Source organism: Isoptericola sp. NPDC057559, assembly GCF_042801555.1.
GTDB lineage: Bacteria > Actinomycetota > Actinomycetes > Actinomycetales > Cellulomonadaceae > Isoptericola.
Map to the genome: position 1 here is coordinate 82,237 of NZ_JBHVFQ010000005.1, position 54,571 is coordinate 136,807.

At 75.1% G+C, this 54,571-nt stretch carries 56 protein-coding genes (1 of these 56 cut by a window edge); 29 read left to right on the top strand and 27 right to left on the bottom strand.

Annotated elements, in window-relative coordinates; translation table 11 throughout:
• Positions 1-146 precede the first annotated feature (146 nt).
• Genes ACFU5J_RS07445 through ACFU5J_RS07455 form a run of 3 tightly spaced genes read left to right on the top strand, consistent with a single transcriptional unit; the run spans position 147 to position 2,687 of the window.
• Positions 147-1,010: a transporter substrate-binding domain-containing protein gene (locus ACFU5J_RS07445; protein ID WP_430578291.1), complete on the top strand. Its 864-nt coding sequence runs from the start codon at positions 147-149 to the stop codon at positions 1,008-1,010.
• A 7-nt stretch (positions 1,011-1,017) separates the two neighbouring features.
• A complete protein-coding gene (locus ACFU5J_RS07450) occupies positions 1,018-1,911 on the top strand; it encodes an amino acid ABC transporter permease (RefSeq protein ID WP_430578292.1) in 894 nt (297 codons plus the stop codon).
• A complete protein-coding gene (locus tag ACFU5J_RS07455; protein WP_430578293.1) occupies positions 1,908-2,687 on the top strand; it encodes an amino acid ABC transporter ATP-binding protein in 780 nt (259 codons plus the stop codon). Before ACFU5J_RS07450 ends, ACFU5J_RS07455 begins: the two co-directional genes overlap by 4 nt.
• Positions 2,688-2,709: 22 nt before the next feature.
• On the opposite strand, the gene ACFU5J_RS07460 is transcribed toward ACFU5J_RS07455, so the two are convergent.
• Positions 2,710-3,582 carry an SDR family oxidoreductase gene (locus ACFU5J_RS07460; RefSeq protein WP_430578294.1) on the bottom strand — a complete coding sequence of 291 codons (873 nt, stop codon included), beginning with the start codon at positions 3,580-3,582 and terminating at the stop codon, positions 2,710-2,712.
• A gap of 129 nt (positions 3,583-3,711) precedes the next feature.
• Between ACFU5J_RS07460 and ACFU5J_RS07465 the strand changes: the two genes are divergently transcribed.
• Positions 3,712-4,590 carry an NAD(P)-dependent oxidoreductase gene (locus tag ACFU5J_RS07465; protein ID WP_430578295.1) on the top strand — a complete coding sequence of 293 codons (879 nt, stop codon included), beginning with the start codon at positions 3,712-3,714 and terminating at the stop codon, positions 4,588-4,590.
• A gap of 76 nt (positions 4,591-4,666) precedes the next feature.
• Entirely contained in the window at positions 4,667-6,010 is a 1,344-nt protein-coding gene (locus tag ACFU5J_RS07470) for a DUF2235 domain-containing protein (protein WP_430578296.1), read from the top strand.
• An 8-nt stretch (positions 6,011-6,018) separates the two neighbouring features.
• Here the strand turns inward: ACFU5J_RS07470 and ACFU5J_RS07475 are convergent, their stop codons facing one another.
• On the bottom strand, positions 6,019-6,405 hold the full coding sequence (locus tag ACFU5J_RS07475) for a universal stress protein (protein ID WP_430578297.1): 387 nt from the start codon (positions 6,403-6,405) through the stop codon (positions 6,019-6,021).
• Positions 6,406-6,485: 80 nt separating this feature from the next.
• Between ACFU5J_RS07475 and ACFU5J_RS07480 the strand changes: the two genes are divergently transcribed.
• Complete coding sequence (locus ACFU5J_RS07480; RefSeq protein ID WP_430578298.1) at positions 6,486-6,875, top strand: zf-TFIIB domain-containing protein; 390 nt, start codon at positions 6,486-6,488, stop codon at positions 6,873-6,875.
• Positions 6,876-6,938: 63 nt separating this feature from the next.
• On the opposite strand, the gene ACFU5J_RS07485 is transcribed toward ACFU5J_RS07480, so the two are convergent.
• Positions 6,939-7,379 carry a SufE family protein gene (locus tag ACFU5J_RS07485; RefSeq protein ID WP_430574805.1) on the bottom strand — a complete coding sequence of 147 codons (441 nt, stop codon included), beginning with the start codon at positions 7,377-7,379 and terminating at the stop codon, positions 6,939-6,941.
• 77 nt (positions 7,380-7,456) lie between these two features.
• Positions 7,457-8,383 carry a sulfurtransferase gene (locus ACFU5J_RS07490; RefSeq protein WP_430574806.1) on the bottom strand — a complete coding sequence of 309 codons (927 nt, stop codon included), beginning with the start codon at positions 8,381-8,383 and terminating at the stop codon, positions 7,457-7,459.
• Positions 8,384-8,805: 422 nt separating this feature from the next.
• Between ACFU5J_RS07490 and ACFU5J_RS07495 the strand changes: the two genes are divergently transcribed.
• The 5 genes from ACFU5J_RS07495 (at position 8,806) to ACFU5J_RS07515 (ending at position 15,954) form a co-directional block, all read left to right on the top strand.
• Positions 8,806-9,333 carry a nucleoside deaminase gene (locus ACFU5J_RS07495; RefSeq protein WP_430578299.1) on the top strand — a complete coding sequence of 176 codons (528 nt, stop codon included), beginning with the start codon at positions 8,806-8,808 and terminating at the stop codon, positions 9,331-9,333.
• Between the two features lie 29 nt (positions 9,334-9,362).
• Entirely contained in the window at positions 9,363-10,853 is a 1,491-nt protein-coding gene (locus tag ACFU5J_RS07500) for an NCS2 family permease (protein WP_430578300.1), read from the top strand.
• A 58-nt stretch (positions 10,854-10,911) separates the two neighbouring features.
• A complete protein-coding gene (locus tag ACFU5J_RS07505; protein ID WP_430578301.1) occupies positions 10,912-12,063 on the top strand; it encodes an XdhC family protein in 1,152 nt (383 codons plus the stop codon).
• 64 nt (positions 12,064-12,127) lie between these two features.
• Positions 12,128-13,015: an FAD binding domain-containing protein gene (locus tag ACFU5J_RS07510; protein ID WP_430578302.1), complete on the top strand. Its 888-nt coding sequence runs from the start codon at positions 12,128-12,130 to the stop codon at positions 13,013-13,015.
• Positions 13,012-15,954 (top strand): molybdopterin-dependent oxidoreductase, encoded by a 2,943-nt coding sequence (locus tag ACFU5J_RS07515; RefSeq protein ID WP_430578303.1) that lies wholly within the window; start codon positions 13,012-13,014, stop codon positions 15,952-15,954. Before ACFU5J_RS07510 ends, ACFU5J_RS07515 begins: the two co-directional genes overlap by 4 nt.
• An 83-nt stretch (positions 15,955-16,037) precedes the next feature.
• Here the strand turns inward: ACFU5J_RS07515 and ACFU5J_RS07520 are convergent, their stop codons facing one another.
• Positions 16,038-16,715 (bottom strand): NTP transferase domain-containing protein, encoded by a 678-nt coding sequence (locus ACFU5J_RS07520; protein WP_430578304.1) that lies wholly within the window; start codon positions 16,713-16,715, stop codon positions 16,038-16,040.
• On the bottom strand, positions 16,712-17,140 hold the full coding sequence (locus ACFU5J_RS07525) for a winged helix-turn-helix transcriptional regulator (protein WP_430578305.1): 429 nt from the start codon (positions 17,138-17,140) through the stop codon (positions 16,712-16,714). Before ACFU5J_RS07525 ends, ACFU5J_RS07520 begins: the two co-directional genes overlap by 4 nt.
• Positions 17,141-17,289: 149 nt before the next feature.
• Between ACFU5J_RS07525 and ACFU5J_RS07530 the strand changes: the two genes are divergently transcribed.
• The 4 genes from ACFU5J_RS07530 (at position 17,290) to ACFU5J_RS07545 (ending at position 20,530) form a co-directional block, all read left to right on the top strand.
• Positions 17,290-18,162 (top strand): SDR family oxidoreductase, encoded by an 873-nt coding sequence (locus ACFU5J_RS07530; RefSeq protein WP_430578306.1) that lies wholly within the window; start codon positions 17,290-17,292, stop codon positions 18,160-18,162.
• Positions 18,162-19,103, top strand: a complete 942-nt coding sequence (locus ACFU5J_RS07535; protein WP_430578307.1) for a VOC family protein — start codon at positions 18,162-18,164, stop codon at positions 19,101-19,103. Before ACFU5J_RS07530 ends, ACFU5J_RS07535 begins: the two co-directional genes overlap by 1 nt.
• Positions 19,104-19,207: 104 nt before the next feature.
• A complete protein-coding gene (locus ACFU5J_RS07540; protein WP_430578308.1) occupies positions 19,208-20,230 on the top strand; it encodes a bile acid:sodium symporter family protein in 1,023 nt (340 codons plus the stop codon).
• Between the two features lie 9 nt (positions 20,231-20,239).
• Positions 20,240-20,530 (top strand): DUF3175 domain-containing protein, encoded by a 291-nt coding sequence (locus ACFU5J_RS07545; protein WP_430574817.1) that lies wholly within the window; start codon positions 20,240-20,242, stop codon positions 20,528-20,530.
• Positions 20,531-20,566: 36 nt separating this feature from the next.
• On the opposite strand, the gene ACFU5J_RS07550 is transcribed toward ACFU5J_RS07545, so the two are convergent.
• A complete protein-coding gene (locus tag ACFU5J_RS07550) occupies positions 20,567-21,505 on the bottom strand; it encodes an SDR family oxidoreductase (protein ID WP_430578309.1) in 939 nt (312 codons plus the stop codon).
• A 233-nt stretch (positions 21,506-21,738) separates the two neighbouring features.
• Between ACFU5J_RS07550 and ACFU5J_RS07555 the strand changes: the two genes are divergently transcribed.
• The gene (locus ACFU5J_RS07555) at positions 21,739-22,932 is read left to right on the top strand and encodes a GAF domain-containing protein (protein WP_430578310.1); all 1,194 of its coding nucleotides are present in this window, start codon (positions 21,739-21,741) and stop codon (positions 22,930-22,932) included.
• Positions 22,933-22,934: 2 nt separating this feature from the next.
• Here the strand turns inward: ACFU5J_RS07555 and ACFU5J_RS07560 are convergent, their stop codons facing one another.
• Positions 22,935-23,324: a hypothetical protein gene (locus tag ACFU5J_RS07560; protein WP_430578311.1), complete on the bottom strand. Its 390-nt coding sequence runs from the start codon at positions 23,322-23,324 to the stop codon at positions 22,935-22,937.
• Positions 23,325-23,505: 181 nt separating this feature from the next.
• On the opposite strand from ACFU5J_RS07560, the gene ACFU5J_RS07565 reads away from it, so the two are divergent.
• Together ACFU5J_RS07565 and ACFU5J_RS07570 are read left to right on the top strand one after the other, a co-directional pair.
• A complete protein-coding gene (locus ACFU5J_RS07565) occupies positions 23,506-25,029 on the top strand; it encodes an aldehyde dehydrogenase family protein (protein WP_430578312.1) in 1,524 nt (507 codons plus the stop codon).
• 31 nt (positions 25,030-25,060) lie between these two features.
• On the top strand, positions 25,061-25,483 hold the full coding sequence (locus tag ACFU5J_RS07570) for a DUF779 domain-containing protein (protein ID WP_430574821.1): 423 nt from the start codon (positions 25,061-25,063) through the stop codon (positions 25,481-25,483).
• A 27-nt stretch (positions 25,484-25,510) separates the two neighbouring features.
• Here ACFU5J_RS07570 and ACFU5J_RS07575 read toward each other — a convergent pair whose 3' ends face one another.
• The gene (locus ACFU5J_RS07575; protein WP_430578313.1) at positions 25,511-25,876 is read right to left on the bottom strand and encodes a DoxX family protein; all 366 of its coding nucleotides are present in this window, start codon (positions 25,874-25,876) and stop codon (positions 25,511-25,513) included.
• Between the two features lie 149 nt (positions 25,877-26,025).
• On the opposite strand from ACFU5J_RS07575, the gene ACFU5J_RS07580 reads away from it, so the two are divergent.
• Positions 26,026-26,445: a winged helix-turn-helix transcriptional regulator gene (locus ACFU5J_RS07580; protein ID WP_430578314.1), complete on the top strand. Its 420-nt coding sequence runs from the start codon at positions 26,026-26,028 to the stop codon at positions 26,443-26,445.
• A 21-nt stretch (positions 26,446-26,466) separates the two neighbouring features.
• On the opposite strand, the gene ACFU5J_RS07585 is transcribed toward ACFU5J_RS07580, so the two are convergent.
• Positions 26,467-26,832: a DoxX family protein gene (locus ACFU5J_RS07585; RefSeq protein WP_430574824.1), complete on the bottom strand. Its 366-nt coding sequence runs from the start codon at positions 26,830-26,832 to the stop codon at positions 26,467-26,469.
• 172 nt (positions 26,833-27,004) lie between these two features.
• On the opposite strand from ACFU5J_RS07585, the gene ACFU5J_RS07590 reads away from it, so the two are divergent.
• Complete coding sequence (locus ACFU5J_RS07590; RefSeq protein WP_430574825.1) at positions 27,005-28,000, top strand: hypothetical protein; 996 nt, start codon at positions 27,005-27,007, stop codon at positions 27,998-28,000.
• A 41-nt stretch (positions 28,001-28,041) separates the two neighbouring features.
• Here ACFU5J_RS07590 and ACFU5J_RS07595 read toward each other — a convergent pair whose 3' ends face one another.
• Positions 28,042-28,521: an HNH endonuclease gene (locus ACFU5J_RS07595; RefSeq protein WP_430578315.1), complete on the bottom strand. Its 480-nt coding sequence runs from the start codon at positions 28,519-28,521 to the stop codon at positions 28,042-28,044.
• Positions 28,522-28,689: 168 nt separating this feature from the next.
• On the opposite strand from ACFU5J_RS07595, the gene ACFU5J_RS07600 reads away from it, so the two are divergent.
• On the top strand, positions 28,690-29,346 hold the full coding sequence (locus ACFU5J_RS07600) for a dihydrofolate reductase family protein (protein ID WP_430578316.1): 657 nt from the start codon (positions 28,690-28,692) through the stop codon (positions 29,344-29,346).
• 2 nt (positions 29,347-29,348) lie between these two features.
• On the opposite strand, the gene ACFU5J_RS07605 is transcribed toward ACFU5J_RS07600, so the two are convergent.
• From ACFU5J_RS07605 to aceA, 3 genes are all read right to left on the bottom strand, one after another.
• Positions 29,349-29,771, bottom strand: coding sequence for a hypothetical protein (locus ACFU5J_RS07605; RefSeq protein WP_430578317.1), 423 nt, complete (start codon positions 29,769-29,771; stop codon positions 29,349-29,351).
• 155 nt (positions 29,772-29,926) lie between these two features.
• Positions 29,927-31,681, bottom strand: a complete 1,755-nt coding sequence (aceB, locus tag ACFU5J_RS07610; protein ID WP_430578318.1) for a malate synthase A — start codon at positions 31,679-31,681, stop codon at positions 29,927-29,929.
• A 44-nt stretch (positions 31,682-31,725) separates the two neighbouring features.
• Entirely contained in the window at positions 31,726-33,039 is a 1,314-nt protein-coding gene (gene aceA / locus ACFU5J_RS07615; protein ID WP_430574830.1) for an isocitrate lyase, read from the bottom strand.
• Between the two features lie 163 nt (positions 33,040-33,202).
• Here aceA and ACFU5J_RS07620 point away from each other — a divergent pair, with 163 nt between their 5' ends.
• On the top strand, positions 33,203-34,705 hold the full coding sequence (locus ACFU5J_RS07620) for a helix-turn-helix domain-containing protein (RefSeq protein ID WP_430578383.1): 1,503 nt from the start codon (positions 33,203-33,205) through the stop codon (positions 34,703-34,705).
• Positions 34,706-34,782: 77 nt separating this feature from the next.
• Here ACFU5J_RS07620 and ACFU5J_RS07625 read toward each other — a convergent pair whose 3' ends face one another.
• A complete protein-coding gene (locus tag ACFU5J_RS07625; protein ID WP_430578319.1) occupies positions 34,783-35,460 on the bottom strand; it encodes a helix-turn-helix domain-containing protein in 678 nt (225 codons plus the stop codon).
• Between the two features lie 116 nt (positions 35,461-35,576).
• On the opposite strand from ACFU5J_RS07625, the gene ACFU5J_RS07630 reads away from it, so the two are divergent.
• Positions 35,577-37,001: an MFS transporter gene (locus tag ACFU5J_RS07630; protein WP_430578320.1), complete on the top strand. Its 1,425-nt coding sequence runs from the start codon at positions 35,577-35,579 to the stop codon at positions 36,999-37,001.
• Between the two features lie 13 nt (positions 37,002-37,014).
• On the opposite strand, the gene ACFU5J_RS07635 is transcribed toward ACFU5J_RS07630, so the two are convergent.
• Genes ACFU5J_RS07635 through ACFU5J_RS07650 form a run of 4 tightly spaced genes read right to left on the bottom strand, consistent with a single transcriptional unit; the run spans position 37,015 to position 40,675 of the window.
• On the bottom strand, positions 37,015-37,668 hold the full coding sequence (locus ACFU5J_RS07635) for a 3-oxoacid CoA-transferase subunit B (protein WP_430578321.1): 654 nt from the start codon (positions 37,666-37,668) through the stop codon (positions 37,015-37,017).
• A gap of 3 nt (positions 37,669-37,671) precedes the next feature.
• A complete protein-coding gene (locus ACFU5J_RS07640; protein ID WP_430578322.1) occupies positions 37,672-38,502 on the bottom strand; it encodes a CoA transferase subunit A in 831 nt (276 codons plus the stop codon).
• Positions 38,499-39,278: a 3-hydroxybutyrate dehydrogenase gene (locus ACFU5J_RS07645; RefSeq protein ID WP_430574835.1), complete on the bottom strand. Its 780-nt coding sequence runs from the start codon at positions 39,276-39,278 to the stop codon at positions 38,499-38,501. The genes ACFU5J_RS07640 and ACFU5J_RS07645 overlap by 4 nt, the downstream gene beginning before the upstream one ends.
• Entirely contained in the window at positions 39,275-40,675 is a 1,401-nt protein-coding gene (locus ACFU5J_RS07650) for an MFS transporter (protein WP_430578323.1), read from the bottom strand. Before ACFU5J_RS07650 ends, ACFU5J_RS07645 begins: the two co-directional genes overlap by 4 nt.
• A gap of 153 nt (positions 40,676-40,828) precedes the next feature.
• Between ACFU5J_RS07650 and ACFU5J_RS07655 the strand changes: the two genes are divergently transcribed.
• Positions 40,829-41,749 carry a LysR family transcriptional regulator gene (locus ACFU5J_RS07655; RefSeq protein ID WP_430578324.1) on the top strand — a complete coding sequence of 307 codons (921 nt, stop codon included), beginning with the start codon at positions 40,829-40,831 and terminating at the stop codon, positions 41,747-41,749.
• A gap of 110 nt (positions 41,750-41,859) precedes the next feature.
• Positions 41,860-42,618, top strand: a complete 759-nt coding sequence (locus ACFU5J_RS07660) for a DedA family protein (protein ID WP_430578325.1) — start codon at positions 41,860-41,862, stop codon at positions 42,616-42,618.
• On the opposite strand, the gene nhaA is transcribed toward ACFU5J_RS07660, so the two are convergent.
• Both nhaA and ACFU5J_RS07670 read right to left on the bottom strand, forming a co-directional pair.
• Positions 42,584-43,927, bottom strand: coding sequence for a Na+/H+ antiporter NhaA (nhaA, locus tag ACFU5J_RS07665; RefSeq protein WP_430578384.1), 1,344 nt, complete (start codon positions 43,925-43,927; stop codon positions 42,584-42,586). The two genes, ACFU5J_RS07660 and nhaA, sit on opposite strands and share 35 nt — an antisense overlap.
• Before the next feature lie 64 nt (positions 43,928-43,991).
• Entirely contained in the window at positions 43,992-44,552 is a 561-nt protein-coding gene (locus tag ACFU5J_RS07670) for a DUF1697 domain-containing protein (protein ID WP_430578326.1), read from the bottom strand.
• A gap of 260 nt (positions 44,553-44,812) precedes the next feature.
• Between ACFU5J_RS07670 and ACFU5J_RS07675 the strand changes: the two genes are divergently transcribed.
• Positions 44,813-46,180 carry a PhoH family protein gene (locus ACFU5J_RS07675; protein WP_430578327.1) on the top strand — a complete coding sequence of 456 codons (1,368 nt, stop codon included), beginning with the start codon at positions 44,813-44,815 and terminating at the stop codon, positions 46,178-46,180.
• Between the two features lie 22 nt (positions 46,181-46,202).
• Here ACFU5J_RS07675 and ACFU5J_RS07680 read toward each other — a convergent pair whose 3' ends face one another.
• Complete coding sequence (locus ACFU5J_RS07680; protein ID WP_430578328.1) at positions 46,203-47,561, bottom strand: FUSC family protein; 1,359 nt, start codon at positions 47,559-47,561, stop codon at positions 46,203-46,205.
• 49 nt (positions 47,562-47,610) lie between these two features.
• Here ACFU5J_RS07680 and ACFU5J_RS07685 point away from each other — a divergent pair, with 49 nt between their 5' ends.
• Positions 47,611-48,120 (top strand): MarR family winged helix-turn-helix transcriptional regulator, encoded by a 510-nt coding sequence (locus ACFU5J_RS07685; RefSeq protein ID WP_430574842.1) that lies wholly within the window; start codon positions 47,611-47,613, stop codon positions 48,118-48,120.
• Positions 48,121-48,299: 179 nt separating this feature from the next.
• On the opposite strand, the gene ACFU5J_RS07690 is transcribed toward ACFU5J_RS07685, so the two are convergent.
• Positions 48,300-49,736 carry a class II fumarate hydratase gene (locus ACFU5J_RS07690; protein ID WP_430578329.1) on the bottom strand — a complete coding sequence of 479 codons (1,437 nt, stop codon included), beginning with the start codon at positions 49,734-49,736 and terminating at the stop codon, positions 48,300-48,302.
• 85 nt (positions 49,737-49,821) lie between these two features.
• Between ACFU5J_RS07690 and ACFU5J_RS07695 the strand changes: the two genes are divergently transcribed.
• The gene (locus ACFU5J_RS07695; protein WP_430578330.1) at positions 49,822-50,379 is read left to right on the top strand and encodes a DUF1697 domain-containing protein; all 558 of its coding nucleotides are present in this window, start codon (positions 49,822-49,824) and stop codon (positions 50,377-50,379) included.
• A 27-nt stretch (positions 50,380-50,406) separates the two neighbouring features.
• Here ACFU5J_RS07695 and ACFU5J_RS07700 read toward each other — a convergent pair whose 3' ends face one another.
• Genes ACFU5J_RS07700 through ACFU5J_RS07710 form a run of 3 tightly spaced genes read right to left on the bottom strand, consistent with a single transcriptional unit; the run spans position 50,407 to position 52,270 of the window.
• Positions 50,407-51,045, bottom strand: a complete 639-nt coding sequence (locus tag ACFU5J_RS07700; RefSeq protein WP_430574845.1) for a carbonic anhydrase — start codon at positions 51,043-51,045, stop codon at positions 50,407-50,409.
• Positions 51,042-51,977 (bottom strand): carbohydrate kinase, encoded by a 936-nt coding sequence (locus ACFU5J_RS07705; RefSeq protein ID WP_430574846.1) that lies wholly within the window; start codon positions 51,975-51,977, stop codon positions 51,042-51,044. Before ACFU5J_RS07705 ends, ACFU5J_RS07700 begins: the two co-directional genes overlap by 4 nt.
• Positions 51,974-52,270 (bottom strand): exodeoxyribonuclease VII small subunit, encoded by a 297-nt coding sequence (locus ACFU5J_RS07710; protein WP_430574847.1) that lies wholly within the window; start codon positions 52,268-52,270, stop codon positions 51,974-51,976. Before ACFU5J_RS07710 ends, ACFU5J_RS07705 begins: the two co-directional genes overlap by 4 nt.
• 114 nt (positions 52,271-52,384) lie before the next feature.
• Here ACFU5J_RS07710 and ACFU5J_RS07715 point away from each other — a divergent pair, with 114 nt between their 5' ends.
• Positions 52,385-54,004: an ATP-binding cassette domain-containing protein gene (locus tag ACFU5J_RS07715; RefSeq protein ID WP_430578331.1), complete on the top strand. Its 1,620-nt coding sequence runs from the start codon at positions 52,385-52,387 to the stop codon at positions 54,002-54,004.
• A gap of 3 nt (positions 54,005-54,007) precedes the next feature.
• On the opposite strand, the gene ACFU5J_RS07720 is transcribed toward ACFU5J_RS07715, so the two are convergent.
• A protein-coding gene (locus ACFU5J_RS07720; RefSeq protein ID WP_430578332.1) for a TetR/AcrR family transcriptional regulator crosses the window boundary here: on the bottom strand, positions 54,008-54,571 show its 3' portion. The gene runs 66 nt beyond the window's last position; 564 of the gene's 630 nt are visible here — the last part of the coding sequence; the start codon falls outside the window, past its right edge; its stop codon occupies positions 54,008-54,010.

Genomic DNA, 54,571 nt, shown 5'->3' on the forward strand with positions numbered 1-54,571 from the left:
GCGCGGCGGATCGACAACCCGGGAAGATCGACAACCGGGCGCGGGTTGTCCTGTGACGACCGCCATGCCGCCAGGACCCGCCGGCGGCATAGGGTCGTCGACGGCGCGACCCGCCGCGTCCCTCCTCCTTCGGAAAGGCCCCACCCGTGCGCACCTCCCGCCCGCTTCTCGCGGTCGCCCTCGCCTCGGCCGCCTCGCTCGCGATCGCGGGGTGCTCGTCGTCCGACGGCGGCGACGACGTCGCCTCGACGGCCTCCGGCAGCGCGACCGACTGCACGCCCGAGGGCATGAAGACGCTCACCGGCGGCACCCTGACCGTCGGCGCGAGCGACCCCTTCGAGCCCTGGTACGTGGGCGAGCCGAGCAGCGGGAAGGGCTTCGAGTCCGCCCTCGTGTACGCCGTCGCCGACGAGCTGGGCTTCGCGAAGGACGACGTCGAGTGGACCTCCGTCACCTTCGAGCAGATCATCAGCCCGGCCGTGAAGACGTTCGACGTCGCGGCCTACCAGACCACGATCACGGACGAGCGCAAGGGCGCCGTCGACTTCTCCAGCCCGTACCTCACCAGCCGCCAGGGCGTCATCGTGGCGGACGAGGGCGAGTTCGCGGACGCCGCGAGCCTCGCGGACCTCAAGGGCGCCAAGGTGGGCGTCACGGCCTCCCAGACGTCGCTCGCGGCCGCCGACGCGGCGTGGGGCGACGACGTCGAGGTCACGCCGTTCAACGCCGCGGGAGATGGGATGACCGCGCTGAGCTCCGGCACCATCGACGCCATGGTGATGGACGTCGACCAGGGCGTCGCCGCCTCGACGGTCTACTTCCCGGACACGCACGTCGTCGGCACGCTCCCGCCCGTCGGTGAGCCGGAGCAGCTCGGGCTGGTGCTCGACAAGGGGTCGTCGCTCACCGCGTGCATCTCGGCCGCCGTCGACACGCTCGAGGAGAACGGCACCCTCGACGAGCTGCGGACCACGTGGCTCAAGTCGGACGACGTCCCCGAGCTCTCCTGACCCCCGCGTGAGCGACCCCACGACCGCGACGACCGACGGCTGGCGGCCGTCGGAGCGGGCGCGCGCCCGCGCGGCCTACCGGCGCGCCCAGCACCACCGGGCGCTGCTCGTGGCCGGGGTGGCCACCGCGATCGTCCTGGCCGCGGTCGTGTGGGTCGTGACGACGGCGCCCGGCTGGGAGCGGGCGCGCGAGGCGTTCTTCTCGCCCGAGCGGGCCTGGGAGGTGCTGCCCGAGGTCGCGGCGGGGCTGTGGCTCAACCTGCGGGTGTGGGTCGTGGCGAGCGTCGTGGCGCTCGTCGTCGGGATGCTGCTGGCGGTCGTGCGGACGTCGCGCCTGCCTGCGCTGTTCCCGCTGCGCATCCTCGCCGTCGGGTACGTGGACGTGTTCCGCGGGGTGCCGCTGCTGCTCGTGCTGCTGCTGGTCGGCTTCGGGCTGCCCGCGCTGCGGCTGCCGTGGCTGCCGGTGAGCGCCGCCTTCCTCGGCGGGCTGTCGATCGTGGTCTGCTACACCGCGTACCTCGCGGAGATCTTCCGCGCGGGCATCGAGTCGGTGCACCCGTCCCAGGTCGCCGCCGCCCGGTCGCTCGGGCTGTCCCGCGGCCAGGCCGCCCGCCGCGTCGTGCTGCCGCAGGCGGTCCGCAACGTCACGGCGCCCGTGGCGAGCATGCTGGTGTCGCTGCAGAAGGACTCCGGGCTCATCTCGATCCTCGGGGCGGTGGACGCGATCCGCGCCGCGCAGATCGCGACCACCGGGGACTACAACTTCACGCCCTACGTCGTCGCGGGCCTGCTGTTCCTCGCGATCTCGATCCCGCTCACGCGCCTCGTCGACGCCTGGTCGGCGCGCCAGGGCTGGCGCGGCGAGCTGCGCGGGGTCGCCGGCGCGGGGGTGGTGCGATGAGCGCCGGCGCCGTGCCGGGCGCGCTGCTGCTGTCGCTGCGCGGCGTCCGCAAGTCCTTCGGCACGGGGGACGCGCGCAAGGTGGTCCTCGACGGCGTCGACCTGGACGTCGCCGCGGGGTCGTGCGTCGTCGTCGTGGGCTCGTCGGGGTCCGGCAAGTCCACGTTGCTGCGGGTGGTCGACCTGCTGGAGGAGGTCGACGACGGGCAGGTGCTGCTCGACGGCCTCGACGTCGCCGACCCGTGGGTGGCGGCGGACTCCGTGCGTGCCCGGCTGGGGATGGTGTTCCAGCAGTACAACCTGTTCCCGCACCTGCGCGTGCTGGAGAACGTGACCCTGGCGCCGCGCGTCGTGCACCGCGTGCCGCGCCGCGCGGCCGAGGCGGCCGCGCTGGAGATGCTCGAGCGCGTCGGTCTGTCCGACAAGGCGCACGCCTACCCGGACCAGCTGTCCGGCGGCCAGCAGCAGCGCGCGGCCATCGCGCGCGCCCTCGTCAGCGGGCCGGAGCTCCTGCTGCTCGACGAGGTGACCTCCGCCCTCGACCCCGAGCTGGTGGGCGAGGTGCTCGACCTGCTGCTGTCCCTGCGCACCGAGGGCGTCGCCGGTCGTCCCACGACGATGCTCGTGGCCACCCACGAGATGGGCTTCGCGCGCGAGGTCGCCGACCAGGTCGTCTTCCTGCACGAGGGGCGGGTCCACGAGCAGGGCACGCCCGCCCAGGTGCTCGGCGACCCGCAGCAGGAGCGCACGCGCGAGTTCCTGCGCCGGCTGCGCTGACCGAGCCGCAAGGCGAGACGCGTCACTGCAGGCCGAAACCGCCGTCCGACGTCAGGACCTGCCCCACGACCCAGGAGCCGGGAGCGGAGACGAGCCAGCCGATGAGTGCCGCGGGATCGGTCGGCTCGCCCCAGCGGCCGAACGGCGTGGCGGCCCGGAGCGCCTCGAGCTCGTCGAGGGGGCGGTCCGTGGACCCCGGGTCCAGGTATCCGGTGTTGACCGGGCCGGGGTTGACCGTGTTCAGGACGATGCCCAGGTCCAGCAGCTCGGCGGCGACGGTGGCGGTGACGCCCGCGAGCGCAGCCTTGGAGGTGGCGTAGGCCACCTCGCCGCGCATCGCGCCCTGCTGCTGGCCCGAGGTCATCCAGATGACCTTGGGCGCGGCGGTGGGATCCGCCGGCGCGGTCCGGGCCACCCGTTCCCCCGGGCGGGTCGCAGGCGCGCCCGCCCGGTGCTGGGCCGCGAAACGCCGGGTGAGGAGCAGGGTGGAGCGGGTGTTCGTCTCCCAGAACGCGTCGAGGGTGTCCGCGGACATGTCGAGGATCGACCCGTCGCCGCCGCTGCGCGCGTGGTTGCACACGAGGACGTCGAGCGTGCCCGTCAGGTCCCGGGCGGCGTCGACGAGGGCGTCGATCTGCTCCGGGTCACGGAGGTCCGCGCCGGCGTCGCCGCTCACGGCCGTGCCGAGGAGCGCGCCGCGCACGCCCGCGCGGACCTCGTCGAGGTCGTCGCCGCCCCAGGGCCGGTTCGCGTCGTGCGGGGCGAAATGGTGGAAGAAGACGCTCGCCCCGAGGCCGGCGAGCTCCCGGGCGACGGCATAGCCGATGCCCTTGCGCCGGGACACCCCGGTGACGAGCGCGGTGCGGCCGGCGAGCGGGTGGTCGTGGGGGTGCATGGTCGCACCCTAGTGACCCCGATCCAGCCGATATGGGGCCGGACCGCGCCGCTCGGTCACCCCGGTTCGCCCTACCCTGGGCCTGCCGGGTCGTCGCGACCACCGGTGACCGTGGCAGAGGGGGCAACGATGCTGAGCACGTCGATCGGGTTCGTCGGCACGGGTCCGATGGGGGCGCCGATGGCGCGGAACCTGCTGGCGGCGGGGTTCGACGTCGCGCTGTGGAACCGCACCGCCGCGAAGGCGGAGGCGGCCGCCCGGGACCAGCCGCTCGCGACGGTCGCGGCGACACCGGCGGACGCCGCGCGGCCCGTGGTGGTCGTGATGCTGCCGGACCTGCCGCAGGTGCGCGACGTCGTCGAGCGGGCGGACGGGCTGCGCGCGGGGTGGGCGGCGGCCGGGGTCGTCGACCCGGTGCTGGTGGTCATGAGCACGGTGAGCCCGGTGGCGGTCACCGCGTGGGCGCAGGAGCTCGCGGCGGACGGGGTCCGGCTGGTCGACGCGCCCGTGAGCGGCGGCGTCGAGGGCGCCGTCGCCGGCAGCCTGAGCATCATGGCGGGCGGGGCGGACGCCGACGTGGCCGCCGTCCGGCCGCTGCTCGACGCGATGGGGACCACGGTGCGCCACCTGGGCCCCGTGGGCGCCGGCTCCCTCACCAAGACGTGCAACCAGATCATCGTGGGCGGCACGCTCAACGCGCTCGCCGAGGCGGTCGCGATCGCGCGCGCGGGCGGGCTCGACCTCGCGACCGTCCTCGAGGTGCTGGGCGGCGGCCTGGCCGGCTCGCGGCTCCTCGCCGACAAGAGCCGCCGATACCTCACGGGCGACTACGAGCACGGCGGCGCCTGCCGCACGCAGCTCAAGGACCTCGAGTTCGGCATCGCTGCCGGCGAGGCCCTGGGGGTGGACACCGCCCTGACGCAGGTGGCGCGCGACCGTTACCAGCGGATGGTCGACCGCGGCGACGCGGAGCTCGACCACAGTGCCGTCATCCGCGTCGTCGTCTGACCCCGGCGTCCCGCCGCGCGCGCTCGCCGTATCACCGCGGTCCCGCGGCCCTCCGAGATACGTGGGGAGGACGACGATGAAGCGACTGGTGCTGTGCTGCGACGGGACGTGGAGCCACGCGGTGAACCCGCAGGTCTCCAACATCGAGAAGCTCGCGCGGTCCGTGCTGCGCTCCGGAGGGAGCCGGCAGCCGGACGTCGAGCAGGTCGTCGGGTACGTGGCGGGCGTCGGCGCCCGCGGCTACCTGGCGGACCAGCTCCTGGGCGGGGCGTTCGGGTACGGGTTCACGCGCAACGTCGTGGACGGGTACCGCTTCCTGGCCATGAACTACGAGCAGGGCGACGAGATCGTGGTGCTCGGGTACTCGCGCGGGGCCTACACGGCGCGCAGCGTCGTCGGGATGCTGTCCCAGGTGGGGCTGCTCACCCCGGAGGCGACCGACGACGGGCTGCTCCACGAGGCCGAGCGGGTCTACCGGCTCAAGCCGCCGTCGCCCCGCCGCGTCGCGCGGGCGGAGCGCACGGCGGCGGGCACGAGGCCCGGCTCGTGGCGGCACCGCAGGGCGCAGGCTGTGCTGAGCCGTGGCGCCGAGGTCGCGGCCGAGAAGAAGCGGTTCCGCGCCGCCCACGGCATCGAGGTGCCGGTGCGGTTCCTCGGCGTCTTCGACACGGTCGGCGCGCTCGGGGTGCCCGGGCCGTCGCGGCGCAAGAACCGCTTCCACGACGTGTCGCTGTCGCCCGCCGTCGTCACCGCTCGGCAGGCGTTGGCGATCGACGAGCGGCGCCTGACGTTCGCCCCCTGCCTGTGGACCGTTCCCGACGGGGACCCGCCCGAGCGCGTGCAGCAGGTGTGGTTCCCCGGCACGCACGGCGACGTCGGCGGCGGGGGAGCGCGCTGCGGCCTGTCCGACATGGCGCTGCAGTGGATGGCGGAGGAGATGCGGGCCGCGGGCGTGCAGTTCGACGAGCGCCGCCTCGCGCGCCAGCTGACGCCGCGCGCCGAGCTGATCCTGGCGCAGTCCCCGCCGTGGCCGTTCCGGGTCGTCAACGTGGCCAAGCGCACCTGGCCCCGCTACGGGACGGTCGACGGGCGCGTCGTGTTCCGCCGCGGCCTGCGGGTCCTGGCGCTGCCCGCGACAGTGACGTCGGTGCCGGAGATCGCCGGTCCGGCCGGCGGCGTCGCGTCGGCGTGGCGCGACGGCGTGCGGCTCGCGGACACGGTGCTGCGGCACGTGCTGCGCGACGGCTACGCCGCCCTCGCGCCCAACCTGGGCTGGTGGATGGCGGAGGCCGGCGGCGTGGAGCGGCTCCCCGTGGAGCGCGTGGACGCCGCGCGCGGCGACCTACGGCCGCTGGTCGTTCCCGGCGGCGACGTCATCGCTCCCGAGCGGGAGCCGCGTGCCCTGCCCGTGGGGCGCTGACGGCCCGGTCAGGCGTCGTAGGCGTCCTTGACGACGAGCACGGGCACGGAGGCGTCGAGCAGCACCCGCTGCGTCGTCGTGCCGATGAGGAACGTGCCGGCGCTGGAGCGCTTGCGCGAGCCGAGGACGACGAGCGTCGCGCCGGCCTGGTCGGCGGCGTCGAGGATCGCGTCGGCGGGCTCGGTGCCGGCGGACCGGCGGGTGACGGGCTGGACGTCCACGCCCTGCGGCGCCTCGGCGAGGAGGCTCTCGAGCGGGTCGCCGTCGACCGGGTCGTCCGACCGGGCCAGGTGCACGACGTGCAGGGCGAGGCCCCTGCGGGCCGCCTCCGCGATCGCCGTCCGGACGGCCGCCTCACCGTGCGGCGAGGGGTTGTAGGCCACGAGCACCGTCATGCGCACACTCTCGCACATCGGGGGAACCCTGCGCCGGTCCGGGCCGTTGTCCCCACCACCCGACGAAGGAGCAGCACGCCATGCAGTGTCCCCACGACCAGTCCGTCCTCGTGATGACCGAGCGCAAGGGCGTCGAGATCGACTACTGCCCGACATGCCGCGGAGTGTGGCTCGACCGGGGCGAGCTCGACAAGATCATCGACCGCTCGATGGAGGCCGAGATCGCCGCCGAGGCCGGCAGCCCCGTCGCCGCGGCCGAGCCGGCGTACGGCGGCCCGGCCGCGCCCGCCTACCCGCCCCGGTACGACGACCGTGCCCCGGACCCCCGCGCCTACGACGACCGCCGGTACGACGACCGTCGGGACGACCGTCGCTACGACGAGAAGCGGCACGACGACCGCGGGTACGACCCGCGCTACCGCAAGCGCAAGAAGAAGGAGTCCTGGCTCGAGGACCTGTTCGACTTCTGACGCGGTGCGGTCGGCCGTCCGGCGTCGGTCGGCCGTCCGGCGTCGGACGGCCGACCGCGAGGATCAGGCGGCGAGCTGCTCGCGCACCTGCCGCTTGGCACGGGTGAGCATGCCGGCCATGCCGTTGAGGCGCAGCGGGCTCACGGCGCGGGTGAGGCCGATCATGAGCGGGAAGTCGTCCGGCACGTCCAGCACCTGCTGCGGGGTGAGCCCGGACAGGCCCTGGGCCAGGATCGACGCGAACCCGCGGGTGGTCGGCGCCTCCTCGGGCGCGGTGGCGTAGAAGTGCACGACGTCGCCGTCGACCTCCGCGAACGCGCGCACGGGGGACTGGCACTCCTCGACGCGCTCCAGCAGGCCCGGCGCGCTCTCGTAGCGGGCGGGCAGGCCGGGCAGCTCGCGCGAGAACTCCAGCAGGAGCTGCAGCCGATCGCGCTCGGGCAGGGCGAGGAAGTCCTCCCGGATCTCGGACAGCGTCTCGGGCAGGGTGGCGGCGTCGGTCATGGCTCCAGTCTCGCAGGGGTCGACGGCGGTCGAGCCTGCCGGGAGCGCGTCCCGGCAGGCTCGACGAGGGGGTGCGGTCAGGCGGCCTGGCGCTCCTTGAGGCCCGCGGGGACCTCGCCGGGCTCGGAGCCCGCGACGATCGGCACGCGCACGGCGTTGCCCCACTCGGTCCACGACCCGTCGTAGTTGCGCACGTCGTCGATGCCGAGCAGGTAGCGCAGCGCGAACCAGGTGTGGCTGGAGCGCTCGCCGATGCGGCAGTACGTGATGACGGAGTCGCCCCCGGTGAGGCCGAGGCCGCCCTCCTGGTAGATGGCCTCGAGCTCGGCGCGCGGCTTGTAGGTGCCGTCCTCGGCGACCGCGGTGGCCCAGGGGACGTTGCGCGCGGACGGGATGTGGCCGCCGCGCAGCACGCCCTCCTCCGGGTAGTCCGGGATGTGCAGGCGCTCGCCGGAGAACTCCTGCGGGGAGCGGATGTCGACCAGCGGGCCGTTGCCGAGGTGGGCGAGCACGTCCTCCTTGAAGGCGCGGAACGTGGTGTCGTCGCGCTCGACGACGGGGTACGTGCCGGGCGCGGGGGAGGGGACGTCGGTGGTGAGGTCGCGGCCCTCGGCGACCCAGAGGTTGCGGCCGCCGTCGAGCAGGCGGACGTCCTCGTGCCCGAACAGGGTGAAGACCCACGCCGTGTACGCGGCCCACCAATTGTTCTTGTCGCCGTACAGCACGATGGTCGTGTCGCGCGAGATGCCGCGGCCGGCCAGCAGGTCGGCGAAGCCGGCGCCGTCGAGGTAGTCGCGCTCGACCGGCTGCAGCAGGTCGGTGTGCCAGTCGATCTTCACCGCGCCGGGGATGTGGCCCGTCTCGTACAGCAGCACGTCCTCGTCGGACTCCACGACCACGAGGCCCGGGGTGTCGAGGTTCTCCGCGAGCCACGAGGTCGTGACGAGGCGCTCGGGGTGCGCGTACTCGGCGAGGCGCGGCGTCGGGTCGGTGGGTGCGGGCATGGTTCCTCCATCTGTGCGGCGTCCGGGCGCCGGCGGGGGCGGTGGTCGTCCCCACTCTAGGAACTGCGCCACCTGGGGCGACAGCCCGTGTCCATCATGTGGGACCACGATGCGAGACGGTCGTCATCCGCGCGAAACGCCCGCGATACGGAAATGTGATTCCGAAATCCTTGAAGTCGCCCTCGCCGCAGGTGTAGCGTCGCGAATGCCAAAGGCGGGCCCGGGCCGCACGGACGTCGACGTCGACTCCCGTGCGGTGATCGACGAGATCGATCCGACACCGGCAGCTATCTACCAGGCGGCATGAAGGACAACTCGCCTGCAGCGGCCCGCCGAGCACCCGGTCCCGTACCGGACCCGGTGAGGTGCCGACGGACCCGTGGTGCGCCCGGGGGTCGCTGCCCGAACCGTGGAGACTCACCATGGACCGCAATGCCGTGATCAGCACCCAGCCAGTCCGCACGGCCGTTCCCGTGGACGCAGCACACCTCGAGAAGGCCGTCACCCTGGCCGTCGACAGCGTCGCGAACGCGGGAGGCCCCTTCGGAGCCGTGATCGTCACCCGTGACGGCCGCGTCGTCGAGGGCAACAACCGCGTGACCCAGGACAACGACCCCACCGCGCACGCGGAGGTCACCGCCATCCGGCGGGCCTGCGCCCAGCTGGGCACCTTCGACCTGTCGGGGGCCGTCCTCTACTCGAGCTGCGAGCCGTGCCCGATGTGCCTCGCCTCCGCCCTGTGGGCGCGCGTGGACGCCGTCTACTTCGCCGCCGACCGCCACGACGCGGCCGCCGCAGGCTTCGACGACGCCGTGTTCTACGACTTCCTCGCCGCCACGCCCGAGACCCGGGCCGCGGGCGGAGTCATGACCGTGCGCCACGAGCGCACCGACAGCGCCGTCGCGCCGTTCGACGCGTGGCGCGTCCTCGAGACCCGCATCGACTACTGACGCGCGCGGGCCGGAAAGGACACAAGGACGTGACCATCCTGGGTACCCGGCGGGACACCGCCGAGAACGACAAGACGCCCTCCACCGGCGCCCGCCGCGGCGTGCTGGAGCGGCTGTTCAGGATCACCGAACGAGGCTCCACCACGGGACGCGAGATCCGTGGCGGCCTGGTGACCTTCTTCGCGATGGCGTACATCGTCATCCTCAACCCCCTGATCCTCGGCGGCACGAGCGCCGAGAACGCGCCCACCGACGTCGCGGGCGGCTGGCTCGCGACGGCCCAGGTCGGCGCCGTCACCGGCCTCGCCGCGGGCGTGCTGACCATCCTGTTCGGCCTCGTCGCGAACCTGCCGTTCGCGCTCGCGGCCGGCCTGGGGATCAACTCGTTCCTCGCCGTGGCCGTCGTCGGCGACGTGACCTGGCCCGAGGCGATGGGCCTCGTGCTCATCAACGGCCTGCTCATCGTGCTCCTGGCGGTGACCGGCGCGCGGTCGGCGATCTTCAACGCCGTCTCGCGCCAGCTCAAGGCCGCCATCACGGTCGGGATCGGCCTGTTCATCGCCTTCATCGGCTTCGTCGACGCCGGCTTCGTCACCCCCACGGAGGGTGGCCCGCCGGTGCAGCTCGGCGACGGCGGGTCGATCACCACCGTCCCGACGATGATCTTCGTCCTCGGGCTGCTGCTCATGGGCATCCTCGTGGCGCGCAAGGTCAAGGGCGGCCTGCTCATCGGGCTGGTCGCCACGACGATCGTCGCGATCGTCGTCGAGGCCGTGGTCAAGCTCGGCCCGGCGAGCGCGGACAACCCCGGCGGCTGGCACCTGTCCGTGCCGGCGCTGCCCGACTCGCTGGTGTCCGTGCCCGACCTGTCCCTGCTGGGGCAGTTCAGCTTCGGCGCCTTCGACCGGATCGGGGCGCTCGCGGCCACGATGCTCGTGTTCACGCTGTTCTTCACGAACTTCTTCGACGCGATGGGCACGATGACGGGGCTCGCCAAGCAGGGCGGGCTCGCCGACGCCGACGGGAACTTCCCCCGGATCAAGTCGGCGCTGGTCGTCGAGGGCGTGGGCGCCGTCGTGGGCGGCGCGACGTCGTCGTCGTCGAACACGGTGTTCGTGGACTCGGCGGCGGGGGTCGGCGAGGGGGCGCGCACCGGCCTGGCCTCGGTCGTGACGGGCGGCCTGTTCCTGGCCGCCATGTTCCTCACGCCGCTCACCGCCGTCGTGCCGATCGAGGTCGCCAGCGGCGCCCTCGTCGTGGTCGGCGCGATGATGATGCGAGAGATCAAGGAGATCGACCTGGGCGACTTCTCGGTCGCCCTGCCGGTGTTCCTCACGGTCGTGACCATGCCGCTGACGTACTCCATCGCCAACGGCATCGGGATCGGCTTCATCACGTGGGTGCTGCTGCGGTTCGCCTGCGGCCGGGCGCGCGAGGTGCACCCGCTGCTGTGGGTGGTCGCCGCGGGCTTCCTCGTCTACTTCGTGCGCGGCCCGCTCTCGGCGGCGCTCGGCGCCTGACGTCGTCGGTCGGGCCTGCCGCGACCCGGCAGGCCCGACCCTCGGGGAGGGATCTTCGATGCTCACCCTTGCTGACCAGCTGACCGAGTGGCTCCGGCCCGGTGCCGAGCCGTTCGCCGTCGCGACCGTGGTCGGCGCCTCGGGCTCGGTGCCGCGCCCCGTCGGCACGGCGATGGCCGTGCGCGCCGACGGCGCCGTGATCGGCAGCCTGTCCGGCGGCTGCGTGGAGGGTGCCGTGCACGCGGCCGCGCTCGACGCGATCGCCGTCGGCGCGTGCCACCGCGAGACCTTCGGCTACTCCGACGACGACGCGTTCGCCGTCGGGCTCACCTGCGGCGGCAGCCTCGAGGTGCACGTGCAGCCCGTGCGCCCCGGCGACCCGGACGACCCCGCCGCGGTCGCGCTCGCGCGCCTCGCCGCCGACGGCGGCGCCCCCGCCACGCTCGTGCGCCGCCTCGACGTCGCGCGGCCCACCGCCGTGCTCCTCCCCGACGGCCCGGCCCGGCTCGACGACGCCGCGCTGCGGGGGCTGGTGGACGACGCCGCCCTGCCGGCGGTGTCCGCGCAGGTCGCGGCCGTGCGGCGCGCGGGCGGCGCCGCGACCGTGCACGCCGCGCCGGGCGTGGCCGACGGCGCGTGCGCCGAGGAGCCCGTCGCGCTGCTGGTGGAGACCCGGCTGCCGCCGCCCCGGTTCGTGGTGGTCGGCGCCAACGACTTCGCCGGCGCGCTGATCCGGGCCGTGCGGCTGCTGGGCTACCGCGTGACCCTCGTCGACGCGCGCGAGGTGTTCGCCGCCCCGCGCCGCTTCCCGCAGGCCGACGAGGTGGTCGTCGACTGGCCCGACCGCTACCTGGCGGCCGAGGCCGCCGCGGGCCGCCTCGACGGGCGCACCGCCGTCGCCGTCCTCACCCACGACGTGAAGTTCGACGTCCCGACGCTGCGCCTCGCGCTCGGGCTGCCCCTGGCGTACGTGGGGGCGATGGGCTCCCGCCGCTCCCACGCCCAGCGGTTGCAGGCGCTGCACGACGAGGGCGTGGCCGCCGACGAGCTCGCCCGGCTGCGCTCGCCGATCGGGCTCGACCTCGGCGCGGTGACGCCGGAGGAGGTCGCCGTGTCCGTCGTGGCCGAGCTCGTCGCCGTCCGCCACGGCCGCACCGCCGCCGTCCCCCTGAGCCGCACCGACGGGCCGCTGCACGCAGCCCCCCGGTGACCGCACGCCCCCAGCGCGACCCCTGTACGAACCTCAGCACGACCCGAAGCAAGGAGCGTTCCCGGTGGACATGAACACCGTCACCGACCTGGTCCCCACGGCCGACCCCGCCGACTGGCGCGAGGGCGACGCGTGGCTGGCCGGCGGCACCGTCCTGTTCTCGTACGGCAGCCGGACGCTGCGTCGCCTGCTCGACGTCACGACCGCCGGGTGGCCGGCGCTGACCGTGACCGACGGAGGCCTCGAGATCGCGGCGACCTGCACGGTCGCCGAGCTGTACGCCTTCCCCGACGCCCCGGCGTCGGCGGGGGTGCGCGGTGCCTGGCGCGCGCTGGACCTCGTGCGCCCGTGCTGCGACGCGTTCGTCGCGTCGTTCAAGATCTGGAACACGTCGACCGTCGGCGGCAACGTCGCGACGTCGCTGCCCGCGGGCCCGATGACGTCGCTGACCGCGGCGCTCGACGGCGTCGCCGAGGTCTGGGGGCCGGGCGGCGGCCGGCGGACCCAGCCCGTGGCCGAGCTGGTCACCGGCGAGATGCGCAACACCCTCGCCCCCGGCGAGCTGCTCCGGGCGATCCGCGTCCCCGCGGCCGCGCTGCGCGCCCGCACGGCGTTCCGCCGGCTGTCGCTGTCGAACCTGGGCCGCTCCGGCGTCCTGCTGGTCGGCCGCCTCGACGCCCCGGACGACGGCGGCGAGCTGGTGATCACCGTGACCGCGTCGACCCGCCGCCCGGTGCAGCTGCGCTTCGGCGCCGGCGCGCACCCGGACGCCGCGGGCCTGGCGGCGGCGATCGACGCCGCGATCCCGCCCGACCTGTACCACGACGACATCCACGGCCTGCCCGCGTGGCGCCGCGACATGACCTACCGGCTCGCGGAGGAGATCCGCCGCGAGCTGACCGGTGCGCCGACCGGCGCGCCGGACGACAGCACCGACGGAGGCCGGCGATGACCGACGCGACCACCCGCCCCGGCACCACGCCCGCGTGCGGGCCCTCGGGTCCGACGGAGCTGCCCGCGCTGCGCGTGGACGGCCGCCCGGTCGACGCCGTCCCGCGCGCGGGCCAGTGCCTGCGCACGTTCCTGCGCGAGCAGGGGTCGCCGGGCGTGAAGAAGGGCTGCGACGGCGGCGACTGCGGCGCCTGCACGGTGCACGTGGACGGCGTGCCGGTGCACAGCTGCGTGTACCCGGCGCGGCGCGCGGCGGGCCGCGAGGTGACGACGATCGCCGGGCTCGCGGCCACCGCGGACGAACCCACCGCGGACGGGCTGCACCCCGTGCAGCAGCGGTTCCACGACGCGCAGGGCTTCCAGTGCGGCTTCTGCACCGCCGGCATGATCATGACGGCGGCCACGCTCGACGACGAGCAGCGCGCGGACCTGCCCCGCAGCCTCAAGGGCAACCTCTGCCGCTGCACGGGCTACCGGGCGGTCGCGGACGCCGTGCTGGGCGACGCCGGCTGCGGCCGCGAGCACCCCGCCGGCTCTGCGGCCTGCGACGCCCCGCACGACGGCTGGACCGCCGCGCGGGCGCGCGGCGAGGCAGGGGGAGACGCCGGCATCGCCTTCGGCACGAGCGAGCCGGCGCCCGCGAGCAGGGGCGTGGTCACCGGCCAGGTGCGCTACACCCTCGACGTCGACCCGGACGCCTACCCCGGGCTGCTGCACCTCACGCTGGCGCGCTCGCCCCACGCCCACGCGCGGATCGTCGCGATCGACGCCGCCGACGCGCTCGCCGTGCCCGGGGTGCGGGCCGTGCTCACGCACGAGGACGCGCCCGCCGCCCGGTTCAGCACGGCCCAGCACGAGCTGTGGACGGACGACCCGGACGACACGCGCATCCTCGACGACGTGGTCCGCTTCGTCGGGCAGCGCGTGGCGGCCGTCGTCGCCGACTCCGTCGCGGCCGCGGAGGAGGGCGTGCGCCGGCTGCGCGTCGAGTACGAGGTGCTGCCCGCCGTGGTCGACCCCGAGCAGGCGATGGCGCCCGGTGCGCCGCTGGTGCACCCCGAGCTGGACGCGGTGCAGGCGCGCGTGGCGAACCCGGGGACGAACCTCGTCGCCGAGCTGCACAGCGAGCTGGGCGACGTCGAGGCCGGGCTCGCGGAGGCCGCCGTCGTGCACGAGGCCACCTACCGCACGCAGCGGGTGCAGAACGCGGCCCTGGAGACGCACGCGGCGATCGCGTCGTTCGACGACGCCGGCCGGCTCGTCGTGCGCTCGTCCACCCAGGTGCCCTTCCTCGCCCGCCGCCACCTGGCGCGCGTGCTGGACCTGCCCATGGACCGCGTGCGCGTGGTGTGCGAGCGGGTGGGTGGCGGCTTCGGAGGCAAGCAGGAGGTGCTGGTCGAGGACGTCGCGGGCCTCGCCGCCCTCAGGCTCGGCCGCCCGGTGCAGCTCGAGCTCACGCGCACGGACACGTTCGTCGGCACGACGACGCGGCACCCGTTCCGGATCCGCGTCCGCGCGGGCGCGCGGCGCGACGGCACCCTCACCGCGATGCACCTGGACGTGCTGAGCAACACCGGCGCGTACGGCAACCACGGCCCGGGCGTGATGTTCCACGGCTGCGGCGAGTCGATCGCCGTCTACACCTGCGCGAACAAGAAGGTCGACGCGCACTGCGTCTACACGCACACGCTGCCGTCCGGCGCGTTCCGCGGGTACGGGCTGAGCCAGACGATCTTCGCCGTGGAGTCCGCGATGGACGAGCTGGCCCGGCAGCTCGGCATGGACCCGCTCGAGCTGCGTCGCCGCAACGTGGTGCGCGAGGGCGACGCGATGCTCTCCACGAGCCCGGAGCCCGAGGAGGACGTGCTGTACGGCAGCTACGGCCTCGACCAGTGCATCGAGCTGGCCGACGACGCCCTCGCCCGCGGCCGGGCGCGCGACGTCGCCGCGTACGGCGCGGACCCCGCGGCCCCGTCGCTGCCGTGGCTCGGCGCCGAGTGGGGCGTCGGCGAGGGCACGGCCGTCTCCATGATCGACACGGTGCCGCCGCGCGGGCACGTGTCGCACGCCCGCGCCAGGCTGCGCCCCGACGGGGTGGTGGAGGCCGAGGTCGGCACCGCCGAGTTCGGCAACGGCACCACCACCGTGCACGCGCAGCTCGTCGCGTCGGCGCTCGGGCAGCGGGCGGCCGACGTCGTCGTCAGGCAGTCCGACACCGACCTGGTGGAGCACGACACGGGCGCCTTCGGGTCCACCGGCACCGTCGTGGCGGGCAAGGCGTCCCTCGCGGCCGCGACGGAGCTGGCGGAGCGGGTGCGCGTGGTCGCCTCGTCGCTCACCGGCACCCCGTCGGCGCAGTGCCGCCTGGTGCCCGGCGGGGTGGAGTACGAGACCGGCGCGGTGGTCCCGCTGGCCGAGGTGGCGCGGCACGCGCACACCGCGGGCGTGCGGCTCGAGGCCGAGGGGCGCTGGGGCGGCACGCCCCGGTCGGTGGCGTTCAACGTGCACGGCTTCCGGGTGGCCGTGCACCGCGGCACCGGCGAGATCCGCATCCTGCAGAGCGTGCAGGCCGCCGACGCCGGCGAGGTCGTGAACCCGCGCCAGTGCCGTGGCCAGGTCGAGGGCGGCATCGCGCAGGCCCTCGGCGCCGCGCTGTACGAGGACGTCGTGATCGACGGCGCCGGCCGCGTCACGACCGACATCTTCCGCCAGTACCACCTGCCCACGTTCGCGGACGTGCCGCGCAGCGAGGTCTACTTCGCGCGCACCACCGACTCCACGGGCCCGATGGGCGCGAAGTCGATGAGCGAGAGCCCGTTCAACCCCGTCGCCCCGGCGCTCGCCAACGCGCTGCGCGCCGCCACCGGCGTCCGGTTCACCGAGCTCCCGCTCGCCCGCGACAAGGTCTACCTGGGCATGAGGGCGGCCGCGACGGCCTGACGGCGAGATCGAGGCACCCGTCGCGACGTCGACCCACCGAGGGTCGATCTCGCGACGGGTGCCTCGATCTCGCGATCAGGCGATCAGGCGAGGAGGTCGAGGTCGGCCTCGGTGTCGAGGTCACGGCCGTCGCCGGGATGGGTGACGACGTCGATCAGCGCGGCGTGCGCGCGCAGGAACGCACGCGCGCCGGCGTCGCCCTCGGCGCTCGCCGCCGCCGGTCCGGCGAGCGCGGCGTCCAGCACGAGCGGGTGCGACCAGCGGGGGCGTCCCTGCTCGGGCCCGGCCTGGTCGGACGCGGGCGCGTCGGCCCAGCGGGAGGCGGTGACGCGGCCCGGCCGGTGCGCGGCCAGGAGGCGGGCGACGTCGCCGGGCGTGACGCCCGGCTGGTCGACGTGGGCGACGACGACGCGGGCGACGGGCGACCCGTCGTCGGGCTGCAGCGCTGCCGCGACCCCGGCCTGCAGCGACGAGCCCATGCCCGTGGCCCAGCGCTCGTTGACGACGACGCGCGCGCCGGCGGTGCCGGTGAGACGGTCCGCGGCGGTCGCGACCCGCGCGGCGTCGGCGCCGAGCACGACCACGACGTCGTCGCAGCCGCCGGCGGCCAGGACGCGGGCGACGTGCTCGACGAGGGGGCGGCCGCGGTGGGGGAGCAGGGCCTTGGGTCCCCGGCCGAGCCGGGTGCCCGCCCCCGCCGCGAGCAGGACGGCGACGCTGCGGCCCGCCGCGGGGGCGGGGCCGGTCGCGGGGCCCGTCACGCGTCGTCGCGGCGCGCGTCGTAGCGCTGCTGCGCGGCGCTGACCTCGTCGACGGCGCCCTCGAGCACGTCGATGAGCCCGATGAGGCGGTCGGCGACCTGGCGGCCGAGGTCGGTCAGCGAGTACTCCACGTGCGGGGGGATGGTGGTGCGCACCTCGCGCGCGACCATGCCGTCGCGCTCCAGCGCCTGCAGGGTCTGGGCGAGCATCTTCTCGCTGACGCCGTCGATCCGGCGGCGCAGGGCGTTGAACCGGACCGCGCCGTCGCGCAGCCCCGCGACCGTGAGGACGCCCCAGCGGCCGGTGACGGCCTCGAGCGCCTGGCGCGAGGTGCAGCCGCGCGAGAAGACGTCGGCGATCATCGCGTCGGTCGGGCCGGCGGTGGCCTCGTCCAGGGCGACGGCGGTGGGGGAGTCGGGGGTCACCGATCTAGGATACGGCGCGATCCCGCGGCAGGCACTGTGAGGAAGGCCGCACTTGCGCATGGTTGGCACTTTCGAAAAGTTAGCGCATGCTGTGGGGGTGGCCCCGAGCGGGCCGCGCACCCGACCCGTCCTTGAAGGGGAGCATCACCATGACCATCGCCGTCACCGGAACCAGCGGCCACCTGGGCCGCCTCGTCGTCGAGTCCCTCCTCGCCCGGGGCGCCGCGCCCGCGGACGTGGTGGCGCTCGCCCGCTCGACGGAGAAGGTCGCGGACCTCGCCGCCCGCGGCGTCGTCGTCCGGGAGGCCGACTACGACCGGCCCGAGACCCTCGTCCCCGCCCTCGACGGGGTCGACGTCCTCGTGCTCGTCTCCGGCTCCGCCGTCGGGCAGCGTGCGCGCCAGCACGGCGCCGTGATCGACGCCGCGAAGGGCGCCGGCGTCGGCCGCGTGGTCTACACGAGCGCCCCGCACGCCGACACCTCGCCGCTCGTCCTCGCGCCCGAGCACAAGGCCACCGAGGAGCTGCTCGCCGCGTCGGGCCTGTCCACGACGGTGCTCCGCAACGGCTGGTACACCGAGAACTACCTCGGCGACGTGCAGCAGGCCCGGGAGACCGGCGAGATCGCGCACAGCGTCGGCGACGGCCGCGTGGCCAGCGCCAGCCGCGCCGACTACGCCGAGGCCGCCGCCGTCGTCGCGCTCGACGCGCACCGCGACGGGGGGCACGACGGCGCCGTCTACGAGCTGTCCGGTGACGTGGCGTGGGACTTCGACGAGCTCGCCGCCACCGCGGCCGAGGTGCTCGGCCGGCCCGTCGCCTACCGCCCGCTGACCGCGGAGGAGCACCGCGACGCGCTGCTCGCCGCCGGCCTCGACGAGGGCACCGCCGGGTTCGTCGTCGCGCTCGACGGCGACACGCGCGCCGGCCTGCTCGCCGAGACCTCGGGCGACCTCGCCCGCCTCGTCGGCCGCCCGACCACGCCGCTGGCCGAGGGCCTGCGCCGCGCCCTGGCGGCCTGATGACCCCGCTCCCGGGCGACCGCCTCGCCGACGACACGCGCATGGACGCGGTCACGCTGCACGTGCGCGACCTCGACCTCATGACGCGCTACTACCGCGACGCCCTGACGCTCACGGAGCTCGCCGTGCCCGAGGGCCTCGAGCTGCCGGCCGGGGCGCGCCGCGAGGAGACCACCGTGCTGGGCCGCGGCACCACGCCGCTCGTCGTCCTGCACCGGGCGCGGGACCTGCCCGCACCCGGCCGCGGGGAGGCCGGCCTGTTCCACACGGCCGTGCTCTTCGACGACGAGCCCGGGCTCGCCCACGCGCTCGCGTCCGTCGCGACGACCGCGCCGAGCACGTTCATCGGCAGCGCGGACCACCTGGTGTCGCAGGCGTTCTACTTCACCGACCCGGAGGGAAACGGCGTCGAGCTGTACGCCGACCGGCCGCGCGAGGAGTGGGCCTGGGACGGCGCGCACGTGCGCATGGACACGCTGTACCTCGACCCGAACGCCTTCCTCGGCGACCACCTCACCGACGCCGCGCGGGACGCCCTCGCCACGGGCGACCCGGAGGCCCGTGCCGCGGGCACCCGCGCGGCCGGGGCGGGCGCCGTCGTCGGGCACGTCCACCTGCAGGTGGGAGACGTGCCCGCGGCCCGCCGCTTCTACGTCGAGACCCTCGGCTTCGCCGAGACGGCGAGCGTGCCCGGCGCGCTGTTCGTCTCCGCGGGCGGGTACCACCACCACATGGCGATGAACACGTGGAACAGCCGGGGCGCCGGCCCGCGCGCCTCGACCCTCGGCCTCGGCACCGTGGCCATCACGGTGCCCGGCGCCGACGACGTCGGCGCGCTGCGCGAGCGCCTGGACCGGGCCGGCGTGGCGGTGCGCGACGACGGCGCGGCCGTGCGCTTCGAGGACCCGTGGCGCAACGCCGTGGAGGTCCGCGCGGCCTGACCGGCCCGGTACCCGTGGGGCGGCGTGGCCGGTGCGGCCGCGACGCCCCACGGCCGGCGTGGACCGGATCGCTTCCCGGGGCGCGCATTTCCTACACTCGCGCGGTGCGTCGTGTGCTGAGTGGTTGGTTGGACCTGTTCGTCGTCACGCTGGTCGTCGTGATGGTCCTGGGGCTGGTGGTCCCGGTCCCGCCGACGGCGCAGCAGGTCGTGGACGTCGCGGCGGACGTCGCGGTCACCGTCCTGTTCCTCGTCTACGGCATGCGGCTGTCCACCCGCGAGGTGTGGGCCGGCCTGCGCAACTGGCGCCTCCAGGGCGGCATCCTCGCCGCCACCTACGTCGTGTTCCCCGTGCTGGGGCTCGTGGTCGCGTGGGCGGTCGCGCCGCTCGTCGGTGCGCCGCTGGCCGCCGGCCTGCTCTACCTGTCGCTGCTCCCGTCCACCGTGCAGTCGTCGGTGGCCTTCACGTCCGTGGCGCGCGGCAACGTCGCCGGCGCCATCTGCGGGGCCACCGTGTCCAACGTGCTGGGCATGGTCGTCACGCCGCTGCTGGTCCTGTGGCTCATGACCGACGCGGACGACGGCGGCGGCGCGACCGCCGGGCACGGGCTGGACGGCCTGCAGACCGTGCTGCTGCAGCTGCTGCTCCCGTTCGTCGTGGGCCAGCTGCTGCAGCCGTGGGTGGGCGACTGGATCCGCGCCCGCCGCTGGCTCACCCTGGGCGTGGACCGCGGCACCATCCTCGTCGTCGTGTTCTCCGCGGTCGCGGCGGCCAGCTCCGCGGGCGTCTGGGCCGGCATCTCGGGCTGGGCGATCGTCGCCCTGCTGGCGGTGAGCGCCGTCATGCTCGCCGTGATGCTCGGCGTCACCTGGTGGGGCGGCGCCGCCCTGAAGCTGCCCCTCGAGGACCGCGTCGCGCTGCTCATGTGCGGGTCCAAGAAGTCCCTCGCCACGGGCCTGCCCATGGCGAGCGTGCTCTTCCCCGTCGCCGCGGCCGGCGTCATCGCCGTGCCGGTGATCATCTTCCACCAGCTCCAGCTCGTCGTCTGCGCCGTGCTCGCGCGGCGCCTCGCGCTGCGCGAGCGCGAGGCCGGACGGCCCGCTGCGAGCACGCAGGACCGCTCCTAGCGTGGCCGGATGGCCGGGCAGGACGAGGGGCGCGAGCGGTGGTCGCAGGACGTCACCGAGCACTCCGACGCGCTGGACCTCGAGGACGACGTCTTCACCTGGGACGACCCGGTCCGCATCGCCGCGTCGTTGAAGCGGTCGGCCGAGGCGAGCGGGCGGCGCAAGGGCACGCCGTACCGGTCGGCGATGTCGATGCTGACCTTCTACGTCAACCGGGCCGGGGCGAACCTCCCCGCCGCGCAGCGGGACGTGCTCGAGCGGGCGAAGGACGAGCTGCGCAGGGCGTTCGGCCGGGAGTGACCCCCGTCGACCGGCGGGCCCGACGGCCGAGGCACGTCAGTCGAAGGTGACTCCCGTCAGCTCCTCGGACACCGCCCACAGCCGCGCCGCGTCCGCGGTGCTGCGCAGCGACGCCCACGGCCGCTGCTCCACCGGAGGCCCGCCGAGCCGGCCCGGCCACCCGGGGCCGTAGAAGCCGCCGTCCCGCGCCGTCCGCGACGTCGCGGCCAGCAGCGCCGGCAGCGCCGCGCTCTCGACCGTCCCGACCACCAGGCCGCGCGCCGAGAGCCACCGGACCATCCGCACCTCGCGGGTGTCGGCGGCGCGGCTCACCTCCGGGCGCGCCGCCAGCAGGCTGGTCGGCGCGACACCGGGGTGGGAGACGTTGCTCGTGATCCCCCAGCCCGAGGCGCGGGCGCGGCGGCCGAGCTCGAACCCGAACAGGGCACAGGCGAGCTTCGACCGGCGGTACGCGCGCATGCCGTCGTAGTGCCGCTCCTCGTTGAGGTCGTCCCAGCGCAGCGTGCCGCGACGTGCCGCGACGCTCGTCTGCGACGTCACCCGGGCCCGGCCCGCCCGGAGCAGCGGCAGCAGGCGTCCCGTGAGCGCGACGTGGCCGAGGTGGTTGGTGCCGAGCTGCAGCTCGAACCCGTCGTCGGTGGTGCGCCGTTCGGGCGGCGTCATCACCCCGGCGTTGTTGACCAGGCGGTGGATCGGGTCCCCCTCGGACCGCAGCCGCTCGGCGAGCGCCGCGACCGACGCCAACGACGCGAGGTCCAGCTCGAGCAGCCGGAGCCTGGCCCCGGGGTGGCGCCCGAGGATCCGCGCGACCGCCGTCTCACCCTTTCCCGGGTTGCGGACCGGCATCAGCACCTCGGCCCCTGCCCCCGCGAGCCGGGTCGCGATCTCGAGCCCGACGCCGTCGCTCGCGCCCGTGACCAGCGCCCGCGTCCCCGACAGGTCGGGCACCGTGAGGTCGTGCTCCCTGCGTGCCATGCTCTCTCGCCCCCGTGTCGTCCGTCGGCGGACCCGTGGGCCCCGTCGACACGAGGGTCCCCGACGGGGGCCGCCCGTGCCAGGGCCTGACGATCCCTGGCTGGGGCCCCCTACACTGGCACGCACGCACCGGACGACGACGTCGGGAGGTCGCGGTGGAGCGGACGGCCGCCTCGGTGGCAGGCAAGGGTCAGGGGGCCCGCGCGAGCGGGGTAAGGCGAGACCCGCGGAGCGTGCGCGCGGCGTACGAGCGCTTCATCGGCACGGGCGAGCTGCCCGCCGGGATCGACCCCGTGGTCGCCGACTCCTGGCGCCGGTCGGTGCGCAGCGGCGTCGACCCGGACACCCCGCACCCGCAGGTCGCCCTCGCCGACGACGACCTGGCCGCCTATCGCGCCGCCCACCCCCTCGCCGCGGTGATGCCCGTGGTGCGCGAGCTGGTGGTCGACGGCGCGGCGGACGACGGGCTCGTCGTGGCCGTCTCCGACGAGGTCGGCCGCCTGCTGTGGGTCGAGGGCAACCCGCGCCTGCGCGGCACCGTGGACCGGGTGGGCTTCGTCGAGGGCGCCGTGTGGCGCGAGGAGAGCGTCGGCACCAACGCGCCCGGGACCGCCCTCGCCACCCGCCGCGCCGTCCAGGTGATCGGCGCGGAGCACTTCTCCCGCCCCGTGCAGGAGCTGAGCTGCGCGGCCGCCCCGATCCGCGACCCCGCCACCGGCCGGGTGCTCGGCGTCCTCGACGTCACGGGGCGGCGGGCCGCGGCGACGCACGTCGTGCTGTCGCTGGTGCGCGCCACCGTGGCCACGGTGGAGCGCGAGCTCGCGACCCGCGCGGCCGCCGCCCCGGGCCTTCCGGCGCCCGTCGACCTGCGCGTGCTCGGGCGCCCGGCCCTGCGGGGCCGGTCCGGCGACCGGGCCCTCTCGCTGCGGCACGCCGAGATCCTGCTGCTGCTCGCGGAGCACCCGCGCGGCCTCGGCGCCGACGAGCTGGCCGTGCTGCTGCACCCCGGCGAGCTGTCCGGCGTCACCGTCCGGGCCGAGGTGTCCCGGCTGCGGCACGTCGCCGGGCCGCTGCTCGCCGGGTCGCGCCCCTACCGCCTCGCCCGGCCGCTGCGCACCGACGCCGACGACGTCCGAGCGTCCCTCGCGCTCGGCGACGTGCGCGGCGCCCTCGCCGCGTACGCGCCCCTGCTGCCGCGGTCCGTCGCGCCGGGCGTCGAACGCCTCCGCGCCGAGCTGTCCGCGGAGGTCCGCGCGGCCGTCCTCGCCTCCGGCGACCCCGACGCCCTCGACGCCTGGGTGTGCGGCGTCGACGGCGCGGACGATCACGCCGCGTGGTCCCGGCTGCTCGCCGTCGCGCCCGCCGGCAGCCCGCAGGCCGTGCGCGCCCGCGCCCGCGTCACGCTGCTCGACGCCGACCTGAGCTAGCGTCAGCAGCTCGCGAGCGCGTCGTCGAGGTCGGCGCCGGCGCACACCTCCCGCGACCACCGACCCGCGCCGTACGTGTCGGCGGTGGTGTCGCGGAAGATCTCCAGCCCGCCCCCGCCCACGCGGTAGTACGCGACCGTGGGGTCTCCCTCGGTGGTCGGCGTCATCACCGACAGCTCGGCACCCGTGTCCCACGCGGCGTCGAGGCAGTCCCGTGCGTCGTCGGGGATGCCGCCGCCCTGCACGTCGTGCTCCACCACGCCGCACGAGGGCAACCGCTCCCGCAGGGCGAACCTGGCGTGGGCGAACCCGCTCGGCGTGAGCAGGAGGATCCCCGCCACCACTGCCGCGACCACGCCGGTGCCGACCAGCAACCGCGCCGTGCTGCCCACGAGCCCTCCCGTCCGCGGCCGGCGACGGCGCCGGCCCCCACCCAGGTGATCGTGGGGCGGCGCCGGTCGGGTGTCCAGACCCGCAGCGCACGGTGACCACACTGCAACGGGCCTGCAACCTTCGACGCCCTACCGTCGGCGGAACGCGGCGCGACGAGGCGCCGTCACGCGAGGAGGCAGCATGACCGTCTACGCAGCCCCCGGCCAGCCCGGGGCGATCGCCGAGTACCGCGCGCGGTACGACCACTGGATCGGCGGGGAGTACGTGCCGCCGTCGAGCGGCCAGTACTTCGAGAACCCCAGCCCGGTCACGGGCCAGACCTTCACCGAGGTGGCGCGCGGCAACGCCGACGACATCGAGCGGGCCCTCGACGCCGCCCACGGCGCCGCGCCGGCCTGGGGGCGCACGTCCGTCACCGAGCGGGCGAACATCCTCAACAAGATCGCCGACCGCATGGAGGCCCACCTCGAGAAGATCGCGGTGGCGGAGACGTGGGAGAACGGCAAGCCCGTCCGCGAGACCCTCGCCGCCGACATCCCGCTCGCCATCGACCACTTCCGCTACTTCGCCGGCGCCATCCGTGCCCAGGAGGGGTCGATCTCCGAGATCGACGAGGACACGGTCGCGTACCACTTCCACGAGCCGCTCGGCGTCGTCGGGCAGATCATCCCGTGGAACTTCCCGATCCTCATGGCCACGTGGAAGCTGGCACCGGCGCTCGCGGCGGGCAACGCCGTCGTGCTCAAGCCGGCCGAGCAGACGCCCGCGTCGATCCTGTTCCTCATGGACATCATCGGCGACCTGCTGCCGGCGGGCGTCGTCAACGTGGTCAACGGCTTCGGCGTCGAGGCGGGCAAGCCGCTCGCGTCGTCGCCGCGGATCCGCAAGATCGCGTTCACGGGCGAGACCACGACGGGCCGCCTGATCATGCAGTACGCGTCGCAGAACATCATCCCGGTGACGCTGGAGCTGGGCGGCAAGAGCCCGAACATCTTCTTCTCGGACGTCGCGTCGGCGAAGGACGACTACTACGACAAGGCGCTCGAGGGGTTCACGATGTTCGCCCTCAACCAGGGGGAGGTGTGCACCTGCCCGTCGCGCGCGCTCATCCAGTCCGACATCTACGACCAGTTCCTGGGCGACGCGCTGGAGCGCACCAGGGCGGTGAAGCAGGGCAACCCGCTCGACACCGACACGATGATCGGCGCGCAGGCGAGCAACGACCAGCTCGAGAAGATCCTCAGCTACATCGACATCGGCAAGGCGGAGGGCGCGACGGTCCTCACGGGCGGCCACCGCGCCGAGCTCGAGGGCGACCTCGCGGGCGGGTACTACGTGACCCCCACGGTGTTCGAGGGCAAGAACACCATGCGGATCTTCCAGGAGGAGATCTTCGGGCCGGTGGTGTCGGTGACCGACTTCGCGGACTTCGACGACGCGATGAAGATCGCCAACGACACGCTCTACGGCCTGGGCGCGGGCGTCTGGTCCCGGCAGGGCGAGACGGCGTACCGCGCCGGCCGCACCATCGAGGCCGGGCGGGTCTGGACGAACTGCTACCACGCCTACCCGGCGGCCGCCGCGTTCGGCGGGTACAAGGGCTCGGGCGTCGGCCGCGAGAACCACAAGATGATGCTCGACCACTACCAGCAGACCAAGAATCTCCTGGTCAGCTACTCGGGCCAGAAGCTCGGGTTCTTCTAGGCCGACGACCGACACGACGACGGGGCAGACGATGAGCGACACGATCTCGCGTGTCGCCGTGTCCGACGCCGCGGCCGGGCTCCTCGCCCGGCTGCGGCGTCAGCACGGCGAGCTGATGTTCCACCAGTCCGGGGGCTGCTGCGACGGGTCCAGCCCGATGTGCTACCCCGACGGCGACTTCCTCGTGGGCGACGCGGACGTGCACCTGGGCGACCTGGCCGTCGTCGACGGACCCGTGGACGAGGCCGGCGCCACGGGCGAGCCGTTCACCGTGCCGGTGTGGATGAGCCGCGCCCAGTTCGAGTACTGGAGCCACACGCACCTGACGATCGACGTCGTCCCGGGGCGCGGCGCGGGCTTCAGCGTGGAGGCACCCGAGGGGGTGCGCTTCCTCATCCGCTCGCGGCTGCTCACCGACGAGGAGTCGGAGGCGCTGGCGGGGCCGCCGTCCTGACCCGCCGGCACGCGGCCCGCGAGGGCGTCAGAGCGCGGCGAAGCGCCCGACCGCGACGAAGACGGCGAGCGTGAGCAGGACGACGTTCACCGGCAGGCTCTTGCCCTCGCCCAGACGCACGTGCAGAGGGATCGCGCCGACCTGCGTGATCGCGAGCCCGACGGCGGCGACCGGGGTCAGCACGGGCGCGACGCCGGTGGCCCACGGGAGGATCACGCCGACGGCGCCCAGCACCTCGAGCCAGGCCAGGGTGCGGACGGCGGTGACCCGCTCGGGGGTCACCCAGCGCATCTGCTCCTGCAGCGCGGGGATCGGCCGGAGGGCCTTGCCGAGGCCGGCCATGAGGAAGACGGCGGCGAGCAGACCGGAGGCGATCCACAGGGCGATGTTCATGCGAGTCCTTCGAGGGGCGGCCGCGACGACCCGTCTGGTCGGTCACTCTTTGTGCCTGGCTGCATGATGGGTAATCATCGAACGGCCTACAAAAGGCACACGCGTGTGCCGGAGGCACACCGGGGGACGGCCGATCGGGCGGAGACGACATGACCATCGAGGCGACCTCGGCGCACGGGGCGCCGGGCGGGCCGGTGCTCGGCGGGGCGTGCCACGCGGACGCGACGACCAGCGAGGTGCGCGCGGTGCTCGACCGGGTGGGCGACAAGTGGAGCACCCTGGTGCTCGGCACGCTGGCCCCGGGCCCGCGGCGGTTCACCGAGCTGCTGCACGGGATCGACGGGATCTCGCAGCGGATGCTCACGCTCACGCTGCGCCAGCTGGAGCGGGACGGGCTGGTGAGCCGCACGGTGCACGCCGTCGTCCCGCCGCGGGTCGACTACGAGCTCACCGAGCTCGGGCAGACCCTGCTGCCGCCGGTCATCGCGCTCGTGGAATGGGCCTTCGCCCACACGGACGCCATCCGCGCCCACCGCGAGCGGTACGACCAGGCGCGGGCCGAGGCCTGAGGGGCGGCGTCCGCCCGGCCGTCACCAGCCGGCGAAGTGGCCCACGGCGACGAACGCCGCGCCCAGCAGCAGGACCACGTTGACCCACAGCTGGGCGAGCTCGCGGCGGCGCACGTGCACCGAGATCGCCAGGGCCTGCAGCACCACCAGGCACGTCGCGGCGACCGGCGTCAGCCACGGCAGCGTGCCGGTGGCCTGCGGCAGGATCAGCCCGAGCGCGCCGGCGATCTCCGCCAGGCCGATGAACCGCACGACCACGCCGGGGAAGTCCTCGACCCAGCCCATCGCCGACCGCAGCCGGTCACGGCTGCGCGTGAGCTTCACGACACCCACGGCCAGGTAGAGCAGGGCCAGCAGCCCGGCGGCGACCCACAGTCCGACGTTCATCCCGTGCCTCCTCGCGGCAGCAGCTCGAGGGCGAGCGGCGGCGACGCCCGGGGCGGAGCGGCGACGCCGTCGTGCCTGTGCCTGGTGCTGTCCGGAACCTAGCGCGCCGATGCCGCGACGGGAACGACCTCGCCCGTGGTGTCGGAGGCTCGGCGCCCGATATGTTCTGCGGGTGACCCGAGAGACCCTGCCCTCCCTGTCGGCGCTGCCCGCGTGGCTCGTGCCGTCCGTCTACCTCCACTGGTCGGCCGACTGGCTCACGGAGTCCGTCGCGATCGCCACCCGCGCCCCGGAGCACCGGCTGCCGGGCGGGCCCGACGGCCCGCAGCGGGGCGACGTGGTCGTGACGGTCCTCGGGGACGCCGGCGTCGTCGCTGCGGTGGAGCTCATGGGCGCCACCGACGGCGAGAGCTGGGTGAGCGACGACCTGTTCGGCCCGGACCGGCCGATCGTCTGGGCCGACCTGTTCGACGGCGCGGACACCTACACCGGGTCGTCGGGCTGGCTGCCGCCGGACCACGCGCGGCTGGTGCTCGACGGCGTCGCGGAGCAGTTCCGCGGCGGCCCCGTGCACACGCTCGACCCGGGCGACTGCGGCGCCGGTGCCACCGCGTCCGACGTGCACGCGCTGCGCATCCTGGGCCACCGCGCCGTGACGGGCTGGTCGATGCGCCGCGAGGAGCGCTGCGCCACGTGCGAGCGCTTCGTCGACGTGCACCGCATGCAGGCCCACGACGACGGCGCCGTCCGGCTCGGGACGACGACGGCCGGCGGGCGCACGCTCGAGCAGCTGGTGCGCGACGTGCACCTGCTGTGCGAGCAGTGCCACGACCTCATGCACGCGCACACCGTCTCCTCGCAGCGGGCGCGGATGCGCCCGCAGTGCCCGGGGTGCGGCGCGCGCGGCAAGACCAAGCGCATCGTGTGGGGCATGACGTTCCAGGACGACGTGATGAACGCCGAGCCGGACGTCGTCTACGGCGGCTTCGAGGTGCCGGTGCCGACGCCCGAGTGGTACTGCACCGAGTGCCACGCGAACTTCGCGAGCAGCGTCATCGCGTCCCGTGCGCTCACGTCCGCCGACACGGGCGGCAGCGCGGGCGTCGTCGCCGTCACGGGGTCGCTGTCGATCGTGCCGGACCTGCCGGAGGACGAGCCCGCCGCCTGACGGCTCGCGGCCCCTGCGACGGGCCGCGGCCGGACCTCGGGTCAGGCCGCGGCCGTCGCGGCGGTGCGGCGGCGCCGTCGCACCAGGCCGTGCTCCGCGGGCGGCACGTACGGGGCGAGGAGCAGCGGCATGCCGGCCTCGAGGGGCGTGCGGTCGGCCTTGCGCCCGTTGCAGCGCTCGCACGCCGCGACGAGGTTGAGCCACGACGAGTCGCCGCCGCGCGAGCGGGGGATCACGTGGTCCACCGTCTCGGCGGGCCCGCCGCAGTACGCGCAGGCGCCGTCCCGGCGCTTCACGCCGTCCTTCGTCACCGCCGGGCGGCCCGCGCCGCGGTAGCGCCACCGCATCGCGACGTACCGCACCAGCCGCAGCACGCGGGGCATCGGGTAGGGGCCGAACCGGTGACCCTCGACGGCCTCCTCGACCACGGCGACCTCGCGCACCAGCATCGTGATGGCGTGCTTGACCGAGACGCGGTGCAGGGGCTCGTAGCCCGCGTTGAGCACCAGGACGTCGGCCACGGTCCCGCTCCCTCCTCGGTGGGCAGGCGTGCCGTGTGAATCTCCTCACAGCATGCTGCCGAGGTGAAAGTATGCCGCCGAAGCCTGGAAGTCCAGGGCATACGGCCCGATGAGTCCGGTCCGCGCGCGCCGTCCACCCTCCGTCGACGACATCCGACGGAGGATCACATGAGGCTCAGCGTCGCGATCTTCACCTCGCTCGACGGGGTGGTGCAGGGGCCCGGAGGGCCCGAGGAGGACACCCGCGGCGGCTTCGCCGAGGGCGGCTGGTTCGTCCCGTTCACCGCGGACCCCGTGTTCGGCGAGGTCGTCGAGGGCTGGTTCGCCGAGGTCGACGCGTTCCTGCTCGGCCGTACCACCTACGACATGTTCCACGAGTCCTGGGGCCAGGTGACCGACCCGGACGACGCCCTCGCGGCCCGCATCAACGCCGGCCCCCGGTACGTCGTCTCCTCGACCCTGACCGATCCCGCATGGGCCGGCACCACCGTGATCAGCCCCGCCGACGAGGCCGACCTGGCCGCCCGGGTGCAGGCGCTCAAGGACGGGCCGGACGGCGAGCTGCAGGTGCACGGCAGCGCCCGCCTCGCCAGCACCCTGCACGACCTGGGGCTCGTCGACGTCTACCGCCTCGTCCTCGCGCCCGTCGTGGTCGGGTCCGGCGCGCGGCTGTTCGACGACGGCGCCACGCCCTCCGGGTTCGCCGTCACGTGGTCGCGGCTCGGCGAGTCCGGGCTGGTGTTCCTCGAGCTCGAGCCCCGCCCGCTGCGGCACGGCACCGCGGACGTCGTGGACGGCGGCCAGTCCGTGCGCGTCGAGGACTGACCTCACGCGTCGTCGAGCGCCAGCGGCCGCACCTGCCCGCCGGCGGCGACGAAGAACCCGCGCAGCCGCACTTCACGCACCGCGGCCTCGGCGCGCAGGTCGCGGTTCCAGGCGCGGTCGTCGTCGGTGCGGGTCGCGTCGCCCGGGCGCTCCAGGACGACGACGGCGCACCCGCCGGGCGCCTCGTCGTCGATCACGCCGCGCAGCACGGCGCCCAGGCCGGCGAGGGAGTCGCCGTCGGGCCGGACGGGCGGGTCGTCGATCGGCAGCGCCAGGCCGAGGAGGCGGTCGTCGGCGTCGAGCCACGTGACGGTGAGGGCGCGCCGTCGCGGGGAGGCGCCGCCGGCGAGGAACAGGGCGAGCTCCAGGAGCTCGGCGTCGTCGGCGATCTGGTCGCCCGGGCCGAATGCGGTGGTGGTGTCCATGCGTCGTCACCCTGCCCCACCCGCGGGCCCGCCCGTGGGCGTCGTCCACAGGCCCCCTGACCCTGGCTGCCGAACAGGCAGCTGACACCGTGATGAGGCCCGATGGGCCGCCATCACGGTGTCAGCTGCCTGTTCGGCAACCGGCCGGGGTGGGGTCAGCCCGCGAGGTAGCGGGCGTACGCGCCGGTGGTGAGGAACGGCGGGAACTCCTCGCCGAGGGCCACCTCGCGGAACAGGGCCACGGCGTCGTCGAACCGGTCGCCCGACGAGCGGGGCAGGCCGCGCAGCACGTCGCGCAGCACCGCCTCGCACCGCACCCGGGTGATGGGCAGGCCGTCCTCCGTCGTCGTGCCCGAGGCCACCCACTGCCACACCTGCGACCGGGAGATCTCGGCGGTCGCGGCGTCCTCCATGAGGTGGTCGATCGCGGCCGCGCCCACGCCCCGCAGCCACGACTCGATGTAGCGCACCCCCACGGACACGTTGGTGCGCAGACCCGCGGCGGTGACGGTGGCGCCCGAGCGCCGGGCCGACGCGACGTCCAGCAGGTCGGCCTGGCCCACCTCGACGTCGTCGCGCAGGCGGTCGACCTGGTGGTCGCGCTCGCCGAGCACCTCGTCGAACGCCCCGCGCGCCACCTCGACCAGGTCGGGGTGCGCCACCCAGGTGCCGTCGAAGCCCGCCGCGGCCTCGCGGGTCTTGTCGGCCCACACCTGCTCGACGGCGCGCTCGGTCACCTCGGGGGAGCGGCGGTCGGGGATGAAGGCGCTCATCCCGCCGATGGCGTGCGCCCCACGCTTGTGGCACGTGGCGACGAGCAGCTCCGTGTACGCCCGCATGAACGGCGCGGTCATCGTCACCTGGCCGCGGTCGGGCAGCACGTACGACGAGCCCCGGGTGCGGAAGCACTTGATGACGCTGAACAGGTAGTCCCAGCGCCCCGCGTTGAGCCCGGCGCAGTGGTCGCGCAGCTCGTAGAGGATCTCCTCCATCTCGAACGCGGCGGGCAGCGTCTCGACGAGCACCGTGGCGCGGATGGTGCCGCGGGGGATGCCGAGCGCGTCCTGCGCGGCCTCGAAGACCTCGTTCCACAGCCGCGCCTCGCGGTAGCCCTCGAGCTTCGGCAGGTAGAAGTAGGGCCCCCGTCCCCGCGAGACCAGCTCGTGGGCGTTGTGGAACAGGTATAGGCCGAAGTCGACCAGCGTGCCCGACGCCGGCTGCGTCGACCCGTCCGGGCCGGTGTAGGCCAGGTGGGACTCGAACAGGTGCCAGCCGCGCGGCCGGAAGACGATCGTCGGCAGCTCGGTGAGGTCGGTGGAGCGCAGCGCGTACCGCTTGCCGGCCGGGTTGGTGAAGGTCAGCGTGCCGCGGATCGCGTCGCGCAGGGCGAGCTGGCCCTCCACCACGTTGCGCCACGTGGGGGACTGCGCGTCCTCGGCGTCGGCCAGCCAGCACCGGGCGCCCGAGTTGAGCGCGTTGATCGTCATCTTCGGGTCCGTCGGCCCCGTGATCTCGACGCGGCGGTCGCTCAGCCCCGGCGCCCCGGCCGCGCCGGCGACCCGCCAGGACGGGTCGTCGCGCACGGGCCGGGTGGCCGGGTGGAAGTCCGGGTCGTCGCCGTCGGCGATGCGCCGCATGCGCCGCTGGCGCTCCAGCAGGAGCGACGTGCGGTCGTCGGCGAACCGGTCGTGCAGCATCGCCAGGAACTCCAGCGCCTCCGGGGTGAGGATCTCCTCGTCGCGCGGCCCGAGGGGTGCGGTGGCGGTGACGTGACCCTCGCCGAGGGTCGCCGTGCCCCAGGCCGACGGCCCGGGGGCCGTGTCGGCGAGCGGGGTGCCGACGGCCGGTGCGACGACCGGCACCGGGGCGGTGCGCGGGGGAGCGGTGGTCGGGGACGTGAGCGTGGTCATGGCGTGCCTCCGGGCGGTCCGGGCTGAGCGGGGGTGGGGACGGGTCAGAACTGCGCGGCCTCGGTGGAGCCGGCGAGCGCGAGGGTGGCGGCGTCGGGGTTGAGCGCCGTCGACACGCGGTCGAAGTAGCCGGTGCCGACCTCGCGCTGGTGCTTCGTGGCGGTGTAGCCGCGCTCCTCGGCGGCGAACTCGGCCTCCTGCAGCCGCACGTAGGCGGACATCTGCTCGCGGGCGTAGCCGTGGGCGAGGTCGAACATCGAGTAGTTGAGGGCGTGGAAGCCGGCCAGGGTGATGAACTGGAACCGGAAGCCCATCGCGCCCAGCTCGCGCTGGAACCTGGCGATCGTGTCGTCGTCCAGGTGCTTCTTCCAGTTGAACGACGGCGAGCAGTTGTAGGCCAGCATCTGGTCGGGGAAGTCGGCCTTGACGGCCTCGGCGAACGACCGCGCGAGCTCGAGGTCGGGTGTGCCGGTCTCCATCCAGATGAGGTCGGCGTACGGGGCGTAGGCCTTGGCCCGGGCGATGCAGGGCTCGACGCCGTTGCGGACCTCGTAGAAGCCCTCGCCCGTGCGGCCGCCGGTGAGGAACGGGCGGTCCCGCTCGTCGACGTCCGACGTGATCAGGGTGGCCGCCTCGGCGTCGGTGCGGGCGATGACCACGCTCGGCACGTCGGAGACGTCGGCCGCGAGCCGCGCCGCGTTGAGCGTGCGCACGTGCTGCTGGGTGGGGATCAGCACCTTGCCGCCGAGGTGGCCGCACTTCTTCTCGCTGGCGAGCTGGTCCTCCCAGTGCACGCCCGCGGCGCCCGACGCGATCATCGAGCGCATCAGCTCGTACGCGTTGAGCGGGCCGCCGAACCCGGCCTCGGCGTCCGCCACGATCGGGGCGAGCCAGTCGCGGGTGGGGGCGCCGTTCTCGGAGACGTCGATCTGGTCGGCGCGCAGCAGCGCGTTGTTGATGCGGCGCACGACGGCCGGCACCGAGTTCGCGGGGTACAGGGACTGGTCCGGGTAGGTCTGGCCCGCGAGGTTCGCGTCGCCGGCCACCTGCCAGCCGGAGAGGTAGATGGCCTGGAGGCCCGCCTTCACCTGCTGCACCGCCTGGTTGCCGGTCAGCGCGCCGAGGGCGTTGATGAAGTCCTCCTCGTGGAGCTGGCGCCACAGCCGCTCGGCGCCGCGCCGGGCCAGCGTGAACTCCTCGCCGACCGACCCGCGCAGCGCGACGACGTCCTCGGCGGTGTACGTGCGCTCGACGCCCGCCCAGCGGGGGTCGGTCGCCCACTGCTCGGCCAGCTCCGCGGCGGTCTGCGTCTGGTCGCCGGCGGCGGTGCTGGTACGGGGCTCGAGGGTGGCGGTCATGGCGTGCCTCTTTCGTCTCTCGTCGTGCGGCGTCGGCGGGTCGCCCGCCGTCGTCCTTGGTCACGACCCTGACGTGGCGCACCACCCCGCGGCCAGGAAATGTCGGGAGAAATATCGAGGTTCTTCTCCTGGACGGAAGGTGTGCCGCGTGTCACCCTCGAGCATGGCGATCTCGACCGAACCTCGGCCCGGTACCCGGGACGACGCGGCGCTGCCCATCGACCAGGAGGCCGACGCCCTCACGATCGGCCGCCGCATCCGGCACCTGCGCACCCGTCGCGGCATGACCCTGGAACAGCTCGGAGAGGCCATCGGACGTGCGCCGTCGCAGGTCTCGATGCTGGAGAACGGCAAGCGCGAGCCCACCATCGCGCGCCTGCAGGCGGTGGCCCGCGCGCTCGGCGCGAGCGTCGAGGACCTGCTCTCCGCCCAGGCGCCGTCGCATCGCGACGCCCTCGAGATCGAGCTGGAGCGCGTGCAAAGGGGCTCGCTCTTCTCCGCGCTCGGGGTGCACCCCGTGAAGGTGGGGAAGTCCCTGCCGACCGACGCGCTCGAGGCGATCGTGGGGCTGCAGCGCGAGCTGGAACGCCTGCACTCCGAGCGCGCGCTCACCCCGGAGGAGGCGCGGCGCGCCAACACCGAGCTGCGCGCCGACATGCGCGCGCAGGACAACTACTTCCCCGACCTGGAGATCGTCGCCCGAGGCCTGCTCGACGACGTCGGCCACGGCCGCGGGCCGCTGCCGCAGCGCGCCGTGGGGGAGCTGGCCGCCCACCTCGGCTTCTCGATCCACTACGAGCCCGATCTGCCGCAGTCCACGCGCGCCGTCATCGACCAGCTCCACCGCCGGGTGTACCTGCCGAGCAACGGGATCCGCGGCCGGTCCGAGGCGCGCTCGGCCGTGCTCCAGGCCCTGGCCTCGCACGTGCTGGAGCACGCCGAGCCGCGCGACTACCGGGAGTTCCTGCGCCAGCGCGTCGAGGCCAACTACCTGTGCGCGGCCCTGCTGGTGCCCGAGCGGGAGGCGGTCAAGCAGCTGCGGGAGGCCAAGGAGGCGCGGTCCATCTCGCTGGAGGACCTGCGCGACGCGTTCGCGGTCTCCTACGAGACGGTGGCGCACCGCTTCACGAACCTCGCCACGCGGCACCTCGGCATCCCGGTGCACTTCATGAAGGTGCACGAGTCGGGGGCGATCCACAAGGCCTACGAGAACGACGGCGTGCGGTTCCCGTCCGACCCGCTCGGCACCGTCGAGGGGCAGCACGTGTGCCGGCACTGGACCGCGCGCGTGGTGTTCTCCGTGGCCGACCGGCTCAGCCCGTACTACCAGTACACCGACACCCCGACGGGCACGTACTGGTGCACGTCGCGGGTGCAGGACACCGCCGACGGGCGGTTCTCGGTGAGCGTCGGGGTGCCGTACGCGCAGGTCAAGTGGTTCCTCGGCCGCGAGACGACGGCGCGCAGCACGTCGCGCTGCCCCGACGAGCGCTGCTGCCGCCGGCCCGACGAGCCGCTCGCCCGCCGCTGGGACGGCCACGCGTTCCCCAGCGCCCGCCCGCACGCCTCCATGCTCGCGGCGATGCCGTCCGGCGCGTTCCCCGGCGTCGACACGACGGAGGTCTACGAGTTCCTGGAGCGGCACGCGCCGACGGCGGACGGCTGACGGTGAGCAGGCGGTTGCGCACGTTCTGAGCGGTCGTTCGGTGCGGAACCGCCTGGTCGGCGAGCGGTGGTGGGCGCTCAGTCGTGCCAGGCGCCGACCCAGTCGTCCCAGCGGGGGCCGTCGCCCAGCCCGTCGTCGTCGCCGGCCCGGGAGCGCAGCCCGGCGAGGACGAGCCGGAGGTAGCGCAGGTGCAGCGCGTCCGCCTCGGCGCGGGGGAAGGGGAGCGCGGGGCGCAGGTGCAGCAGGAGCTGCATGACGTCCGCGGTGGTGAACCCGGTCGGCAGCAGGCCCGCGGCGCGGTCGTACGCGACCAGCCGCTCGAGGCCGACGCGCAGGTCGCGGGTCGCCGCGGCGAGGTCGGCGGGGAGCGGCCCGCCGGCCCCCGGCGGCCGGAGGATGGGGCCGGTCGCGCCGGTGATCTGCCGCGCGAGGAACGTGCCGACGGCGCCGTCGGCCTCGGGCACCGCGTCGGTCCCGCACTGGTCCGCCACCTCGGTCGCCAGCCGCGCCGCCCCGCGCACCGCCTGCACGTGGAGCGCCTCGACCAGGGCCTCCTTGGTGGGGTAGCGGCGGTAGACCGAGCCGACGCCGACGCCCGCGTGCCGGGCGACGTCGGCCATGGAGGCGCCGTGCCCCTGGGTCGCGAAGACCTCGCGCGCCGCGGCGAGCACGGCGGTGTCGTTGGCGCGCGCCTCCCGCAGCCGGCCGGGGAGCGGTCGGTCGTCGGCGCGGTCGTCGGCGGGGGCGGAGGGCATGGCCTCACGGTAGCCGCCGCCCCGGTGCTAGAGTGAATCGGAACGAGCATTCCGTTCCGTTTCAATCGGCGCGCGACGAGGCGCAGCCACCCCCACCACAGAGAGCGAGCACGACCGTGCCTCCGTCCAGCCCGGCGCCCGACGCCGCCCCCGGCCAGCCCGCCGACGCCACCGTCGTGCGGCACCCCGGCCGCGTGACCTTCGCGCTGAGCGCCGCCGTGCTCGCCTTCTCCCTGATGCAGACGCTCGTCGTCCCGGCGCTGCCGACGCTCGGCCGCGAGCTCGGCGCGACCGCGCAGGGCACGGGGTGGATCCTCACGGCGTTCCTGCTCGCCGGGGCGGTCCTCGCGCCCGTCGTCGGCAACCTCGGCGACCGCTTCGGGCACCGTCGCGTGCTGCTCGGCACCATCGTCGTGTTCGCCGCAGCGACCCTGGCGGCCGCGGCCGCCCCGACGCTCGGCGTGCTGCTCGCCGCCCGCGTGGTGCAGGGCGTGAGCACCGCGACGTTCCCGCTGGCCCTGGCGATCGCCCGGTCCGTGCTGTCCGGGCCGCGGCTCGCGGCGGCGTTCGGGTGGATCCCCGGGATGATCGGCCTCGGCGCGGGCGCCGCGCTCGTCGTGGGCGGCGTGGTCGTGGACGCGCTCGGCTGGCGCTGGCTCTTCGTGCTCGGGGCGGCGCTCATCCTCGGCTCGGGCGCGCTCGTCGCGGCCTGGGTGCCGCGCGGCGGCGCCCCCGCCGTGCAGCGCCGCACCGACTGGCCGGGCATCGCCCTGCTCGCCGGCGGCCTCGTCGGCCTGCTGCTCGCCGTGTCGCAGGGCGGCACGTGGGGCTGGGGCTCCGCGCGGACGGTCGTCGTCGGCGGGGCCGGCCTCGTGCTGCTCGCCGCGCTGGTGCTCGTCGAGCGGCGCACGGACGCGCCCGTCGTGGACGTCCGCACGTTCCGCCACGGCCCGATCGTGCTCGTCAGCCTGCTCACCGTGGCCGTGGGCTTCGTGCCGTACGTCTGCTACGTCGCGCTGCCGCTGCTCATGCAGGCCCCGGCGGGCACAGGCTACGGGCACGGCATGAGCGTCACCGTCTCGGGGCTGGCCATGCTCCCGAGCGCCGTGCTCGTCTTCCTCGGCGGGCGCGCCACCCCGGCGCTGGTGGGGCGGATCGGCCCGGGCGGCACGGGGGCGGTCGCCGCGGGGGTCATGGCCGTCGGCGCGGTCGGCCTGGCGCTGTGGCCCGCGACGCCGTGGGCCGTCGTCGTGGCGTTCTCCGTGCTCGGCCTCGGCAACGGCATCGGGTACGCGATCTGCGCGCAGCTCGTCGTGACCTGGTCGCCGCCCACCGAGACCGGCGCCGCCACCGGGCTCAACAGCGTGGTGCGCACCGTCGGGTCCGCGGCCGCCGCCCCGGTGGTCACCGCCCTCCTCGCGGCGGGCGCGACCGACCCCGCCGGCGCCTACTCCGCCGCGTTCTGGGTGGCGACCGTCGTCAGCGTGGTCGGCGTGCTGGTCGCCCTCGTGCTGTTGGCCCGCTCCCGCCGCGCCTCCTGAGCCGCCGCACCGCTCACGCGGCCCGCGCGTCGTCGAGGGCCGTCGTGAGCGGGGCGCCCGTGGCGGCCACGACGTCGTCGACGGAGACGCCGGGCGCGAGCTCGCGGAGGACGAAACCTCCCGGGGCGACGTCGAGCACCGCCAGGTCGGTGATGACGCGGTGCACCACGCCGCGCCCGGTGAGGGGCAGAGAGCACTCCGGGAGCAGCTTGGGGGAGCCGTCCCGGGCGGTGTGCTCCATGAGGACGATCACGCGCCGCGCGCCGTGCACGAGGTCCATGGCGCCACCCGGGCCCTTGACCATCTTGCCGGGGATCATCCAGTTGGCCAGGTCGCCGGTGGCGCTCACCTGCATGCCGCCGAGGACCGCCGCGTCGATCTTGCCGCCGCGGATCATGCCGAAGCTGGTCGCGGAGTCGAAGACGGAGGCGCCGGGCAGCAGCGTCACGGTCTCCTTGCCGGCGTTGATCAGGTCGGGGTCCACGGCGTCCTCGGCGGGGTACGGGCCGACGCCGAGCAGCCCGTTCTCGGACTGCAGCACCAGGTGCCGGCCGGGTGGGACGTGGTTCGGCACGAGCGTCGGGAGGCCGATCCCCAGGTTCACGTACCAGCCGTCGGCCAGCTCCGCCGCGGCGCGCGCGGCCATCTCGTCGCGGGTGAGCGGCACGGCTCAGCCCTCCTCTCGGCCCGACGTCGCGGTGGACGTCGGGGTGGTGGTGCGCTTCTCGATCCGCTTCTCGCCGCCGGGCACGTGCACCACGCGGTGCACGTACACGCCGGGCAGGTGCACGTCGTCGGGGTCGATCTCGCCGGGCTCCACCAGCTCCTCGACCTGGGCCACGCACACGCGGCCCGCCATCGCGGCGAGGGGGGAGAAGTTGCGGGCCGAGCGGTGGAAGACGAGGTTGCCGTGCCGGTCGCCCTTCGCGGCGTGCACGAGGGCGTAGTCGGTGGTGATCGCCTCCTCGAGCACGAACTCGGCGCTCGCGCCGTCCGCCCCGACGAACGTGCGGACCTCCTTGGGCGGCGAGGCCACCGCGACGCCGCCCGCGCCGTCGTAGCGGCGCGGCAGGCCGCCGTCGGCCACCTGCGTGCCCACGCCGGTGCGGGTCCAGAACCCGGCGATCCCGGCGCCACCCGCACGCAGCTGTTCGGCGAGCGTGCCCTGCGGGGTGAGCACCAGCTCGAGCTCGCCGGCGAGGAACTGCCGCTCGAACTCCTTGTTCTCGCCCACGTACGAGCTGGTCATCCGGCGGATGCGCCCCGCGCCCAGCAGCAGGCCGAGCCCCCAGTCGTCGACGCCGCAGTTGTTGCTCACCACGGACAGCCCCGTCGTGCCGCGCGCCAGCAGCGCCTCGATCAGCGCGACCGGGACGCCGCAGAGGCCGAAGCCCCCGACGGCGAGCGACGCGCCGTCGGGCACGTCCGCCACCGCCTCGGCCGCCGTCGCGACCACCGTGTCGAGTCCCCTGTCGAGACCCGTCGTGCCCGGCCCGCTCATCGTGCGCTCCATCCGCCGTCGATCGTCCACGAGGCCCCGGTGACCATCGAGGCGTCCGGGCCGGTGAGCCAGCCGACCAGCGACGCGACCTCCTCCGGCTCCACGAGGCGCTTCACCGCCGCCTCGGCCAGCATCACCTGCCCCAGCACGTCGGCCTCGGGGATGCCGTGCACCGCGGCCTGGTCGGCGACCTGCTTCTCCACGAGCGGGGTGCGCACGTACCCGGGGTTGACGCAGACGCTGGTGACCCCGCGGGGCCCACCCTCGAGCGCGACCGTCTTGGACAGCCCTTCGAGGCCGTGCTTGGCCGAGACGTACGCGGACTTGAACGGCGAGGCGACGAGCCCGTGGACCGACGACACGTTGACCACCCGCCCCCACCCGCGGGCGTACATGTGCGGCAGGGCCGCCCGTACCAGCAGGAACGGCGCCTCGAGCATGAGGCGGTGGACGAGCCGGAAGTCGTCGGGCGCGAAGTCCTCGACCGGGCTGACCCGCTGGACGCCCGCGTTGTTCACCAGCACGTCCACGTCCAGTCGCAGGTCGTCGAGGGCCCGGGTGTCGGACAGGTCGACGACCCACGCCTCGCCGCCGAGCTCGTCGGCGAGCCGCTTCGCGCCGTCGGGCTCGACGTCGGCGACGACCACGTGCGCGCCGCGCGCGGCGAGCTCCCGCGCGCAGGCCGCCCCGATGCCGGACGCGCCGCCGGTGACGAGGGCCCGGCGCCCGGCGAGCGCGCGCTCGCCGGACGCCGGGCGGGCGGTGGCCGCCGTCATGCCGCGGCCCCGGCGGTCGCGCGGTCGCGGGCGTCGACGTCGCGCAGCGAGATGCCGCGGGTCTCCCGCATGCTCAGCACGGCGACGGTGGTGATCGCGCCCGCCACGAGCAGGTACACGGCGGTGGGCCACCACGACCCGGTCGTCTTGAGCCACGTCGTGGCGAGGATCGGCGCGAGCGAACCCGCGACGATCGACGTCACCTGGTAGCTGATCGACACCCCCGAGTAGCGCATCCGCGTCGGGAACATCTCGGCCATGATCGCGGGCTGGCCGGCGTACATGAGGGCGTGGAACAGCAGGCCCACCATGATCACGACGAGCGCGACGCCGGTGCTGCGCGAGCCGAAGGCGGGGAACGCCCACAGGCCCCAGGTGCCGCCGAGGATCGCCCCGGCGAGGTACACCGGCTTGCGGCCGACCCGGTCGGCGAGGCGCCCCACCAGCAGGATGACCACGAAGTGGAAGGCGTGCGCGATCGCGATCACGCCGAGGATCGACGCCGTGTCCATCCCGAGCCCGGTGCCGAGGTAGACGATCGAGAAGCTCACCACCAGGTAGTACATGATGTTCTCCGCGAACCGCAGGCCCATGCCGGTGAGCACGCCGCGCGGGTAGCGCCGCACGACCTCGGTGACGCCGACGCCCTGGGACCTGCCGTCCTCCAGCTCGGCCTTCGCCTCCTCGAAGATGGGGGCGTCCGTGATGGTGGTGCGGATCCAGTAGCCGACGAGCACGACCACGGCGGAGAGCCAGAACGCGACGCGCCAGCCCCACGAGAGGAACGCGGCGTCGCTCAGCGTGGTGGACATGACCCACAGGACGGCGGTGGCGAGCAGGTTGCCCACCGGGACGGCGGCCTGCGGCCAGGCGGCCCAGCCGGCACGGGTGCGGTCCGGGGCGTGCTCCGCGACGAGCAGCACGGCGCCGCCCCACTCGCCGCCGAGCGCGATGCCCTGGACGAAGCGCAGCAGCACGAGCAGCGCCGGGGCGGCCAGGCCGATGGACGCGTAGCTCGGCAGGCAGCCCATGAGCACGGTCGCGGCGCCGATCATCATGATCGTGATCTGCAGGGTGTGCTTGCGGCCCAGCCGGTCGCCGAGGTGGCCGAAGATCACGCCGCCCAGCGGCCGCGCGAGGAAGCCGATGGCGTAGGTGACGAAGGCGGCGATGATGCCGTCGTACTGGTTGCCCATCGCGGGCATCAGCACCTTGTCGAACACGAGCGCCGCGGCGGTCGCGTAGAGGAAGAAGTCGTACCACTCGACGACCGTGCCGGCCATCGACGCGGACACGATCCTGGTGAGCAGGGACCGGTCGCTCCCGCTGTCGCCGGTGGTCCGGTCCGGCGTGCTGGCGGGCGCGCGGTCCGGCGCGGTGTTCTGGCCCGAGGCCATGGGTTCCTCCGGTGTCGTCGTTGACACGGTGGCTGGCGCCACTCCTGACGCGGAGGATGCTGCCGGTCCGGTGCGTGTGCGTGCAACGACCAACCGAGCACGCCCGCTCTGCAGGGATGCACATCGACGGCGCGCGGCAGTAGGGTGCGGCGCGTGCCGACGACGCCGCAGCCCTCGCCCGACCAGCTCCTCGTGCTGCTGGAGGTGGCCCGCACCGGCCGGTACACGACGGCCGCCGAGGTGCTCGGGGTCAACCACACGACGGTCGCCCGGAACGTCGCGACCCTCGAGCGCGCGCTGGGCGGCCGCGTCCTGGTGCGCGGCGCGGACGGCTGGGAGCTCACCGGCCTGGGGGAGCGGGCGGCCCGCGCGGCGGAGGCGGTCGCGGCGGCGGTGGCGGGCCTCGCGGCCGGCGACGGCGCGCCCGACCCCGTCACGGGGGTGGTGCGGATGACCGCGACCGACGGCTTCAGCGCCTACGTGGCGTCGCCCGCCGTGGCCGCGCTGCGCCGGCGGCACCCCGACCTGTCCGTCGAGCTGGTCACCGTGACCCGGCACGCGATGCAGCACCGGTCCGGCGTGGACGTCGAGGTGGTGGTCGGCGAGCCGCAGGTGGGCCGGGCCAAGGCCGTGCGGCTGGGGGAGTACGAGCTCGGCATGTACGCCTCCCGCGACTACCTCGACCGCCACGGCGTGCCGGGGTCCGTCGCGGACCTGGCCGGGCACGGGCTCGTGTACTTCGTGAACTCGATGCTGCAGGTGGACGCCCTCGACGCCCCGCGCCGGCTGGTGCCGGGGATGCGCGACGCGCTCACCTCCACCAACGTGTTCGTGCACGTCGAGGCGACCCGGGCCGGCGCGGGCGTGGGGTTCCTGCCGTGCTTCATGGCCGACCGGCACCCGGACCTGGTGCGGCTGCTCCCGGGCGAGGTCCGCGACCGGCTGCCCTACTGGGCGGTGGTGCACCCGGAGTCGTGGCGACGGCCGACGGTCGCGGCGCTGCTCGAGGCGCTGCGCGACCAGGTGGGCCGCCGCCGCGAGGTGCTGCTCGGCCGTCCGGGCGGGGACGCCTGACCTCGGCCTCCGCCGCCGGGTGACCGGCCGGGCTCTCAGGGTCCCCCCAGGGTCGAACCGGGGGCACACCCCATGGTGGCGGGCGGCGGTCCCGGCGGAGGCTGGGACGCATGATCGACGCGATCGCCTCGCTGTGGGCCCAGCTGGAGAGCACGCTGTTCGCGCTCGTCGCCTCCGTCTGGGCGTTCCCCGCGCTGTTCGTGTCCACGGCCGCCGACGGGTTCTTCCCGCCCGTGCCCGGCGAGACCGTGATCATCATGATGGCGGTCGGCGCCGAGACCGGGCAGGGCGTGAACCTCGCCCTGGTGGTGCTCGTGGCGGCGCTCGGCGCGTGGTGCGGCGACCAGGTGGCCTACGCGCTCGGCCGGGCCCTCGGCACGTCGCGCGTGCCGTTCCTGCGCGGCCCGCGCGGGCAGCGCGCCGTGGCCTGGGCGGCCTGGTCGTTCGAGCGCCGTGGCGCCTCCGTCGTCCTCGGCGCGCGGTTCGTGCCCGTGGGCCGGATGGCGGTGAACGTCACCGCGGGCGCCGTCGGCTTCTCCCGCCGCCGCTTCATGGCGCTGTCCGCCGTGGCGTCCGTGGCCTGGGCGTGCTGGTCGGTGCTCCTGGGCGTCGTGGCGGCCGCGCCGCTCGGCGACCGGCCGCTGCTCGCCGTCGCGGTGGGCATCGTCGTGGGCACGGTGCTCGGCCTCGTCGTCGACCGCGTGCTGTCCGCCTGGGGCGCCCGCGCGGCGCGGGCCAGGACGGCGGCCGCCGCGTCCGCGCAGGTGGAGCGGCGCGAGCCGGCCCTGGCCGGCGCCGCGGTCGGGCCGCGGGTGCCCGCCCGGGCCGCCGCGCTCAGTGCTCCCGCCGGTCCTTCTCGTCCCCGATGAAGTCCTCGACGGCGTCGTCCACGCCGTCGAGGTTCATGTCCGCGGTGCGCGCCCGGCGGGCGTCCCACCGCAGGGTGAGGGCGCCGAGCAGCGCCGCGATCACGGAGCCCAGCAGGATGGCGGCCTTGGCACCCTCGGTGTGCTCCGAGGCGTGCCCGAACGACAGCTCCGACACCAGCAGCGCCACCGTGAACCCGATGCCGGCGAGGAACCCGACGGGCAGCAGGTCGCGCACGCCGATGCCCTGCGCCAGCCGCAGCGGCGTCAGCCGGGTGACCAGCGCCGTCGTGCCGAGCACCCCCACGAGCTTGCCGACGACGAGGCCCACGGTGATGGCCGGCACCACCGGCTGGGAGAGGATCTCCGCGGCGCCGCCGCCGTCGACGAGGTTCACGCCCGCGGCGAAGAACGCGAAGACGGGCAGCGCCACGCCCTGCGACCAGGGCCGGACGGCCTGCTCGTAGCGGTGCGTGCGCGGCTCGGCCTCGCCGTGGGTGGGGCGCGCGGCCACGGTGAAGCCCATGAGCACGCCCGCGACGGTGGCGTGCACGCCCGACGAGTGCATGAACGCCCACGCGACGACGAACAGCGGCACGAGCACCCACCAGCGCGGGTTGCGCGAGCGCACGTACCAGCCGAAGACGGCGATCGTGACCAGGGCGGCACCGAGGTACGCGAAGCTCAGGTGCTCCGTGTAGAAGATGGCGATCACGACGATCGCGAGCAGGTCGTCGACCACCGCGAGCGTGAGCAGGAAGGTGCGCACGGCGGTGGGCAGGCCCTTGCCGAAGACGGCGAGGACGCCGAGCGCGAACGCGATGTCGGTGGCCGTCGGGATGGCCCAGCCGCCGAGGGCGCTCGGCTCGCCCAGGGCGACGACGGTGACCGCGTAGATGATCGCGGGCACCGCCATGCCGCCCACGGCGGCGAGCATCGGGACGCCCGCCTCCTTGGGGCTGCGCAGGCTGCCGGCCACGAACTCGTGCTTGAGCTCGACGCCGACGACGAAGAAGAAGATCGCGAGCAGCCCGTCGGCCGCCCACTCGGCGACCGTGAGGTCGAGGTGGACGGGCACCGGCCCGATGCTGTCGATGCCGACCATCGCCTCGGAGAGGGCGAGGTACCACTCGCGCCACGGCGCGTTCGCGCAGACGAGGGCGAGGACGGCGGCGGCGATGAGGAGCGCGCCGCCGGTGGTCTCGCGGGAGGCGAAGCGGCGCAGCCGCGTGCCGAAGGACGGGGTGCGGGTCTCGGTGGTCAGGGTGAGCTCCAGTCCGGTCGTGGGGTCGATCGTCTCCCGGCGTCCCAGCCGGTGCCACCGACCAGACTTCCCGGCTCACCGCAGGCCAGCGTACCCGCCGCGGGCCCCTGGCTCAGGTCGCGTCGCGGGCCATCGCGACGAGGCGCGCGAGGGTGTTCCAGTTGCGCCCGGTGGTCCAGGTGCCCGCGGCGCGGTCGAGGGCGGCGGCGGTGAGGCGCGACCGGCCGATGCCGTCGACGTAGTCGACGAAGAGCACGCCCTCCGCCACGGCGAACCGCTCCGGGTTCCTCTCCGCCAGCGCCGCGACCCCGTCGGGGTCCACCGGGTCCGGCCCCACGTGCACCTGCACGTGCGACGGGTGGTCGGCGGTGGCGTCCGGGAACGGGTCGGCGTCGAGGAGGGCGGCGGCCCGGTCGGCGGGCAGGGCGACGGCGCGCACGTCCCCGCCGAGCCGGTCGGCCAGCGCCGCCTCGACGCGCGCGGCGACGGCGTCGTCGCCCGCGTCGCCGGTGCCGACGAGGTTGCCGCTGTTCGCGTAGGTCCGGGCGTCGTCGAGGCCCGCCGCGGCCGCGGCCTCCCGCAGGTCGGCGGCGCTCACGCGGCGATGGGGGCCCAGGTTCACGCCCCGCAGCAGGACGACGTACGCGGTGCGCGCGGGCTCGGAGGATGCCATGGGGCCCATGGTGCTCGCCGGGCCGCCCGGCGGCGCGCCGGGGTCCGGCGTGTGAACGGCGGGTGACAAGTTCCCGACCCGCCGACGCGGGGGTGGTGGCGCGAATCACAGCGTCGTAGTTTGGCGCTCAGGGACGGTGTCCAGCCGTCCTCGGGGAGGCCAGCCGATGGGGTTCACGCTCCGTGCGGGAGGGCCGGCTCCGGCCCGGCGCCGCACGGCGTCCCCGGCCCGGCCGCCCGCCCACCAGGAGGGAGCTCGCCGTGGCCCGAACCGCACCCGTCCCTGAGCGCGACAGCGCCGACGCGGACGGCACCGCCCGTCGCACGTTCGTCATCGACACGTCCGTGCTGTTGTCCGACCCCCGGGCGATCTACCGCTTCGCCGAGCACGACGTCGTCCTGCCGGTCGTCGTCGTCACGGAGCTGGAGGCCAAGCGGCACCACGCCGAGCTCGGCTACTTCGCCCGCAGCGCCCTGCGGATGCTCGACGACCTGCGCGTGAAGCACGGCAGGCTCGACGCCCCGATCCCGGTTGGCGAGGTCGGCGGCACCCTGCGCGTGGAGCTCAACCACACCGACCCGCAGGTGCTCCCGGCGGGCTTCCGCCTCGGCGACAACGACACGCGGATCCTGTCCGTCGCGGCGAACCTCGCCGGCGAGGGGCGCGACGTCACCGTGGTCTCCAAGGACCTGCCCATGCGGGTCAAGGCGTCGGCCGTCGGCCTGCGCGCGGAGGAGTTCCGGCACGAGCTCGCCGTCGACTCCGGGTGGACCGGGATGCGCGAGATCGACGTCGCCGACGAGCAGGTCGCCACCCTGTACGAGGGGGGCGAGGTGGAGCTGGCCGCCCTCGACGCGGAGGTGGTCGAGGCGGCGTCGCCGCTGCTGTGCCACACGGGCCTCGTCATCCACTCGCCGGGGGGCTCGGCCCTCGGCCGGGTGACCGCCGACAAGACGGTCCGCCTCGTGCGCGGCGACCAGGACGTGTTCGGCGTGCACGGCCGTTCGGCGGAGCAGCGCGTCGCCATCGACCTGCTGCTCGACCCGGAGATCGGGATCCTGTCGCTCGGCGGGCGTGCCGGCACCGGCAAGTCCGCGCTGGCCCTGTGCGCCGGTCTGGAGGCCGTCCTGGAGCGGCGGCAGCACCGCAAGGTGATCGTCTTCCGGCCGCTGTACGCGGTGGGCGGGCAGGAGCTCGGCTACCTGCCCGGGTCCGAGTCCGAGAAGATGAACCCCTGGGCGCAGGCCGTGTACGACACCCTCGGCGCGCTGGTCTCGCCCGAGGTGGTCGACGAGGTCATCGACCGCGAGATGCTCGAGGTGCTCCCGCTCACGCACATCCGCGGGCGCTCCCTGCACGACGCGTTCGTCATCGTCGACGAGGCCCAGTCCCTGGAGCGCAACGTGCTCCTCACGGTGCTGTCGCGCATCGGGCAGCAGTCGCGCGTCGTGCTCACGCACGACGTCGCCCAGCGGGACAACCTGCGCGTGGGCCGGCACGACGGCGTCGCCGCCGTCATCGAGGCGATGAAGGGCCACCCGCTCTTCGCGCACGTCACGCTCACGCGGTCCGAGCGGTCGCCCGTCGCGGCGCTCGTCACGGAGATGCTGGAGTCGCTGGAGATCTGACGTGCTCCGCCCGCGCCGCCGGTCAGGCCTCGGCCGGCACTGCCGGCCGGCGGCGCGGGTGCACCAGCACGACGGCGAGCACGCCGACGACGGCGCCGAGCACGGTGTCGAGGGCGCGCGATGCCGCGATCCCGGCGGGGTCGACCGCGCCCCCGAGGGACGTCATCAGCAGGGCCATGGGCGTGATCGTGAGCATCGCCAGCCCGTAGTGGCGCCCGACGACGACCTCCGTGACGACCTGCAGCACCACGACGACGACGCAGGTCGCGGCGAAGGACAGGTGCGCCGCCAGCAGCGGCCAGGCGAGCAGGGCGCCCAGCACGGTGCCGCCCCCGCGCTGCAGGGCGCGGACGACGGCGTGCCGGGTGCTCGCGCCCTGCAGGGTGGCGGTGGCGCCGAGCTGCGCCCACGCCGGGTGGCTCAGGCCGACGGCGGACGTGCCGGCGCCGGCGACGACGCTCGCCAGCACGACGCGGACCCCGGCGAGGCGCCACCCGGGGACGCGCCAGCCGGCCCGGAGGTCGTCGACCAGGCGGCGTCGCGGCGGCAGGTCGTCGGCGGGCGCGGCGGGTGTGCCCTGCACCGCGGCGGACGAGGAGCCCAGGGCCGCGGCGAAGGCGGCGAGCTCGGCCGCGAGCACGCGGGCGGTGTCGCGCGTGCGGCGGTGGGAGAGGTCGTCGGCCAGCACGTCGCGGGCCCGGGCCACGGCGGCGGAGGCGGCCCGCGCGGCGTCCGGGGCGACGTCGGGGCCGGCGTCGAGCGACCTGCGCACCGCGTCGGCGGCCCGGCGGACGGCGAGGCGGGCCGGTGCGCTCGGCCGGACGAGGTAGCCGCTCATCCCGACGAGCCACGCGACGACCGCGCCGAGCGCGAACGCGACGCCGCGCTCGGTGACGTCGGACCACGCGAGCGGCCCGACCATGCCGCCGGCCGCGGCGAAGACGACGATGCTCGCCCCGGGAGGCCCGGTGCGGACCAGGACGCTCAGGGCCGTCGCGAGCCCCGCGACGAGCGCCACCACCGCGAGGACCACGACCGTGGGAGCGCCCGCGGCCGTGAGGCTCGCCGTGAGCAGGAAGGCGGCGACGAAGACGACGGCGACGCCGGTCAGGAGGGCCGCGCGGCGCCGGTACGGCTCGTACCGCCCGTACAGGATGACGAGCGCCCCCAGGGAGGCGAAGGCCGCCAGGTCGGTGCGGCCGACGGCGGCGCTGAGCCCGAGGACGACGGCCGCGGCGGCGCCGACGCGCAGCGCCGCGGCGAGCGTGGCGTCGGCGGGGCTGATGCGCAGCGCGGCACGCAGGTGGGCGGGGTCGAGGACGTCGCGGGCGCTGGTCAGCACGGGGGAGGGGGCAGGGGAGGGCGCGGGGGAGGAGGGCATTGCCGACCATGATAGTTCACAGGTAAATCATCATGGAAGGATTGACGGTGTGACCTCTATCCTGGTCGCCGTGGACTACATCGAGCGCGTGCGCGCGCAGTGGGCCGAGCGGCTGCCCGAGGTCGACACGTCGCCGGCCGAGGTCGGGGCGCGGGTGCGACGGATCGCGGCGCTGCTGGAGGCCGAGCTCGCCGACGACCTCGCGGCCCGCGACGTCACGCGCGCCGAGCTCGACGTCCTCACCGCGCTGCGGCGGTCAGGGCGCACCCTGCGCGCCGGCGAGATCACGACGATGACGGGCTCGCCCGGGGCGTCGATCACCAAGCGGCTGGACCGGCTGGAGCGGGCCGGGCTGGTGGAGCGGGCCGTGCACGAACGCGACAAGCGCGGGGTGCTGGTGGCGCTCACCGCGGCCGGGGAGGAGCTCGTCGACGAGCTGTTCCCGCGGCAGATCGAGCACGAGCGGGCCGCGCTGGGCGACCTGTCCGAGGCGGAGCGGGCCGAACTCGGCCGGCTGCTCGCCGTCGTGCTGCGCCGGCTGGACCCGAAGGACTACTGATGCGGGGAGGCGTCGCAGTCAGGTGGAACCCCCCAGCCCCGCGCCCCGAGGGACGCCTCCCCGCATGCGCCGAGACTAGCAGGTGAGGTTAGCCTTACCAACCCTCTTCTCGAAGGGTGGGAGAACGCCGACGGCGGCGGCCCCGGTGGGGGCCGCCGCCGTCGCGGTGCAGGCGGGTGTCAGGCCTGCGGGGGCTTCGTCATCGACAGCACGTCGAGGGCCGAGTCGAGCTGCTCCTCGGTGACCTCGCCGCGCTCCACGAAGCCGAGGTCGACGACGGCCTCGCGCACGGTGAGGCCCTGCTTGACCGAGTGCTTGGCGACCTTCGCCGCCGCCTCGTAGCCGATCACGCGGTTCAGCGGCGTGACGATCGACGGGGACGACTCCGCGAACGCGCGGGCCCGCTCCACGTTGGCGGTGATGCCGGACACGGTCTTGTCGGCCAGCACGCGCGACGCGTTGGCCAGCAGGCGGGTCGACTCCAGCACGCCCTGGGCGATGACGGGGATCTGCACGTTGAGCTCGAACGAGCCGCTCGCGCCGGCCCACGCGACCGTGGCGTCGTTGCCGATCACGCGCGCGGCGACCATGAGCACGGCCTCCGGGATCACCGGGTTGACCTTGCCCGGCATGATCGAGCTGCCCGGCTGCAGGTCGGGGATCGCGATCTCCCCGAGGCCGGTGTTCGGGCCCGAGCCCATCCAGCGCAGGTCGTTGCAGATCTTGGTGACCGACACGGCGATGGTGCGCAGCGCGCCGGACAGCTCGACGAGACCGTCGCGCGCCGACTGCGCCTCAAAGTGGTCGCGCGCCTCGGTCAGGGGCAGGCCCGTGTCCTCGCGCAGCAGCTCGATGACGCGCTGCGGGAAGCCGGCGGGGGTGTTGATGCCGGTGCCGACGGCCGTGCCGCCCAGGGGCACCTCGGCCGCGCGGGGCAGCGCCGCCCGCACCCGCTCGACGCCGTACCGGATCGCGGCGGCGTACCCGCCGAACTCCTGGCCGAGCGTCACGGGGGTGGCGTCCATGAGGTGCGTGCGGCCGGACTTCACGACCGTCGCGAACTCGTCGGCCTTGGCGCCCAGCGCGTCGGCCAGGTGCTCCAGGGCCGGGACGAGGTCGTGGATCGCGGCCGCGGTGGCGGCGACGTGGACCGACGTCGGGAAGACGTCGTTCGACGACTGCGAGGCGTTGACGTGGTCGTTCGGGTGCACGTCCTTGCCGAGCGAGCGCGTGGCCAGCGTGGCCAGCACCTCGTTGGTGTTCATGTTCGAGGACGTGCCGGAGCCCGTCTGGAACACGTCGATCGGGAAGTGGGCGTCGTACGCGCCGGAGGCGACCTCGTCGGCGGCGGCGACGATCGCGTCGGCGATGTCCCGGTCGAGCACGCCGAGCTCGGCGTTGGCGCGCGCGGCGGCCTTCTTGATCCGGGCCAGGGCCTCGATGTGCCCGCGCTCGAGCGTGGTGCCGGAGATCGGGAAGTTCTCCACGGCCCGCTGCGTCTGCGCGCGGTAGAGCGCGTGCGCCGGGACGCGCACCTCACCCATCGTGTCGTGCTCGATGCGGTACTCGGTCTCGCCCGCGCCGGACGCGCCGGGGACGACGGTGTCGGAAGTCATGCCTCTATCGTGCCGCACCCGCGAGACCGGTCCGTCGTGAGCCGGGTCACGCCCCGGCGTCGGTGGCGGCCGTCAGGATGGTGCCGTGACGTTCACCCACGTGGTCCTCTACCGCGCGATGAACCTGGGGCACCGCGGCAGCCCGGTGCGCGCCGACCTCGAGGGCGCGCTGCTCGAGTGCGGCGCGGCGGCCGTGCGCTCGTTCCAGACCAACGGCACGGTGCTGCTCGACGTCGGGTCGGGCGGGGACGATGTCGCCGGCGCCGTGGCCCGCGCGGCGGCGCCGGTGCTCGCCGACGTCTGCGGATACGCCGGGACGGCGCTGGTGCGCTCGCTGGACGACGTGGCCGCCGCGGTGGAGGGCGACCCGTTCGCGCTCACGCGCGACGGGCGGACGTACCGCGAGACGGTGACCTTCGTGGACGGCGGGCAGCCCCTGTCCGTGGCGCTGCCGTGGACGGACGCCCGCGATCTGCTCGACCTCGTGGCGGCCCGGCCGGGGGTGGTGCTCGGGGTGGCGCGCGGCGGCCCGGGCGCCGGCGGCGACCCGAACCCCGCCGTGGAGCGGTTCACGGGCGGCGTCGCCACCACCCGCACCCTCGGCACCGTGCAACGGCTGCTCGCCGCCGCCGCACGGGCCTGAGGGCTCCGGGGGTGAAGGTCAGGGGCGTCAGTCGACCGGCTGCTCGCCGACCTCGCCGTCGACCGCCACGAGGCGGGCGCTGCCGTCGTCCAGGTCGTAGACCACGCCGACGACGGCGAGGCGGCCGGCGTCGATCGCCGCGGCGATCGCGGCGGAGTAGCCGCGCAGCAGCGCGACCGTGTGCTTGACGTGCTCCGTGCGCAGCACGTCGGGGTCGATCGGGCCGGCGATGCCCTGCCGGCTCGTGAGCTCGGCGACCGACGGGATCACCTTGTCCACGACGGCGCGCACGAAGCCCGGGGGCTGCTCGCCGGTGGCGAGCGTGTGGGCGGTCGCCGCGACGGCGCCGCACGAGTCGTGCCCGAGGACCACGACGAGCGGGGTGTGCAGCACCTCGGTGCCGTACTCGATGGAGCCCAGCACCGTGGTGTCCACCACGTGCCCCGCCGTGCGCACCACGAAGACGTCGCCCAGGCCCTGGTCGAAGATGATCTCCGCGGCGACCCGCGAGTCCGAGCAGCCGAAGATCACGGTGTGGGGGTGCTGGACCGTGCGCAGCTCGTGCCGGCGGACGGCGTCCTGGTCCGGGTGCTCCGGCTCGTCGCGGACGAACCGGCCGTTGCCGGCGCGCAGCCGGTCCCAGGCCTCGGTGGGGGTGATGCTCATGCGTGCTCCTTCGTTGCGAGGTCCAGCTCCCGGGCCCACGGCGGGTTGGCGCCGGCGCGCGAGACGGTCACGGCGGCGACGGCGGCGCAGCGGGCCAGGAGCCGCTCGGTGTCGGCGACCGGGATCGCGCGCAGCGCGTCGCGCCGCGAGGCGCCGAGCAGGTCCGTGGACCACAGGCCGTCGAGCAGGGCGCCCATGAAGGAGTCTCCCGCACCGACGGTGTCGACGACGTCCACCCGCGGGGCTGCCACGGTGACCTCGCCGGCCGCGGTGACCGCGGTCGCGCCCTCGCCGCCGAACGTCACCACGACGAGCGCCGGACCGGTGGCCTGCCACGCGCGGGCGACGTCCAGCGGGTCGGCGCCGGGGGCGAGCCATGCGATGTCCTCGTCGCTGACCTTCACGACGTCGGACAGCGCGACCAGCTCCTCGACCCGCGGGCGCACCGAGGCGGCGTCGCCCATGAGCGCCGGGCGGGCGTTGGGGTCGTAGCTGACCGTGGCGACGCGGCGCGCGTCCTCGAGCACCTGCCGCACCGCCGCGTCGCCGGGGGCGAGCATGGCCGCGATCGAGCCGGTGTGCACCGCGAGCGTCCCGTCGGTCGCGCCCGCGCCCGCGGGCACCTGCCACTCGAGGTCGAACTCGTAGGTGGCGGCGCCCGTCGCGTCGAGGGTCGCCTGGGCGACGCTCGTGCGGTCGGCGCCGTCGCTGCCCGGCGTCAGCGCCACGCGGGACTCCGCGAGCCACGCCCGCACGTCGTCGCCGCGGGCGTCGCGCCCGAGCCACGTCGCGAGCCGCACGTCGCGGCCCAGCCGGCCCAGGGTCAGGGCGACGTTCGCCAGGCTGCCGCCGGGGTGCTCCTCGTGCGACCCGTCGGTGCGGTGCACCACGTCCACCAGGGCCTCGCCGACGGCGAGCACGTGCGCGCTCACTCGTCGTCCTCCGCGTCCTCGGCACCGGCGGTGGCGCCGGCGGCGCCCGCCTGGGCGGCCGCGAGGCGCTCCCGGGCGCCGTCGAGCCACTGCTGGCAGCGGGCGGCGAGCGCCTCGCCCCGCTCCCAGAGGGCGAGGGAGGCCTCGAGCGGCTCGCTGCCGGCCTCGAGCCGGGCGACGACCTGGACCAGCTCGTCGCGTGCCTGCTCGTAGGTCAGCCCGGAGACGTCGGCGGGCAGGTCGGGGGACGCGCCGGCCGCTGGGGTCGGGGCGTCGAGGTTCGCGTCGGTCACGGGGGACAGTCAACAACATGGCGCCGGCGCGATGACAGCGCAGTCCACCGGGCGGTCGGGGACGCGGTCGGAAATGCCTTGCGAGCGCGCGGGCGGTCGGGCAGCGTGCCCGCCATGGGTCATCTGGAGGTGGCGCACGTGGAGCACGTGCTGCCGGACGGTCGCACGCTGCTCGACGACGTCTCGTTCCGCGTCCCCGAGGGCAGCGCGACCGCACTGGTGGGCCCGAACGGCTCGGGCAAGACCACCCTGCTGCGCCTGCTGTCGGGCGAGCTGACCCCGCAGGCCGGCTCCGTCACCGTCACGGGCGGCCTCGGCGTCATGCCGCAGTTCGTCGGCTCCGTGCGCGACGCGAGCACGGTGCGCGACCTGCTCGTCGCCGTCGCCCCGCCGCGCGTCCGTGACGCGGCGCGCGCCGTCGACGCCGCCGAGCTGGCCATCATGGAGGTCGACGACGAGCCCGCCCAGCTCGCGTACGCCCAAGCGCTCGCCGACTGGGCCGAGGTGCGCGGCTACGAGGCCGAGACGCACTGGGACGTGTGCACCGTCGCCGCCCTCGGCATCCCGTACGAGCAGGCGCGCTGGCGCGAGGTGCGCACCCTGTCCGGCGGCGAGCAGAAGCGTCTGGTGCTGGAGTCGCTGCTGCGCGGCACCGACGAGGTGCTGCTGCTCGACGAGCCGGACAACTACCTCGACGTCCCGGGCAAGCGGTGGCTCGAGGACCAGCTGCGCGCCACCCGCAAGACCGTGCTGTTCGTCTCCCACGACCGCGAGCTGCTGGCCACGGCGGCCGACCGGATCGTGTCGATCGAGCCCGCGCCGTCGGGCGCGGACGCGTGGGTGCACGGCGGGTCGTTCGCCACGTTCCACGAGGCCCGGCGCGAGCGCTTCGCCCGTTTCGAGGAGCTGCGGCGGCGGTGGGACGAGAAGCACGAGCAGCTCAAGCGGCTCGTGCGGGAGCTGCGGCAGGCCGCCGCGAACAGCGACGCGCTGGCGTCCCGGTACCGGGCCGCGCAGACCCGCCTGACCAAGTTCGAGGAGGCCGGCCCGCCGCCCGAGCCGCCGCGGGAGCAGGACATCCGCATGCGCTTGCGCGGCGGCCGCACCGGCGTGCGCGCGGTGACGTGCGAGCGGCTCGGCCTCACGGGCCTCATGCAGCCGTTCGACCTCGAGGTCTTCTACGGCGAGCGCGTCGCCGTCCTCGGGTCCAACGGCTCGGGCAAGTCGCACTTCCTGCGCCTGCTGGGCGGCGACGACGTCGCGCACACCGGCGAGTGGCGGCTGGGCGCGCGCGTCGTGCCGGGCGTCTTCGCGCAGACGCACGCGCAGCCGGAGCTGTTCGGCCGCACCCTCACGCAGGTGCTCTGGGAGGACCACGCGCGCGACCGCGGCGCCGCGATGTCCGTGCTGCGCCGCTACGAGCTGACCGTCGCCGCCGACCGCGAGTTCGACCGGCTCTCGGGCGGGCAGCAGGCGCGGTTCCAGATCCTGCTGCTCGAGCTCGCCGGCTGCACGGCGCTGCTGCTCGACGAGCCCACCGACAACCTCGACCTCGCGAGCGCGGAGGCCCTGCAGGAGGGCCTGGAGGCGTTCGACGGCACCGTGCTCGCCGTCACGCACGACCGCTGGTTCGCGCGCGGCTTCGACCGGTTCCTGGTGTTCGGCGAGGACGGCACCGTGCGCGAGACGCCCGAGCCCGTCTGGGACGAGAGGCGCGTCGTCCGGGCGCGCTGAGGGTCAGCCCCGGCGCGCCGGGCGCGTGGCCCGGGACCGGCGGCCCGCGACGACGTCGAGCACGTTGTCGACGAGCCGCTCGGCGGCGTCGCCGGTCGCGTCGGTGATCCCGAAGGTGGAGCCGAGGTGCGCCGGCGCGACGAGCAGCAGGACCAGGTCGAGCGGGTCGAGCTCGGTGGTCCCGCTCGCGTCCAGCAGCTGCTGGAAGAGGTCGAGCCGTGGTCGCAGCAGCTCCTCGGTGCGCTCGGGGCTCAGGTGTGCCTCGCGGGACGCCCGGACCAGGGCGTCGACGAAGGCGAGGCCACCGGGGCGGTAAAAGGCGTCGAGCAGGCCGCGCGTGTACGCGAGGAGGTCGGCGCGCAGGTCGCCGGTGGCGCGGACCGGTGAGGCGGCGTTGACGTCGGCCACCGCGACGTCGAGCACGAGCGCGTCCCGGGTGCGCCAGCGGCGGTAGATCGTGGCCGCGTGGACCCCGGAGCGGGCCGCGACCGCAGAGAACTCGGGAGCCTCGCCGCCGTGCTCCGCCATCAGCTCGCGCACCGCCCGGTGCACGGCCTCCCTGGTCCG

Bases quoted from the DNA above. Each gene is read 5' to 3' on its own strand.
- ACFU5J_RS07455 (WP_430578293.1), top strand. From the start codon at position 1,908: ATGAGCGCCGGCGCCGTGCCGGGCGCGCTGCTGCTGTCGCTGCGCGGC.
- ACFU5J_RS07460 (WP_430578294.1), bottom strand. From the start codon at position 3,582: ATGCACCCCCACGACCACCCGCTCGCCGGCCGCACCGCGCTCGTCACC.
- ACFU5J_RS07465 (WP_430578295.1), top strand. From the start codon at position 3,712: ATGCTGAGCACGTCGATCGGGTTCGTCGGCACGGGTCCGATGGGGGCG.
- ACFU5J_RS07470 (WP_430578296.1), top strand. From the start codon at position 4,667: ATGAAGCGACTGGTGCTGTGCTGCGACGGGACGTGGAGCCACGCGGTG.
- ACFU5J_RS07475 (WP_430578297.1), bottom strand. From the start codon at position 6,405: ATGACGGTGCTCGTGGCCTACAACCCCTCGCCGCACGGTGAGGCGGCC.
- ACFU5J_RS07480 (WP_430578298.1), top strand. From the start codon at position 6,486: ATGCAGTGTCCCCACGACCAGTCCGTCCTCGTGATGACCGAGCGCAAG.
- ACFU5J_RS07485 (WP_430574805.1), bottom strand. From the start codon at position 7,379: ATGACCGACGCCGCCACCCTGCCCGAGACGCTGTCCGAGATCCGGGAG.
- ACFU5J_RS07490 (WP_430574806.1), bottom strand. From the start codon at position 8,383: ATGCCCGCACCCACCGACCCGACGCCGCGCCTCGCCGAGTACGCGCAC.
- ACFU5J_RS07495 (WP_430578299.1), top strand. From the start codon at position 8,806: ATGGACCGCAATGCCGTGATCAGCACCCAGCCAGTCCGCACGGCCGTT.
- ACFU5J_RS07505 (WP_430578301.1), top strand. From the start codon at position 10,912: ATGCTCACCCTTGCTGACCAGCTGACCGAGTGGCTCCGGCCCGGTGCC.
- ACFU5J_RS07515 (WP_430578303.1), top strand. From the start codon at position 13,012: ATGACCGACGCGACCACCCGCCCCGGCACCACGCCCGCGTGCGGGCCC.
- ACFU5J_RS07530 (WP_430578306.1), top strand. From the start codon at position 17,290: ATGACCATCGCCGTCACCGGAACCAGCGGCCACCTGGGCCGCCTCGTC.
- ACFU5J_RS07535 (WP_430578307.1), top strand. From the start codon at position 18,162: ATGACCCCGCTCCCGGGCGACCGCCTCGCCGACGACACGCGCATGGAC.
- ACFU5J_RS07545 (WP_430574817.1), top strand. From the start codon at position 20,240: ATGGCCGGGCAGGACGAGGGGCGCGAGCGGTGGTCGCAGGACGTCACC.
- ACFU5J_RS07550 (WP_430578309.1), bottom strand. From the start codon at position 21,505: ATGGCACGCAGGGAGCACGACCTCACGGTGCCCGACCTGTCGGGGACG.
- ACFU5J_RS07565 (WP_430578312.1), top strand. From the start codon at position 23,506: ATGACCGTCTACGCAGCCCCCGGCCAGCCCGGGGCGATCGCCGAGTAC.
- ACFU5J_RS07570 (WP_430574821.1), top strand. From the start codon at position 25,061: ATGAGCGACACGATCTCGCGTGTCGCCGTGTCCGACGCCGCGGCCGGG.
- ACFU5J_RS07575 (WP_430578313.1), bottom strand. From the start codon at position 25,876: ATGAACATCGCCCTGTGGATCGCCTCCGGTCTGCTCGCCGCCGTCTTC.
- ACFU5J_RS07580 (WP_430578314.1), top strand. From the start codon at position 26,026: ATGACCATCGAGGCGACCTCGGCGCACGGGGCGCCGGGCGGGCCGGTG.
- ACFU5J_RS07585 (WP_430574824.1), bottom strand. From the start codon at position 26,832: ATGAACGTCGGACTGTGGGTCGCCGCCGGGCTGCTGGCCCTGCTCTAC.
- ACFU5J_RS07600 (WP_430578316.1), top strand. From the start codon at position 28,690: ATGAGGCTCAGCGTCGCGATCTTCACCTCGCTCGACGGGGTGGTGCAG.
- ACFU5J_RS07605 (WP_430578317.1), bottom strand. From the start codon at position 29,771: ATGGACACCACCACCGCATTCGGCCCGGGCGACCAGATCGCCGACGAC.
- aceB (WP_430578318.1), bottom strand. From the start codon at position 31,681: ATGACCACGCTCACGTCCCCGACCACCGCTCCCCCGCGCACCGCCCCG.
- aceA (WP_430574830.1), bottom strand. From the start codon at position 33,039: ATGACCGCCACCCTCGAGCCCCGTACCAGCACCGCCGCCGGCGACCAG.
- ACFU5J_RS07620 (WP_430578383.1), top strand. From the start codon at position 33,203: ATGGCGATCTCGACCGAACCTCGGCCCGGTACCCGGGACGACGCGGCG.
- ACFU5J_RS07625 (WP_430578319.1), bottom strand. From the start codon at position 35,460: ATGCCCTCCGCCCCCGCCGACGACCGCGCCGACGACCGACCGCTCCCC.
- ACFU5J_RS07640 (WP_430578322.1), bottom strand. From the start codon at position 38,502: ATGAGCGGGCCGGGCACGACGGGTCTCGACAGGGGACTCGACACGGTG.
- ACFU5J_RS07645 (WP_430574835.1), bottom strand. From the start codon at position 39,278: ATGACGGCGGCCACCGCCCGCCCGGCGTCCGGCGAGCGCGCGCTCGCC.
- ACFU5J_RS07650 (WP_430578323.1), bottom strand. From the start codon at position 40,675: ATGGCCTCGGGCCAGAACACCGCGCCGGACCGCGCGCCCGCCAGCACG.
- ACFU5J_RS07660 (WP_430578325.1), top strand. From the start codon at position 41,860: ATGATCGACGCGATCGCCTCGCTGTGGGCCCAGCTGGAGAGCACGCTG.
- ACFU5J_RS07670 (WP_430578326.1), bottom strand. From the start codon at position 44,552: ATGGCATCCTCCGAGCCCGCGCGCACCGCGTACGTCGTCCTGCTGCGG.
- ACFU5J_RS07680 (WP_430578328.1), bottom strand. From the start codon at position 47,561: ATGCCCTCCTCCCCCGCGCCCTCCCCTGCCCCCTCCCCCGTGCTGACC.
- ACFU5J_RS07690 (WP_430578329.1), bottom strand. From the start codon at position 49,736: ATGACTTCCGACACCGTCGTCCCCGGCGCGTCCGGCGCGGGCGAGACC.
- ACFU5J_RS07700 (WP_430574845.1), bottom strand. From the start codon at position 51,045: ATGAGCATCACCCCCACCGAGGCCTGGGACCGGCTGCGCGCCGGCAAC.
- ACFU5J_RS07715 (WP_430578331.1), top strand. From the start codon at position 52,385: ATGGGTCATCTGGAGGTGGCGCACGTGGAGCACGTGCTGCCGGACGGT.